The sequence below is a fragment of the Acinetobacter genomosp. 15BJ genome (genome assembly GCF_000400715.1).
GTDB lineage: Bacteria > Pseudomonadota > Gammaproteobacteria > Pseudomonadales > Moraxellaceae > Acinetobacter.
The window spans coordinates 115343-173013 of the sequence record NZ_KE007351.1 but is presented as its reverse complement, the minus strand read 5'-3'; the positions used below and the strand labels follow the sequence as shown (position 1 = coordinate 173013).

Sequence of the window (57671 nt, the reverse complement as noted above, 5' to 3'; positions counted from 1 at the left end):
AGAACGCACCAAACACCACAAAAAATGAAACCACAATCTCAAGAATCAGTTGCATGGCATTGCTCCTTAATCAATTACATGGCCCGTTGTAAAATAACGGGCAAGTGCAGCAGTGGAAACAAAGCCAAGCATGGCAACCAAAAGTGCGCCTTCAAATAAATTGGTGCTGACCCAATAGATGCCTAAGACCACGATCAGACAAGTGGCATTCAAAAATAAGGTATCTAGTGCCAAGAGTCGATCAATCACTGAGGGGCCTGCAATTAGGCGAATCAAACACAGAAACATGGAGATCGTGATGGCAATTAAACCGATACCCAATGCATAAGGCAAAATGGTCATTTATTTGCTCCCTCTGTAATTTTGACATCAAAGATTTCGATTAAAGGCCTTTCATAGCGTTTTTTGATCTCTTGGATATCGAGTTCAGTATTATCTGAACTCAATGCATGTACCAGAATATCGCCACGCTCTTGATCAATCCCTGCTGAGACTGTACCGGGCGTTGTGGTGATAATCATTGCGAGTAAGGTATTTACTTGTTCATGTTCGGTTTCCAGTGGCACGCGATACCATTTAGGGTGAAGCGCATCCATAGGTCCAAGTACCATTTTGGCAACACGAAAATTAGAAATCACAATATCCCACAAGACGACCAAAATCAGCTTTATTGTAGGAATCCAATGAATGTGTGGTGTTCTAGCAATAAATGGGCTGACTAAACGTGCAATCAGAACAGCTAAAATCAGTGCCATTAAAATGTCAGTCAGATCGAGACTATGTGCCAGCATTAACCAGCTCAAAAAAATCAGAACAGACACAAATGGATGTGGGAACCAACGCTCAAGCAAAGATAGTTTTTGCATTAGTGATCCTCCATTGGTTTTAGCTGAGTCGCATTTGGAATCGTTGGTGCTTCTAAGACTTGCTCAGCAATTTGACGCTGCTTATATTCAGAAATATGTTCACCTTGAAGTGTTGGCTTCGAGATAATATCTGGAATAAGTAGTGCATTATGATCTTCAACCTCGCCACCATATTTGGTTTCAGGTAAATAACTTGGATCATAAGGCTGTACGCTAATTGGGCGACCTTGTGCATCATGTTTTAGAATCGTTTGGTTATAAAGCGCGTGATTCTGAATTTGCTGTGCTGTCGCAAGCGTATAGTTCTGAATCGGTGCAGCGCAAACCACATAAAGCATTAATGCACCAAGTAAAATATAGATCGCAGTATCATTACGCTTCGGCGCAAGCTCAGGCAAGGCTTGATATTCAGCATAAGCCGCTTCTTTATGATCTTCTTCTGGTGGTGTTGCGCGCCAGAATAAAATAAAGCCAACGCGTGTCATGGCAATGATGCTGAGCAAGCTCACAATCAGGATCACTGCGATGATCCAGCCTTGATACGGTGTCTCGGCGGTGGCTTGCAAGATGAAGACTTTACCAAGGAAACCGCTGAATGGTGGTAAACCTGCCATCATCAAGGCAATAGTAAAGTAAGTAAAAGCAGCTGCTTTTTCCTGTTTGATTCGCGGTGCAACTTTTAAATGATCTTTAAACGCGCCACGTTGCGAGGTCATCCAACCACAGAATAAATAGAAAGCTGCTGCGATCAAGGTACTGTGAACTAAATAATACAGCGCTGCGGCCCATGCCTGTGTATTGAACATGGCAATTGAAATCAGCAGCGTACCAATCGATGACAACACCATGAAACCAACAAAACGGCGTAAGCGTTCAGCGCCAATTGCACCAATCACACCATAAAGGGAAGTCACCAAGCCAATGATCAATAAGCAGTTCTTGAAAATGCTTTGTGCCATGGCATCATCAAAGACCGTACCATTGACACGCAAGATGGCATAAATACCCACTTTGGTCATAATGGTAAAAATCGCAGCGACAGGTGTACTTGCAACCGCATAGGTTTTAGGCAACCAGAAGCCAACCGGCAACATCGCGGCTTTAATGCCAAATACTACAAAGAGCAGTAGTCCACCTGCAACGGCAAGTTTGTGCTGATCGCCATCTAAGCTTGATACCAGACGACCGACATCAACCATATTCAAGCTGCCGACACTGCCATAAATCATGCCTAGACCAATCAGGAACAGGGCAGAGGCTAGCAAGTTAATCGTGACGTAATGCACCCCAAGTTGAAAACGTGGACGACCTTGACCGTGCAATAACAGCACATAGGAAGCCATCAACAGGATTTCAAAGAATACGAATAAGTTGAATAAGTCGCCTGTCAGGAACGCACCCGTGATTCCCATGAGCAAGAAATGCACCATGGTATGGAAGTAACGCCCACGCGTATCCCAGTTCTCGCTGGCATACCAGATCACGGGTACTGCAAGAATATAGGTCAGGACCAACATAAAAGCAGATAAGCGATCAAGGACTAAGACAATCCCAAATGGCGCCGACCATTCGCTGAGTTGATAAACCGTAATTTGACCTGTGCTGGCAATACTCAGATAACTGATTGCCGTGATTAAGCCCAAAACTGCCGAAGCAATACTAATCCCGCGACGCCAAGGTTGACGCCAATCTTGCTTTAAAGAACCTGAACCTGGATTGCCCAATAACACCAGAATAAAACTGGTGAATGCTGGAATTAAGATACTGATAATTGGAGCGTGAGCGTGCCAGAAACTATAAAAATCAAACATTATGGCTCATCCTCACGTGGGTCATAAGTCAAGGTGGGTTCTTCTTTAGAGTCGACATGGTCTGTACCAGATTCATAACGACTGCGTAAGGCAAGTTGCACGATAAAGGCAGTAGTGGCAAAGCCAATCACAATCGCCGTCAATACCAGTGCCTGAGGGAGTGGATCGGTCACTTTGGTGGCCTGAGTCAACACGGCCGGTGCATTGATTTGCAGGCGGCCCATTGCAAACAAGAACAGATTCACGGCATAACCAATCATGGCTAAACCAAGAACTACGGGAAATGTTCTTGCACGTAGAATTAAATAAATGCCAGTTGCGGTAAGTAAGCCAATCCCTGAAGCGAGTAAAAATTCAATACTAATCATTTTGTTTACCTCCATTTGGGATTGGACCTGACATACTGGAGTGACGAGAGTCTCCGAGGACTGAGATCAGCAACATAGCCGCCCCAACAACGGTAATGTAGACACCTGTGTCAAATGCGACTGCTGAGGCAAGATGCATTTTTCCAAGCAAGGGTGCTTCAACATAGATATGTGCACTGGTCAAGAATGGTCGAGCCCAGAACCAAGCGACGATGCCAGTTAGGCCTGCGATGGTTAAACCTGCGCCAATCCATAATTCATATAGACGACCAGACTTGGCTTTAATCATTTGTTCGGTTTGGTCTTGTCCCAATACGATGTATTGAATGATTAACGCCATTGAGGTGATTAAACCAGCAATAAAGCCACCACCAGGTAAATTATGTCCACGCATGAAGATATAGACACTCACGACCAAGGCAAGCGGTAAAATCCAAGATGCTGTGATACGGAACATCAATGGTGAAGGGTTAAAACGATAAGATAGACCTTGTGTCATGGTGGTACCATGCGCACGCATACCATCCATCAGACAAAGTGCACCAATCGCAGCAATACCCAATACGGTGATTTCACCGAAAGTATCGAATCCACGGAAGTCCACGAGAATAACGTTTACTACGTTTGAACCACCACCCAACGGAATCGCCTGTTGTAAAAAGAACCATGAGATTGAATTGTGATCGCGGGTTAACAGCAACCAAGCAATCCAACCAATACCTAAACCACCTGCAATGGCAAGGCTGGCATCTCGCCAACGACGTGAACGACTCGATTCATACGGGGTAAGCTGTGGTAGTAAAGACAAACTCATTAATAGTAAAACAGTGGTGACCACATCAACCGTAATTTGGGTCAATGCCAAGTCAGGTGCAGATAAGCTGACGAATACCATCGTCACCACTAGACCGACTGCACCACTGATCAATACCGCTTTGATACGTTCATGATGGAACCAGAGCATCATCCAGCAACCAGAGAACAGTGTGAGCCAGAGTACGATTGCAACCCAAGGTGCATGGGTCAGTTCACGTGTGCCTGTGGTTAAACCTTGGTTGAATAGCGGTAAGCCCACCATAATGATGCTAAACAAAACAATCCAGAGGATATAGCTTTGCAAAGAACCATTTTCGGTCTTTTGTTTAATCTTGCGGCTGATGAGTAATAAATTTTTTAAGAATAGATCAAACAGAATCTTGCCTTGGAATTTTCCAAGATAAGGATCTAAGTCGATTTTACGAATGCGACCCTCTTTTGCTAGTGCAAAGTAGAAGATTGACCCACCGATTAGGGCAATTAGACTCATGATCAGGGGGGCGTTAATGCCATGCCAAATCGCAAGATGAACGCCTTCAAATTCAGGCTGTGCCAAACTTGCACGAGTGACGCTGTTGACCATTGTCCCTGCAAATAGGGCAGGGAGGATACCGACCAAAATACAGAGTGTTGCCAAAATAATGGCGGGTAAGCGCATGCCTAAATGTGGTTCGTGTGCATCTTTATTCGGTACGTGTTTGCCAATCGGGCCATCAAAAAACACCCCATGAACGAGACGAATTGAATAACTGACTGCGAAAATACCGGCTAGTGTTGCGACAATAGCTGAAATCACCATCACTGGACCAGACAAGTTTGCCAATAACTCGGTAAAGAACATTTCTTTCGAGATAAAGCCATTGGTCAGTGGTACACCCGCCATTGAGGCAGCGGTGATCATGGTGAGGGTGCCTGTAAATGGAAGTAGTTGCCAGATGCCACTGAGCTTGCGTAAATCGCGTGTGCCAGTTTCATGATCAATAATCCCTGCAATCATGAACAATGCCGCTTTAAAGGTGGCATGGTTGATGATGTGGAAAATTGCGGCAGCTACAGCTAGCGGAGAACCAATACCGAGTAAACATACGATTAAGCCTAAATGACTAATCGTTGAATAAGCCAAAAGCCCTTTCAGATCTTCTTTGAAAATCGCAAAACCAGCGGCCATACAGAAGGTAAATAAACCAACAAAAGTCACGATGTTGTGATACAGCGCAGCACCAATAAAAATAGGAGCTAAACGCGCCAATAAGAAAATCCCTGCTTTTACCATTGTTGCCGAGTGCAGATAAGCGGACACTGGTGTTGGTGCCGCCATCGCATTTGGTAACCAAAAATGGAAGGGGAACTGAGCACTTTTGGTAAATGCACCTAATAGGATCAGTAGCAACGCTGGAACAAACAGCGCATGTTGCTGAATGGTATCTTTCATTAATACCAATTCATCAATCTGATAGGTTCCGGTGATTTGTCCAATTAGCACAAAACCACCCAACATGGCCAAACCGCCCATACCTGTGATGGTTAAAGCCATACGTGCGCCACGTTGGGCGGCCTCATACTGACTCCAGTAACCAACAAGCAGGAATGAAGAAATACTGGTAAGTTCCCAAAAAACTAAGAGAATAATTAAGTTGTTTGAGAGAGAAATCCCCAGCATGGCTGCCATAAACAGCATTAATAATTGGTAGAGTTTACTCAGAGAATTCTTAGGGCTGAGATAGTAATAGGCATAAATATAAATCAGCGTGCCGATACCGCTAATCAGTAAACCAAACAATAAACCTAATGCATCTAGGCGAAAACTCAGATTAATTCCAAGCTGTGGAAGCCAGTCCCAGCTTTGTTGCAGGGTATTGCCCTGTAGAACCGTTTCTGCCTGAGTCAAAAGTAAAATAAAACAACTAAGGCTGATGCCAATCGCCCCAAGTGCCGTCACGCCACGCGAAATACGCTGTAATTGTGAGACAAGGGTGGTGCCGAGTATGAGCGGTAATAAGATAATAATCGGTAGCACACTGGTATCCATGTCGATGATTTAGGTCGAAGACCTAAGGGGTGAATTTTCTTTCAAGACTTACAGGCACTCAAAGAGAATACCAAAAACTTTAAATCTTGAAGCCCAATCAAGTTAACGGAGGCAGCAAGTTGTATTGCACAACTTGAAAATAAAAAATACGGTTTATTTTACTATAAAATATCAACAAAAATCTGATGTTATTACATGAAACAAACAACATCATTTGATTGATAATATTTCAATTTCTGTATTGTGATACGCCTTTATAAGGGTGTTTCTTGGGGTGTATCATCAATCTTGAGTAGGTTGAGTAAATTGCTCTTTTCTTGCTCATTTAATTCCTGAATTTGCTGAAATAAATCATCGACTTTATTGCTTAAAGGGTCTGCTTGCAGCAAGCTTTGGGGTTGGGTTACGAGAGCGGCTTCGGTTTGTGTTAACTCATGGTATAGATTTGAAAGCTGTTGTTGAGACGTGGCGAGGTTGAGTTGGTAAACCCCGTGTTGATCTAGTTTTAAGCATTGATAATGTAGTGCATGCTCAAGTAACGCATCGCGATTGCCTGTGACAATGATCTGTAAGCGTGGAAAAGCCTGATGCAAGCGCTCTAATATTTCTGCACAGTGATTCTGATCAAGTTGATGGTCAACTTGATCAATCAGCAAAATCCCCTCACCTTCTAAACATGGATCAAAGCAATGCTGATTCAGCAAGCACAGCCGACGACTGATGTCTCCAACTAATGCAATCCAGGTTTTGACTGAAGCAGACAACTGTTGAAAAGGAATTAACTGATCGTGATAGCGCACCATTAATTGTAACTTCGGCACATACTGAATATAAATATCGCTTAATTCAGGGAAAACCGTATGTAAGCTGTTTTTCAAGGCATAAAGATTGGGTGCAGAGAGTTGTTTTGGATGATTAATCAGTTCTTGTTGTAATTCCTGTAATATTTCAGATTGGTTGTGCTGATTAAAATCATTGCCCATCAGGCGCCTAACGATATGGGCTGAATGTGCATTTTCGACATCGCTGATTTCACGTAGCCACTCAAAAAAACGTGCAAAAGTAGTATAGGGCACAGCAGTTAAATCGTAGGCCGAAATTTCCTGTAATGTCCCTGGGGTATTTTTGCTTTGTAAATTGATGTCTTGGACAAAACGTTCGGCAGGATAATAAGCAATCAATGGAAGCCCGAATAAAGGGTCTTGCAGTCCTGTTTTTTGATACAGTGTGACCATTTGATCAAGCTGTTGAGTCTCTACTTGACTGATACCAACACTCTGACTATTAAATGTTTTATAGAGTTTCCATGTGCAGGTTTGTGTGTCGGTTTGTTGTGATGAACTACTTTCAGTCAACGTGCTGCCAAGTTCACTGCTCATGCGAACCTGAATTTGAATTTTTGCCTGTAAGCGATTCAGCATAATATCTTGATCAGCAATCACCACACCTGCAGTACGAATATCCTTGTAGCGCGCAGAAAACCAAGTCAGGCTTTGATAGATATTTTTTAAAATGGTACTTTTGCCTGTGGCTTGATCACCAAGAATCAGGCTAATAGGATATTGCTCAGGTTGAAATTCGAGATTTAAATCCCGAAACATCCCGATGTGTTTAAAGAGAACCGATTCAAGTTGCATAAGCTGACCTCAATCATAAGCGCTTTAACCTGCTGACTGACGAAGACTTGAGGGGGCGCACCGTTTTAATTGTTGTATTAAGTCGTATAAATGATGAATATTTAAACTTACTTTAGCACGCGTGCAGGCCACGTAAAGTAGTCTTAGCTCTTCATCTGTAATTTTATGTTCTAGTCCATTTATTTTAAATTGGTAATCGTCTTCGATATGCACACGATTCCATTCCAGACCTTTGGCTTTATGTGCAGTTGAAATTACATAATCAGCCTGTTCAATTGGTGTGATTTTTGCCAGTGCCTTCTTAAGTGGATCGGTACCATGATCATCAACTAGCTTAACTAAGGGCTTGATATCACTACCATCATTAGTTTCACAATATTCGTGTACATCATGCCAAGAGTTAAACCAAGCCAGCTCAGGAACATCGGTAATCCGTTTACCCTGTTTCAATAAACTTGCAGCATCGACAAAACGACTCAGTTTCTGCTGGTCAGCTTGTAAGCCGACTTTATCACCATTGACGAGACCTGAAAGTAATAACTCCATTGCACGGGCGTTAGTCCGACATAGAATCGCATCGCGCATCTTGGTATGTGGTTTATTCACCACGCTTGATTTTTGGTTTGGATTGCCAAGTAGGGGCACGGTTTCATTTAATGCGCCAAGCAAACTGTTAGCGACATCTGCAATGGCATCGCCAAAACGGAAAGAGGTGGTTAAACGACTTTCAGGCAATGGCATTTGCTGCATGGCATTGATTGCTCCACGCCATGCGTAAATTTGCTGGTGTGCATCACCGACATAAATGACTTGAGTACTTTTTTGACGCAGTAAAATACCAAGCATCAATGGATCGGCATCCTGTGCTTCATCAAATAACACATAATCCGCGGGAATATTAGGTTCCGATAAAGCCCAAAGCTTTAAGTAGATATCGTGTCCAATACCAGCTTGATGATTTGGATCAATTGATTCGAGCCAACGGCGTTCTACAGCAGGATAAAGATGTTGTTGTAAGGCTTCAATGTCATCCAGATGTAACCAGCTCGGTGCCTGAATATGCCGAGGAGCTGGATACTGTGAACTGGTAGAACAGAAGTAGCTCACGGCATTGGCAACTAAGCTAGCCAAACGACTCGGCATCAGAACATATTTTTCATAACGCCCACCCATGAGACGACGTAGCGTAATGGGTTCCAGTCGATATTCTTTGGCAATGAAACTTGGGCTTAAGCGCGGTAAGCGTAATTTGTCGGTCACACCACGTGGTGCACTACGAAAGGCCAGTGAGTGAAAAGTTCGACAGTTCACATTGCTGTGAAACTTATTTTGTGCTTCAGAAGCGATGGCTTTGTTAAATGCCAAGTACATACCACGCCGTTCAGGCGTGGCATCGCTAATCATTTGCAGTGTGGTAGTTTTACCTGTGCCAGCATAGGCAATCACTTTAAATGATTGACCAAGACGAGCATTGTCTATGGCAATGGCTTGCTCATAGGTGGCTTTGGGTTTCTCTATATTTGACACAGGCTCTGATTACGCTTCTTGACTGCGGTTGGCTTTTTCAACTAAACCTGATAAACCTTGACGACGTGCGAGTTCATCTAGCACTACTTGTGGGTCAAGATCGAAATAACCCAACATCACAATACTATGGAACCATAAGTCTGCGACTTCATAAATAAGATCGTGTTTATTTTCCAGCGAAGCAAGCACGGCATAATCTTTCGCAGCGATGATACTTTCAATACTTTCTTCGCCGACTTTTTCTGAAATTTTATTGATGCCTTTTTTATATAGGCTAGCGATATAGGAACTATCAGATTCAGCTGTCTTACGCTCTTGCATTAAGCGGCCTAAGTAGCTGAGTACATCGACTTGTTCACTTTGACCGTGATCATGTGCTTCGGTTTTTGCCGCTGCGCCATAAATAGCCGTTGGATCTTTGAGTTGGGCGTCAACAATTTCCCAGCCTTGTGGGGTCAGTTTACGATAGAAACAAGACTCACGACCAGTATGGCAGGCAATGCCGCCATGCTGTTCAATTTGTAGAATAATTACGTCGGCATCGCAATCGAGACGAATTTCATGCACGGTTTGAAAATGCCCAGACTCTTCGCCTTTATGCCAGAGTTTTTGACGTGAACGTGAGTAATACACCGCCTGATTTTTTTCAGCCGTCAGTTGTAAAGCTTCTCGGTTCATCCACGCAACCATTAACACTCGACCAGTTTGATGATGTTGTGCAATGGCAGGAACAAGACCATTGGAATCAAATTTAACTTCATCTAACCAGTTTGACATGAGTGAAAATCCATTGAGTGGAGAGCAGCTAGTGTAGCGGTTGTGGCAAGGGTTGGCTATGCTTGTTGGGTAAAAAGTCAGGGATAGAGCGTTAAAGGTAGTTCGAAATTTCAATCAGGTTTTGATCGGGATCTCGTAAATAAACCGATAAAATTTTACCCATTGCTCCTGTTCTTTCGATTGGACCTTCAATGATGTCAATGTTCTGCGCTTGAAGATGGGCAATGACCTTATCTAATGAGGTTTCGGCAATAAAACATAAATCTGCTGAACCAGCAGTTGGGCGAAGTGCTTTAGGTTCAAACTCTTTGCCTAGCTGATGTAGATTGATTTTTTGATGACCAAATTGCAGCGCTTTGCGGTTTTCAGCAAAAGTGATCACTTCAAAATTCAGAGCAGATTGATAAAACTGACAGGTGATTTCAATATCGGCTACAGTTAACACCAAATGATCTAAATGACGAATTTTCATATTAAGCCGCTCTTATTCATATTCAGGTAGAGATTCAGTTTTAGCATTGAAAACCTGATCTTTCTTAGCATATTGCGCCACCTGTTGATAATCAAGTTGCTGAAAGAGTCCTGTTTTTAAGCCTGAAATAGTGATTGCCATTTCTTTACGGAAATAGGGGATTTGATACATCCATGGAAAGGTCAGGTCGCGTATACCGCCAGCCCACCAATGATTAGATTGATACAGTGGCGTGAGTAGACGACTCAGGAACTGATAGAACTGGGTCGAAGAACGACGCTGTTGATGATAATGTTGCCATAACATCGTCCAGTCAATCTGCTGATGTTTTTGTGCAGCTTGCACCGATTGTGAAAAGGCCCATGCATCCAACAAAGCCATATTCGCTCCTTGTCCCAATTGTGGACTCATGGCATGGGCAGCATCACCGATCACCCCGATTCGTCCTTGCCCAAATTGAGACATCACCACATCCCGATATTGCGCAGATAGCCAGTGGGGTTGATGTTGTTGATTCGATAACAGTTGTTTGAGCCACTCCGCAACATCAGGCCAGCGATCTGACACTTGCTTTAACCATTGCTGTTTAGCTGATTCATCTGTTAAGAATGATTGAAGTTGTGAGCTTGGCAAACTCCAGAACACACTGGAAAGTCGTTGTTGCGGTGCAGTTGGGATTGCACCTGTAGGTAATATACCCATCATGATTTTAGAGCGGTCATAGAACTGATGCAGGATTGCAGGATCGAGTGTTGGACATTCAGGCACGATACTCCATGCCGCTCCCCATGGATAAGCCTGATTAACTTTTACCCATGCCTGCGGGCGCAATTGGCTACGTGCACCATTGGCAATCAGTACTGCATCAAAACAGTCGTCAAATGGGTGCTGCTGATATACACCAAATAATCGAACTTCGTTCGGTTGTTCCTCAATCCGTTCAATACTATGGCTCATTCGCCATGTTACTTGGCTGGCATATTCAGCCAGTTTGTGGGTTAGTACATGACATAAGGTGGCGCGATGAATTCCGAGACCATAGAGATTATGGCCTGCCTGATGATAATGACTATTCACCAGCAGTCTTTTATTGGGAAGTTGGCCTTCCAGTCCTGTAACTTTGGCACCCAACTGTAAAGCATGCTCAAGCACACCTAAATGTTCAAAGACTGCTAAGCCTGCAGGTTGCAGCAGTAAACCCGCACCGACAGGAGAGAGCTCATCCACTTGTTCAAAAATAGTGACATGATTGCCTGTGCGTGCAAGCAGAATTGCGGTTGCCAATCCTGCTGTGCCTGCACCAACAATGGCGAAATGAGGTGTTTTCATTCTTTGTTCTTTTAAAGTGTTTATAGATCAGTCAGTCATGATCTTAACTGATCTCGGTGATTTTTTTAAATGAAATCTATCACGATACAAGGCCCATGATAATCACTGGTATTGAGTGAACGTCAGATTGAATTATTTTAAATGATCTTTGCCTGTGGTCATTTTGATCAGGGTACGATCTTTCTTGATATAGTGATGATAAAGTGCTGCACCTGCATGTCCTAAAATCAGTATCCAGATCAGCCATTTTCCAAGAATCTGCTTATGAATAAAATCAATCGGTTTCTCGAACTGTTCAAAACTTAGGCCCATACCTTGTGCCACCCAGCTTTGGAACAAGGAAGTGTGTTCAAATTTAGGAATCTCAAACAAAAAGAAAAACTCAGTATTGACGCCTGTACCTAAATAACCTGTGAGTGGGGCAATGATCATAATGGCATAGAGAGCAAAATGTCCTGCATGGGCCGCAAAGGTTGCCAAGGGGCTGGCGGGTTCTAATCGGGGCTGTGGATTGCTCAAACGCCAGATAATGCGCAGGATAATAATCACGGCAATGCTGATACCGACAGAAAGGTGAAGTTGTAAAGCAGTCCAGTTCTCAGCTGTTCCTTTTTCGGTAAACCACTGGCGGTAGTAAACACTACAGTAAGCAAGTAAAAACAGGATTGCTGTTGACCAATGCAGCCATTTCGCAATTGAACCATAGTTATTGATGCTATTTCTTAAACTCACGCCTCTCTTCCTTTAAAATCTGTGTTGATGCACCTCAATGTTAAGTCGATGATCGTCTATCTGCTTAAGGATGAAAAGCCTTTGCCTAATGTGGTCGGAAATCTTGCCTAAAATGTTATTGCTCTGCCGGAATTTAAGAAAGTGCTTAAATGGGCAAAAGGGCTAGCTAAAAATGTTGCAGTTGCATAGAAACAAAGGCCGTATCGATGGATACGGCCTTTGAGGTGTATATCTGCTTATTTATTTAGCAATGCGCCACAGTGCAATTAAGCTACTCAGTACAATCAGAATGACTGAGATAAACCATGGGCTAATAATCGCGATGGTCAACAAAATTAGCATCGTGCTACCAAATATCCAGCTACGACGTTGCTGCTGTTGCATTTGTAAGCGCATTTGTTGAATTTCACGCAGTTGTTTGTCATGCCAAGCGGATTGGTTTTTTAGACCATTTAAGCTGTCAATCAATAAGCCTGGAATATCTTGGGCGCCGAGTAATAGGTCTGGAATCTGCTGTCCCAGCTCTTTCACGTTTTTGACGGGGTTCATATTGGCTTTGACCCATTCCGTCAGAATCGGCTTTGCCAGTTTCCAGATATCCAGTTGAGGATAGAGATCAGTCCCTAGACCTTCAACGTGTACCAGTGTTTTGAGCAATAACATCAATTGCGGTGGAATTTCTAAATGGAAGCGGCGAGCAATATCCATCACTTGGATCAAAATGCCTGCAAAATCGAGTTGATCCATCGGTTTGGATACCATTGGGCCAACTGTACGGCGCATTTCGCGTGATAACGCATCTTGATCTGTGCCTGGTGGAATCCAACCTGCTTGATGCACAATTTGAATCAATTGCATGAAGTTACTGTTCATCACCGCCAGTAGCATACGTGCAATCGTCATTTGATCGTGCTTAGACAATTCACCCATAATGGCACAGTCCAACGCGATAAAGCGTGGATTGCTTGGGTTAATGGTCTCGACAAAGACATTGCCTGGATGCATATCGGCATGGAAGAAGTTGTCACGGAACACTTGGGTGAAGAAAATGGTTAAGCCTTTTTCAGCCAGATCAGCACGATCCATACCTAAACGATCAAAGGTAGCAATATCCGAAATTGGGACACCTGTGATGCGTTCAGCCACCATCACGTCTTTACTGTCCATATAGACTTCTGGCACGTACATCATGCTTGAGCCAGTAAAATAGTGACGCATACGGCGGGTATTGTCTGCTTCAAGACTTAAATCAAGCTCATTTAAGATGATTTGACGATAATCTTGAATAATTTCTGATAAATGCAGGGCGCGCGCTGCTTCTAAACGATTTTCTAACCAATCGCCAAGCCAAGCCAGAATCTCAAAATCTTGTAAAATCTGACTGCGAATATCGGGACGAGTAACTTTAACGACAACTTCACGACCATCATGCAAAGCCGCTGTATGCACTTGAGCAATCGAGGCTGCGGCAAGCGGTTGCTCATCAAAACGTGAGAATAAGGTTGATACATCTGCTTTGAGTGATTCTTGAATGCGCTGTTTTGCTAGCTGAGTGTCATACGGTTTGACGCGATCTTGCAATAACACCAGTTGTGATAATACTTCAGGCGGAATCAAATCACGACGCGTAGACAGCAATTGGCCGAGCTTAATTGCTAAGGGCCCCATATCCTCTAGGGCTTCTTTCAGCTTAAGCGGATTCTTTTTCTCGCGACTCGACCAAGCCGCAGGATGCGTTTTAATCAGGCTTAGTGCATGACGAGCTTTTACTGGTAATTCTTCCGCAGGGAACAAGGTATCAAGGCGATAGTGTGCTGCAATACGCCAGAGTTCGAGTAACCGTGTAACATGCGGAATCATATAAAGTCTTACCTAGTCTTGTGTGGATGGATTGAATTGAGTATTGAGTTGTTGAAGTTTTGCCTGTAGACGATCAAGCTCTTGATTGAGTTGACGTGTCTCTCGATTGAGATCGTCCATCTGCCAACGTGGGGCAAATAAACCACTATCTTCTTTTAAGGCATCTTCAACAAAAAATAAATGACTTTGTAGTGAGCGTTTCAAATGCTTGGGTGCAAGTTGAATTTTACCCAGCTCATGTGCCAATTGAGGGCCAATCCATGGAGATAAATGCGCTGCCAGATCAGGCTCAGCCTGCTGCATAATTTTTTGAATATCTTGCAATAAGTGATAGTCACCTTGCAGTGGGATATTACCAATTTGATCCATATCACTGAGCAATAATTTAACCAGCTCAACTAGATTTTCAACATGGAGTGTTGCAGTTGCATCCGTAATTTTATCTTGAGGATCAAACGGGCGTTGTTCAAAAATAGAAGAAGTTTGACTCTGTCCCGTCACGGTCGGTTCTAGGCGAACTCTATTTTCATCAAAAAACACATCAACCGAGAGTTGTGGACTATTGATCACAACACGTAATAATTGACCTTGTAACTGATTGATTTGAATACGGGTAATCGCATCCAAATCAATCACATGATGAATGATACGTTCGACTGCACCGAGTGCTAAAATCGACCACATATCTTAAACCTTAAAGTTTGAATCCGCGGTGAACAGCAACGATACCACCCGTTAAGTTGTGGTAATCACAGCTTTGGAAGCCCGCATTTTCCATCATACCTTTGAGGGTGCGTTGGTCTGGATGCATACGAATTGATTCAGCAAGATATTTATAGCTTTCTGAATCATTGGCAACTAATTTGCCCATAATTGGTAATGCAGTGAATGAATAAAGATCGTACAGTTTTGAAAATGGTTCAAATACAGGTTTAGAGAATTCGAGAATAAGTAAACGACCACCTGGCTTCAAGACACGGTACATGGCTTGGAGTGCTGCATCTTTATCGGTCACATTACGTAAACCAAAACTGATGGTTAGTAAGTCAAAGCTGTTGTCTGCAAAGGGTTCGAGAGTTTCAGCATTGGCCAGTACGAAATCAACATTGGTACAACCTGCATCAATGAGACGATCACGACCAACATTCAACATTGATTCGTTAATATCTGAAAGAACCACATGACCTTGTGGACCCACTTCACGGCTAAATACTTTGGCTAAATCGCCTGTACCACCTGCAATATCAAGCACGTGTTGACCACGACGAACACCTGACATATTAATGGCAAAACGTTTCCAAATACGATGGATACCAAATGACATCAGGTCATTCATGATGTCGTATTTGCTAGCAACCGAGTGGAACACTTCTGCAACTTTTTGTGCTTTATCATCACTATTTACGGTTTGATAACCAAAGTGTGTGGTTGCACCTACGTTGCCAGTATTGGCACCACGCGGTAAGTTATATTTTGGGATTGAAGCTGTTGAGGTCTGTGCTGCACCTTGTTGGATCGGTTGCTGCTGACCTTGTGGCGTGCCTTGTGGAAGGGGCGTGTTTAAGAAAGGGCTGACTTTGTCTGAACTTGGGTTTTGCTCAACTTCTGGGGTAGGCTGTTGGTTTTCGTTAGACATAGTTTTCTCCTAAACTTTCGCTCTAGCGGCACGAATCAGCAAGCATGATGACAGATTTTGTATTTTTTTACAGGCTTTCGCATGTAATTGTTATGAATAATATACAGAAAGTCACTTTCTCAAAAGTGTTTTTAATCGCCTTGTTGATTTGAAAAAAATAGCGTGCTCTGAACTACTTGAGAATAGCTCAGAGCGCAAGACATGTATTAATTACGGAATGGATTTGGATGTCCTGCATGAACGCGATCAATGATCTCACGTTCTTTTTCAGTAAAGGTTTGAATGAATGTTGCTGCAGATTTCATTGGTTTCATTGCAGCAAAACCTTCTTGGATAAACTCATACATGCCATCAAAGTGGTATTTATGTGCCAAACCTTTACACATTTTAAAAGTCGCATACATCATGGTTGAACGCATATATTTATCGAGTGTTACACCCAACTCATCAAGTAAACGCAATTGTTCATAACGTGCTTCACCTTGATCAAGTTTAACCAAAGTATCGCGCATGATCTCATCGGTGAGTGGCGTATCGGCAGGATAGTCGGCTAATAATTGCTGTGCAACTTGTTCATCTAATTGTGTGGCAAGAACCGCAAGACTGACCGACTTAGTTCCTGTCTTGATGCCATTTTCAGGCACAAATTTTTCGACTTTATGTGCAAATTTAAGTAATCGCTCAATCTGTTGTGCCAGAGCATCAAAGTCAGGTCCACCATAAAGACGTTTGAGAAAATATTGGGCCATCAATTGATTTTCAGGGCGAGCAAAAAATTCTTGGTGAGTATGCGCAATACGCTCTTTCATCCAGGTTTGAACTTCATGTAAACGTTGTTCAAGCACAGCATCATTATGATAATTAAAAGCTTTGTATTGGAGTAATAGATCATCAAAGGCAGAGAGTTTTGACATATATAAACTTAATTAAAATAAAACAGTAAAATCATAGGCTGCATCATAACGGAGAACCATGACAGCATAAACTCTAAATGTTTAACAATTGGTCACTATAACAGTACACCTAAACGAATCTACAGAAACTGTACAAGGGTTTTTCTGGGATCAACTTAGTTTTGGCTATACTCATTTTTAATATTAATAATGAGCCGCTTAGAGCAATATATGAGTAAACAACAGCCAGTATTTGAATTGCGTGATGAAGACGAACTTTCTTTAGAATTGATTGAAGCACAATATGCCTTAAAAAATAGCCGTGATAAGAAAAATGCCAAAAGTGTACTGGTTTTAGTGAGTGGAATTGAGCTCGCTGGTAAGGGAGAGGCGGTTAAACAATTACGAGAATGGTTAGATCCTCGCTATTTACGTGTGAAAGCGGATGCTCCTCAGCTGTTGTCAAATAATAAAACCTTCTGGCAGTCCTATACCCGTTTTATTCCTGCGGAAGGGCAAATCGTGGTGATGTTCGGTAACTGGTATAGCGACCTTTTAACTACCGCGATGCATGTGTCCAACCCTTTGGATGAAAATTTATTTGATGCTTATGTTGAGCAGATGCGGGCATTTGAACATGATCTGCAAAATAACCATGTTCATATCGTCAAAGTCTGGTTTGATTTATCTTGGAAATCGCTACAAAAGCGTTTGGATCAGATAGACGCTTCTGAGCAGCGTTGGCATAAATTGCATGGTTTGGATTGGCGCAACAAAAAGCAGTACGACACCTTACAAGGTTTGAGTCAGCGCTTTACCGATGACTGGTTTATTGTCGATGGTGAAGATGAAAAACATCGTGATCAATGTTTTGCTCAGTATTTACTACAGACTTTGCAAGAGCTGCCTGAGCATCAAACCAAAGTCACGCAGAAATGGCAGCAAGCTGCGATACCCAAAGCTTTACTTGAACCTGAAAAAGCCAGTTTAGAAAAAGAAGACTATAAGGATGAGCTAAGTAAGCTCACCAAAAAAGTAGCAGATACCTTACGTTATGACGAGCGTAAAGTGGTGATTGCCTTTGAGGGGATGGACGCGGCGGGTAAAGGTGGCGCGATTAAGCGCATCGTGAAAAAACTCGACCCTAGAGAATATGAAATTCATACCATTGCAGCACCTGAGCGTTATGAGTTACGCCGTCCTTATTTGTGGCGTTTTTGGAGCAAATTGAATGATGGTGGCAAGATCACCATCTTTGACCGTACCTGGTATGGTCGGGTATTGGTTGAGCGGATTGAAGGTTTTGCTTCTACAGTCGAGTGGCAACGTGCTTATAACGAAATTAATCGCTTTGAAGAAAACTTAGTAGATAGCCAAACGGTGCTTGTTAAAATCTGGCTGGCAATTAGTAAAGATGAGCAAGCGCTTCGCTTTAAAGAGCGCGAACAAACACCACATAAACGTTTTAAGATTACAGAAGAAGATTGGCGTAACCGTGACAAATGGGATGATTATCTCAATGCCGCAGCAGATATGTTTAAACGAACCAACACGGATTATGCGCCGTGGTATGTGATTGCAACCGATGATAAGTATTCAGCACGAATTGAAGTATTAAAAGCGATTCTAAAACAACTCAAGGCAGATTAATCTGCCTTGAGTCTCTGGTCACATGCGTTAATTGTTATTTGCCAATTGTGGCGCTGTACTCCGTTGTTGGCGGAAAATGATTAAAGTGGCAATCAAACTAGTGATCGCTGCAAACATCAGCCAAAATGCAGGCATGCTTTTATTGCCAGATGTCTGCACTAGATAAGTGGCAATCATCGGGGTCAGCCCACCAAAAATTGAAGTGGCAAAACTATAGGCAACTGAAAATCCAGCAATTCGCACCGAGCTTGGCATCATTTCCGCCAATGAAACCACCAATGCGCCATTATAGAAGCTATATAACAATGAGAACCATAATAACACCATCAGCATATGCGACAGGCTAATGGTATGGGTGAGCCACGTCAGCAGTGGATAAGCACTGATAAAGATGAGTATCGTAGTCGTGACCAACAGCGGCTTACGCCCAAATTTATCGGAGAGATGCCCGCCAATAGGTAATAGAATAAAGTTGCTCAGACCGACCATAATGGTGGCAATCAAACTTTCGCTACGGGTTAAATTCAAGACCTCTTTACCATAGGTTGGGGTATAGACGGTAATGAAGTAAAACATAGTAGTCGTGGTAGCCACCATACACACACCCGCCAACACAATTTTCCAGTTGGCAGCTAAGGTGCTAAGAATCTGTCGTGTTGTTGGATGTTCTTTTCGAGAGGCGAAGGCTTCTGTTTCAACTAAGGATTTACGCAACCAGAAAATAAAGGGAATAATGGCACAGCCGACAAAAAATGGAATCCGCCACGCCCAAGCATCGACCTGAGCCTTGGTAAACACCACACTGACGATATAACCCAAAACGGCTGCAAAAATCACTGCAACTTGCTGACTGGCCGATTGCCAGCTGGTAATAAAGCCACGGTTATGAGGTTCCGCAATCTCGGCTAAATAAACCGAAACACCCCCCAGTTCAACCCCTGCGGAAAAGCCTTGGGCCAAACGACCCACGAAAATCAGCACGGTTGCGGCAAAGCCAATACTGGCGTAACTCGGTGTGAAGGCAATGATTAAAGAACCAAATGCCATGATGCTCAAGGTCACCATCAGGCCACGGCGGCGGCCAATTCGGTCGACATAAGGGCCTAGCACCAAAGCACCAATCGGACGCATGAGAAAACTGACTGCAAATACGAGGAAGGTTTTCATCAGCGCTGCATAGCTGCTGTCTGAATGGAAAAAGGTTTCACCTATGGCTTGTGCATAGAGTCCGAACAGAAAGAAGTCGTATTGTTCAAGGAAGTTCCCGCTGGTCACGTTGAAAATTGAACGGACCCGAGAAGGAGATTGGCTAGTTTGCACAATGACGCTCCATCATCTATTTATCATCAAGATGTGGAGGTTAAAAATACAATCTTTATCAAAGCTTAAAAAATTAAGTGAATATTAACGTATTTGTGTGGTTTTTTTATGGATCTGTTGCATCACTGTAAACATCTTCATTTTACAGTGATGTGTAAGAAGGGTAGGTCGGACTAACCGTTGTAACTTTAAGCCACAATGCTACTACGACTTTTCTGCTGAATACGTTTGGCAAGGTTATAGCAATCTTGTACATGCGCTTCAGTGATTTTACGCATCATGAAATAGCCTAAACTGGCTGCAACAAGTTGCCCGCCTAAAGGAATAAATTTAGTCACTTGCTTGGTGGCGATTTTGGTAAAAAAACCATTAAATGATTTTTTCATGGCAGTACGCGCCACCACAAAACCTGAAAACTCAAAACCACGTTTACGCAGTTCATCCCAGTGAACTTTTTTGGTTTCAGGATCATAAACACTGATATGTTCAGGCGCTAAGCCAAAACGTGCATTAATATCTGGAATGATTTGTGTCAGCATGCCTAAATCGACAACAACATCAAAAAATGGAATCGGTACAATCGCTGCACCCGCTGACCAATAGGCACGCTTTTTAGCGAGCTTCAAACATTCATCACGAATCTGCTCCAAGTTCAAACTTGGGTCAATTGCATCAGGAATTTTTTCAATTTTCATAAAGTTATACCTAAAGTCTATCCCTTGATAGTACATTCAATCGTATTGAGTGGTGAAATTCAAAACAATTTTTTTATTGGATTGTGTGTTTAGCGTGACATAGTGATCTGAAGTTGTATAGTGATGATGATAGACATTTTGGTAGAGCAAAATGGTGATTTATGGATGGGGTTATATTAACGCATGGGTATTCATGTTATTCAAAGTCAACGCCTTGATGTGTTATTACAAGGTGTGATGGCATCAATCACTCAGCCGAGTAACTCACCCTTTCAGGTGTTTAAAACCCAGCATTTTATTGTCCCAAGTCCCGCACAAGAACAATGGCTGACGCAAAAAATTGCCGAACAACAAGGCATGACTGCCAACTATCAATTTCACCAACGCATTCGTGGTTTTCAATGGTATGCCTACCAACAAGTTTTGGAAAACAAAGAGCAAGTGCGTAAAGCCAATATTCCGCGTTTGATTTTAAAGTGGCGTATTCATCAAGCCTTACAGCCTTTTATTCAACACGAACAGAATACTGTTGCGAATGAGCACCCTTTATATTCAATTGTGCAACGGATTTATGCCAGTGCCGATCAACTACAACAAGGCACTGAAAAACAACTTAAAAAACAGAGTATGTTGTATTGGGTAGCGGAGCAGGTTTCGCAGCTATTTAACAACTATATGATTTATCGGGGTCATTGCCAACGCGGCTGCCAAAGTAATTGTACATGTGCTGGGAATTGGCTATCGACTTGGGGACAGAATAAAGCCTTAAATATCGAACAACTGATTGCTCAAACAGATCAACAAACTTCAGCTTTTAGCTTACAACAAACCGAACAATTAGAAGCTTGGCAGCGTTGGTTGTGGCAAAACTACTTTCATGATGATTTTATCGAGATGCAAAGTATTGATGCTGATTTCTGGCAGCTTCTAGACAATGAGCAGACACGATCACGCGCTTTGGCACAACTGCCGAGTCAGGTGGTTGTATTTACGATTTTAGATTTACCACCGAGCCAACTGCAATTTTTACGTCGTTTGGGACAGTATTTAGATGTGGTGATTCTGCACTATAACCCATCGCAGGAATATTGGGCTGACAGTGTCGATCCTCTCTGGAAAAAGCGCTATGACTTGGGCGTGAAAGAGCGCTATATCGCCAAACATCCCAATGCCAGTGATGCAGAAATTGCCGCATTCTTTGACAGTTTTAGTTTAGGTTTTAATGCTTTAAATCGTGAATCCCGACATCCCTTACTGACCCGTTTGGGTAAACAGGCGCGTGATCATTTTTCCTTGTTATCACAACTGGCAACAGGAGAAGAAGGAAAGTGGGTCGATGCCTTTGTAGAGCAGTTTCCTGAAACGCTACTGGGTAAGATTCAGTCTGATATTTTCTACTTAGCTGAACCTCAGGCTCAGCAATATGAACTTGCGCCTGAGGACGACTCGATTCAGATTCATGTTTGCCACTCCAGTGTGCGACAGCTCGAAGTCTTAAAAGAGCAGTTGGTGCATTGGTTGTCTCAAGCAGATACGACACCGCGTCGCCCAAGTGATGTGCTGGTTTTGACCCCAAATCTAGCCGAGCTTGAGCCTTTAATTCGCAGTGTCTTTCCTGCGGTTGCAAATGAACATGAAGTATTTTTACCAGTTAAAATTGCAGGGGTGGCGCAGTTAGATGCCTTAAATGCTTGGCGTGCAGTGCTTGGACGTTTGCAATTGACTCAAGGGCGGTTTAGCCAAGATGACTTTGCTGATTGGTTAAATTTAGCTGCGACCCAACAACGTTATGGGCTGGATTATACGCAGGCGCAACGGATTTTGAGTTTACTTGACGATGCTGGTTTTAAACGTGGTTTGGATGCTGAACATTTAAAACAAACGCTCAGCGATGATGACCAAGACTATCGCTATAGTTTCAAATTTGCCCTCGATCGTTTGGCGCTTGGGATTGCCGTGCCAACCCATGTTATGGTGCAAGACATCTTAAGTTACGCGTTGGTACAACCAAGTGATTTTGAACTGATTGGGATTCTGATTCAGATTTATCATGAGTTATCTGCACGGCGAGACTGGTTGGTGGTGCATGAGCAAGGACAGCGTTTGCCCGTTGAAGTCTGGTTGCAACGAATCAAACAGGATGTACAAGAGTTTGAACAAGCTGATGTGGTTGCTTTAAAAGCAATCCGTGAAATTATTCAAAAGCAAGAACGTATGCTGACTTTGGCCAGCTATTATGAAGATACCGAAACTCAGTTACGTCAAATTTCCTTGCCTTTACCTTATATTGTCGAAGAAATTCAACGCACGCTAGAAAGTCAGTCCGCGCAAGTTGAACCGACGGGACAAATTACCTTTAGCCAGATTGGACAAATTCGCCCAATTCCGTATCGCCTCATTGTGTTATTGAATTTGGATACGGGTAAATTCCCGAATCGAGACAGCCATATCCCATTTGACTTGATGGATGCACTGCGTCAGCAATTGGGTGATCGCTCTCGTCTGGAAGATGATCAAGGGGCATTTTTGGATGCGGTATTGTTAGCACAAGAACAGGTTTGGCTGTTTTATAATGGCTTTGATCTCAATGATGGCGAAGTCAGAGAGCCATCCAGTGTTTTGCAGGGCTTCTGTGATCATTTGGCTTTGATTGTAAAACCGACTAGCGGCGAAGATAGTCTTCCTTTATCAGAAGTGGATTTAGCTGAATTGGATGCTTTGCAAGTCCCAGCACAGCTTTATCCGCTGTACCATTTACATCGCTTGCAACCTTTCGATCCACTCGGCTTTGTTTCGGATCGTCCTGTGCGTTATCAAGACCAATGGTTTAAGGTGGCATCACAGATTCAGCAAGTCAAAGGTGAGCGGCAGGCATGGGCCAATACCGCCTATCCTGTTGAACAGAATGAAATGATCATTTTGGAGAGTCAGCAATGGATTCAGGATGTCACTTTTCCTGCGCGATTGTATTTAAAAACCTTAGGTGTCGAAAATTTAACTGCAAATGAATTGGTCGATCAATCTGAACCGTTATTACTCGATGGTCTCGGTAAATATGCCATTCGCCATTTTTTACAGCAGCAGGATGAAAAGCTTTCACCAAGTCTATTGCAAGATCAGTTGCCTGTCGGAAAAGTCCAGCACAGTGCTTGGCAGCAGAGTCGCTTAGAGCAGCAACGCTTGTTGGAACGCTTGCAGCAGTACGCCCCATCGCCGACTGAAACCACGCAACGGGTTTGGCGGGTCTCGAAACAATTACAAATCGCCTGTGTGACTCCGAAACAGCTGACTCAAGATTGGGTCAGTTTGGATGCTTCCAGTGCACGTGCCAAACGCTTTGCCAAAGTCTGGCTGGAATACTTGCTTTGGTTGGCTGTATTAAATAGTGAGACTGTCACAGCGAAGCGCCGAATTGTGGTGTTTAGCGATCAGACGGTGATCTGTGAAGGGTTGAACTCTCAGCAAGCCCAAGCTTATCTGCAGGCATGGTTACAGCTTTGGCAAGCTGCACAGCAGCAGCCTGTGGTATTGCCTGCGGCCTTAGTATTAAAGCCTTTAGAAAAGGGCAAGCAATATGAGTGGATTGAACTGGATTCAACTCAGGTTTTAACTGAAGAGAGTCAAAAACAAGTGTTGAAGGACTGGAATGATACGGGTGATTTCTCGGGTTTTGATATGACTCAGAATGAAGCCTGTAAATTGCATCGCGATTGGCAATTCATTTTGCAGGAACAAGATGCAACCGCTTTATTGCAATATGCCTGTGATCATTATTCCTATGCTTTGTATCAACCGATTTTTGAATTTTTACGGGTAGAGTAAGACATGAGCACGCAGAAACCAGTGTCTTATCAGCCGATTGGGGATATCCAATTTGAAGGCTTACATCTGATTGAAGCCTCAGCGGGGACAGGTAAAACCTATACACTATCCAGTTTGATGGTGCGGATTTTCTTAGAGAAATATCTGCCCAATCAGGTGATTGCCACTACCTTTACTCGTGCTGCAGCCGCAGAACTTAAAACGCGTATCCGTCTACGTTTGGTCGAAATCCTTGAGTTTTTAGAACCTTTTCGTGATGTATTGGAACAAGATATTCAGGCGCAGGCATTACAGGAGGCTGATCCGTTAAAACAGCAGGTCTTAAAAAACTTTGCACCGCGGATTGCCTATGCCTGTGAACGGCTAAAATTGGTCATTGATCAGTTAGATGAATTGTTTGTCGGAACCTTGGATAGCTTTAGCCAAAAGTTATTGCGTGAGTTTGCTTTTGAAAGTGGCAAAATCGAACGCGCTGAAATTACTGAGGATGCCAAAAGCTATACCCGTCAATTGATTCATGATGTGTTGCGTGAGTGGATTCAGACCCAACCGCAGCAAGTGATCAATGCGCTATATAGTGTGGGTGGACTGAAGAGTGTCGATCATTTTGTCGGGATGGTGGAAAGTTCGCTGAATTTTAGTTCGGCACAATTCAAACTGCCTGCTAGGCCTGAAATTGACTTAGCTCAGTTGCAGCAATGGCAACAGCAAGCACAGCAGATTGACCTGAGCAGCTTGGCTGAATACTTTCAGTTAGAGGGCGCATATTATGCACATATCAATGGTGCTTCTTTCCGCAACAATGCCTTTCATAAACTGTTTACAGAATCCTTGCCGCCATTATTAACTGCACTCAACAGTCCTGAGAATATACAGATCTTTGATGCCTACTTTGCCGACGCGCGTGATGCGGTATTTAAGTTTTTAGACAAATTCGAAGCGCAAAAAATTTTTAAGAAATGTCCTGCGGAAATTGCCGAAGGCTTCTATCAACATCCAAGTGTGTTGCAATTGCAAAAGCTGTTTCAAGCTGTGCAGCAGACTCAGCAAGAATTTGAGCAGTTACAAGTCTATTTGAAAGCCTATTTATGTGTTGAAGTCAAAAAGCGCTTGCCACAAGTGTTGCAGCAAAAAGGGGAGACCACCTTTGCTCAGCAAATCAAGACTTTGTCAGAAGCCTTGAAAGGTGAGCAAGGACAACGTTTCGCGGTATTTGTACAGTCACGCTATCCATTGATTCTGGTGGATGAGTTTCAGGATACCAACCAAGATCAAGATGATATGTTGGCCAGTATCTGGCGCCATCCGCAACGTTACCAAAAAGGCTGCATGATTATGGTGGGAGACCGTAAGCAGGCGATTTATGGTTTCCGTGGTGGAGATATGCTGACCTTCCTGAATGCCTATCAGGATATTATGGCCAAACAGGGGCGTGAGTATAAGTTGGTGCATAACCACCGTTCGGTGAAACAGCTGGTGGAAGTGGTGGATCTCCTGTTTCAGCGTCAGATCGATTTTGGCGAGCAGGTCAGCTATGACCCAATTCAAGCGGGTTCACGTCCACACCCTGCCTTGGTTGAAAATGCCCAACCCAATCCAATGCCTTTGCGCTGGTTGCATTTGCAAGAGGGTAACGAGCAGGCCACACAGGTGGCGTGGCAGATTCAGCACTTGCTCAATCAATCTTATTTAAAGCAATTGTACTTAGATGGTGATGTCCCAACTGCCATTGATGAAGATGATATTGCCATTCTTTCGCGTAGCCATCGCCAACTGGATGAAGTGCAATATGTATTGGAACGTATGGGAATTCGGGTCAACCGACCTTCGAAACGAAGTGTGTTTGATTCCAGCATTGCACAGGATGTGGGAGCCTTGTTGACGGCGTTGCTTCATCCTTATGACGAAGCCAAGCTCAAACGGGCTTTACTTAGCCGGTTATTTGGGTTTGATCTTGCTCGATTTTTGGCCTTAGAACAAAGTGCAGAAGGCTTGAGCGATTATATTCAGCAGTTTGATGACATACGCGAAATGTGGCTGAATCAGGGCTTTTTATCGGCATGGCAGCGTTGCTTAAATCAGTTTGGTCTTTGGCAGCAACTGGTGGCTACACAAAGTAAAGACAATGAACGTGCCGTGGTGAATCTACGCCACCTCACTGATCTCTTGAGTCAGCACAGTGAACATGTACAAGGGATGCAAAACCTGTATCACTGGTATTTAAAACAATTAAATTCACCAAGTGATCGCGATTGGGAGCTAGAACACAAGCTGTCCAGTGAAGCGGGTGTGCAACTGATGACTATTCATCAGTCCAAAGGTTTGGAGTTTAAAATCGTCTTTTTACTGGGAGCGAATAAGGCTTTTGCTGAAGTACAGAAAACACTGAATTTTTCTACCACTGAAATCCAGTTGCCTGAGACGGGGCAAATACGGACGCAACGGGTGGTGGCAGTGGCGGATAAAAAATTTTTACAGCAAACTGAGCTGGATCAACATCAGCAACGCGCTTTAGCGGAACAAAACCGGCTGTGGTATGTGGCACTGACGCGCGCCAGTCACCGTGTTTATGCCGTGTTTGAACCGGAAAAAGGCGATAAAAATAAGTTTTCAGGTTTGGCTTTTTGGAAGAATCAAGGCGATAACTTTCAACATCCTTATAGTACCGATGCTGCGCTGATCTTAGAGCGACCACAAGCCTTACAGATGCAACAAACCCAACAACAGGTTGCACTCTTGGCTCAACCTTTACCTACACAGCGTTTCTATACGCGGGGTAAAACCAGCTTTAGTTATTTGGCGCAGCATCTAAAGCATAAAGCGACTCGCGCTGATCGATTGGCCAATATCGATGCCGATTTTGAGCAGGCAGAAGATGAGTTGAATTTTTTAGAACTGGAAAATACAGTCGCGGCTCAGCCTATTGCTTGGATTAAACAATATTTCCCGAAAGGGACCTTGGCAGGTAATTTCCTGCACGAAATTTTTGAGCAGATTGATTTTCAGCAACCCCAAACGTGGGTAGAGGAAATTCGCCGTCGTTTTAAAAATACCTATCAAAGTTTATGGTCAGAACTGTTATTACAATATCAACAGCATTTCCCTGAACAAGAAAATGCTGAGCAGCAACTCTATCAATGGATCGCCGATTGGCTCAATGAAGTATTACACACGCCACTCAATCAGGGCTTTCAGTTAAACCAATTAGCTGCAGGACAATACTTGTCTGAATGTCCATTTTATTTGGCGTTGTCTGATCGGGTGCTAGCAATGCAACGTGTGCAGCAGCTATTTGAAGAATACGGCATTGAAATGCCTGAATTATTGGAAGCAAAGTCAGCCCGTTATTTAAATGGTTCAATCGATTTGGTCTACTTCGATGGACAGCGTTACCATATTGCCGATTATAAGAGTAATTATCTGGGGGCAGAGCAACTGGATTATCAGTCAGCTCAGATTGCGGAAAGCATGTCGCTGTCAAGCTATTGGCTACAAGCAGCCTTGTATCTCGTAGCATTGCATCGTTATCTGTCGGTGAAATTGCAGGATTATAATATGCAGCAGCATTTAGGCGGCGCATCATATCTGTATTTACGTGGTATGAATGGGCAAGCACAGCAGGGCTGTTTCTACTGGAAACCTGAAGATGAGTTCATCTTGCGTTTAGATGCAATTCTTGGATATTTTGCTGAGGATAAAGCAGGGAAAATGGTGTAGATAAAGTGGTTGAATTTAAATTAAACAAAAGCTTAGCTTGTGAATAACTCTGTTTATAACCTTGTGGACAAGCGTGTGGGTAAGTTTGAGGATAACTCTGTGGACAAACAAGTTGCTGATCAGTCAGCACAAATGACATGGTTAAATATGTGGAGTAACTATCTCTCACAAGCACCATTTTCTCAATCTACTCAAACAGTTAACGCTGCACAGGTATTACAACAACTGGTTGAAGCCAGTCTGCAGGGCGATAGTTGTATTGAGGCTGATCCAATACAGATTGAAGCACTGGCCGATTTAGCAGTTTCTAGTGAAATTGCAGTGAGGCAAGTCGCGCCGTGTGTCTATGATCAGCAGGGCTTGGCATTATACCGATATTGGCATCTAGAGCAACGCCTTGCAGAACAGATTTGTCGATTAAAGCGACAAACGATTCAGGCTGTTGAGGCTGAACATTATCAAGACTTACTCAGTGACGTACACCAACAGGCTGCATTGAAAATGGTACTGCAACAAGGCCTGAGCATTATTACAGGTGGACCAGGGACGGGTAAAACCTATACCTTGGCGCGTATTATTGCAGCCCTCAACCAGACCATTCCTGATATTCGTATTGCCATGGCGGCACCGACAGGCAAAGCTGCACAGCGTATGAAGGAAGCGCTACAAAACTCTTTTAATGATCCGAAATTATTACAATCAGGACTCATCACCGATGAGTTGCGCAATCAAACTACACAGACTTTGCATCGTTTGCTGGGTATAGGAAAGCGACAAATACCGAGGTTTAATCAAAAACAGCCTTTGCCTTATGACGTGATTGTGGTCGATGAAGCCTCAATGCTAGATTTAAATTTGGCAACCCTGTTATTTGAGGCAGTTCCAGATCAATGCCGAATTATTTTGCTTGGTGATGCCAATCAGTTGGCTTCGGTTGATGTGGGTTCAGTTCTTGCTGATTTACAGCAAGTACAGGCATTGACTGAAAATCGAGTCCAGCTACAGACCAGCCGCCGTTTCTCTGGTGAGGCCAAGATTGGGCAATTCGCACGATTTATTCAGGCACAGCAAGATCTAAGCGATCCCGATTTAGTCTTATCAAAACTAGAGATGGAAATTGTTCAGGCTGCACCTTTGCAAACGATTTCCTTAAATAAAGATATGCCTGACCTGATCCAGTTGGAATATCTACCCGAGCAACAGCAGGTTGATATTGAACCCTACCAACATCAGTTAATGGCTGGATTTCAGGGCTATGTGGATGCGTTGAAAGCTTATATCAATGCGGATGAGCGTGTAGCGTATATTCAGCAGGTGATACAGGCTTTTGATGATTATCGAATCTTGACTGCAGTTCGACATGGATCGTTGGGGATTGAGCAATTGAATCGTTATGCAGGACATTGGCTCAATCAGCAACTAAAGCAAATCGCTGTTGGAGACTGGTATATCGGCCGTCCTGTAATGATGACCTATAATGACTATCAGCTTGGGATTTCTAATGGTGATATTGGCATCTGTTTTAAACATCGCACTCAGTCACAGCAATTTGAAGTATTTTTTCCAAGCTTAAATAAATGGATTGCAGCGCATCGACTGCCACGCAGTATGCAAACCGCCTTTGCTTTAACCATTCATAAATCACAAGGTTCGGAGTTTACCCATACCGCAATTGTATTGGATGCCCAAGCCGAAAGATTATTGAGTCAAGAGTTGATCTATACCGCAGTCACCCGTGCTAAAAAAGTGGTGAGTATTTTGGCTGATTCAAAGGCTTTACAGCAGGCATTGACGATACGGACTGTTCGCCGTAGTGGTTTAGTGCAGAAGATCAATTTGAACAGATTGTGAACTTATTCTTTAGAATTCACTCTTTTGTAAGTAAAAGCTTACAAGGATTCGAGATATTGTCGCTAGAGCAAGCGCAAGGTTTTTGAGATTATGTACACACAAAGAGCCTAGCATGGAAAGCTAGGTAAATCGCAAAAATATAATAATAACGTCGTATGACAGCGAACTTACAGTGAAGTAAGTGATAAAAGAGGAAACTTACAGCCGCTAAGCCTTGTAGTTTTGGGAGAGACTACAGGGCTTTTTTATTTTCATGTCAAAATTCACTATAAAATCAACATAATCCATATAGTTCATAAGGTATTCTGAGAATAGGTGAAAATTCATGCTTTTCAGAATGTGAGTCTATTTCGCTTCAATTCAATGATCAAATAAAAGGAAGAAATATAAAACTTATTGTCTGACAATTTTTTGTTATTATTAAGTTAAATGTTATACAGACTTGTACGTTTTTTCTTACACAGAGATAAGAAAAATGCTATTTTTCTTCACAATTGAATCTGACAGAATAGTCGGTATAGGAAGAACGAATAGCAAGAGAAAGAACAATAAAAGAGAAGGGTGTGGAGTCTGCATTCAGAGGGTCTGAATGGTATAGGAAAAAAGAATAAAAAATAACAAAATTAAGAAGAATGATAAGTTCAAGCGCAAAAGCCCAAGTTTAACTTGGGCTTTTTTGTGCGTGTGATTTGGATGAAGAGGTGCTAGACCAAATCTGCTTCAGTACGGTCAGTTGCGAACAATGAGCGACGTTGGTTTTTGGGAATCTTTGGGCAGTTGGTTGAGATTTGATAAAGTGTTTTTGCCAAGGCTGGTAAGTGAGTACCCACCACTGATTTGCCTGTGGTTAACAGCGATACACTGATATCACGCTCAGGATCAGCCCAACACAGAATATTTGAAAATCCAATATGTCCAAAAGCTTGTCCTGTCATTGGGCCAAATAATCCTACGGGATTACTGCCGAGCATTGGGCCCAGTGCATAACGCATCGGTGCCAGTAAAGTCCGATCTAAGCTAACACCAGAGGTTGGCAGGGTTGAGCGGAATACCGTTTGAGGACTCATAATTTGTTTGCCCTGATATTCTCCGCCACTTAATAGCATCTCAAAAAAACGTCCTGCCTGTTCAGCACTGGTATAGATGTTGCCAGCTGGGCAAATGGTGTCCATGAAACGGGTATCGTTGGTGACATCGACTGCAAGCTGTAGACCGCCACCGAGTACATGATTGAGATAATGATCTGTGCCTAAACTTGGATGAATCCCCGTCGCATAGTTCAAGGCAACATCGGCACGATATTCAGGTTTTAATCCATAATTGAAATAATCCAAGCCCATTGGCTTTTCAACATATTCGGCCAGAAACTCGCGTACACTTTGCCCTGTCACCCGTTGCACGATTTCACCCAGAATATAACCTGCGGTAACGGCATGGTAGGCAAGATGAGTCCCTGAAGGAGAAACGGGCTTGGCGGCACAGAGCAGTTTTAAAATATCATCTTGGTTAAATAGCAGTTCTGGTGTGACTTGAGTGTCGATACGTGGAATACCGCCACGATGGGAAAGTAAATGAAAAATCGTAGCCCGACGTTTACCATTGACCCCATATTCAGGAATGTAATAGCTAATCGGATCAAGCAGATTTAAATCACCTCGTTCATCCAGCATATGGATCAACATCGCCGTGACCATTTTGGAGGCAGAGAACAGGCAGACTGGGGTATCTGGTGTACCAATCTTGGCATCAGTGGTTAAGCCATCTGGAGAGTTACCTTGCGCATAGCCAATACTGCGATTGAGAAGAATTTTTCCCTGACGACGTAGGCATAAGCTAATGAGTGGATAATTCCCCGTTTTATATAGACTTTCAACACTATTCCATATCTTTTGAATCTGTCTTTCGCTCATGCCGCCCAATTCAGCCGAGACTTCATCTTTGCTGCGAATCACTTGATTTAGGTCATGCGGTACATAACAGGTATTGGTTGATAAAATTTTCACGATTCCCTCGCAATATTTTCGTTTTCTTTCTTCTCTGTCATAAATTGAAAACAGAATCAGGCTAGTGTGCCTATTTTGTACAACGCTGTCAGCTGCCGAATTGCCAGCGGATATAAAACAATTTTGCAATATAGCGATAGATCACTTAAAATAAGCGCCTTGCTGTAGTGATGCACGGCAGTCGGTTGGTTTCAACTGATCATTATCATTTTATTTTTGTAAGCATCTCGGAGAAATCGAATGGCTTTAACTAACACTGATCGCGCAGAGATCATCGCTAAATTTGCTCGTGCTGAAAACGACACTGGTTCACCTGAAGTACAAGTTGCTTTATTGACTGCTCAAATCAATGATTTGCAAGGTCACTTTAAAGAACATAAACACGACCATCACAGCCGTCGTGGTTTGATCCGTATGGTTAACCAACGTCGTAAATTACTTGATTACTTAAACGGTAAAGATCACGGTCGTTATGTTGCTTTGATCGGCGCATTAGGTTTACGTCGTTAATTCGATTTTACTTTGTTTTCGGTATTTCGCATGTTGCAATGCTTTATCGCTGAAAAGAGAGTTTCACCTAATTTACTTTAGGTGACTTTAGAAGGGGCGCTTGTTCGCTCCTTCTTTGTGTTTAAATTTATTTAAAAATTTTGATCTAGTGCGATGGCTTCTAAGCTTTGTCATTTATCTACACAGCAGTGGTAGTCTGAATGCCAAACCTTAGGGGTCTCACTAGAATAAAACTAGGAAAATATAATACATGTCAATGTTTAATATCGTTCGTAAAGAATTCCAATTTGGTCAACACCAAGTTGTTTTAGAAACGGGTCGTGTTGCACGTCAAGCAAATACAGTTTTAGTTACCATGGGTGGCGTGACTGTTCTCGTTGCTGTTGTAGCTCAGCCTAAAGCTAAAGCGGGTCAAGACTTCTTCCCGTTAACTGTTAACTATCAAGAAAAACAATATGCTGCTGGTCGTATCCCAGGTGGTTATGGCAAGCGTGAAGGTCGTGCTTCTGAAGCTGAAACTTTAATTTCACGTCTTATTGACCGTCCAATTCGTCCGTTGTTCCCAGAAGGTTATTTCAACGAAATCCAAGTAACAGCAACTGTTGTTTCTTCTGATAAAACGATGGATGCCGATATTGCTGCTATGCTCGGTGCTTCAGCTGCATTGTCGATTGCGGGTACGCCGTTCCGTGGTCCAATTGCGGGTGCACGTGTTGGTTTAATCAACGGTGAATACGTTCTTAACCCGAATTTTGAACAACTTGCTCAATCTGATCTTGACCTCGTGGTTGCGGGTACAGAGTCAGCTGTGCTTATGGTTGAATCTGAAGCGAAAGAACTTTCAGAAGATCAAATGTTGGGTGCGGTGCTTTTCGGTCATGACGAAATGCAAATTGCGGTTCAAGCGATTAAAGAATTTGCTGCTGCTGCGGGTGCAGTTGAATCGACTTGGGTTGCGCCAAGCAAAAACGAAGCACTTCTTGAGCAATTAAAAGCTGCTTTCGAAGCGAAAATCTCTGAAGCATATACCATTGCGGTTAAACAAGACCGTTATGCAGCACTTGATGCACTTTATGCAGAAGCAGTTGCACAGTTTGTTCCTGAAAATGATGAAACTGGTATTGCGGATGAAGTAAACGAATTATTTGAAGATCTTAAATACCGTACTGTACGTGACAACATCTTGTCTGGTAAGCCACGTATCGATGGTCGTGATACTAAAACTGTACGTGGTATCGACGTTCAGGTTGGTGTATTAGGTCGTGCACACGGTTCTGCATTATTCACACGCGGTGAAACTCAAGCATTAGTTACAACGACTTTGGGTAATACACGTGATGCGTTGATGGTTGATACGCTTTCTGGTACCAAAACTGACAACTTTATGTTGCACTACAACTTCCCTGCATATTCTGTAGGTGAAACGGGTCGTGAATCAGGTCCTAAGCGTCGTGAAATCGGTCATGGTCGTTTAGCACGTCGTGGTGTTCAAGCAGTTCTTCCTGCGGCTGACCGCTTCCCGTACGTGATCCGTATCGTATCTGATATTACTGAATCTAACGGTTCATCTTCTATGGCTTCTGTATGTGGTGCTTCATTGTCACTTATGGATGCAGGTGTGCCATTGAAAGCGCCAGTTGCGGGTATCGCAATGGGCTTAGTAAAAGAAGGTGAGCGTTTTGCAGTTCTTTCTGACATCTTGGGTGATGAAGATCACTTAGGTGATATGGACTTTAAAGTTGCAGGTTCTGCCAACGGTATTACTGCACTTCAAATGGACATCAAGATCGAAGGGATCACTGAAGAGATCATGGAAGTTGCATTAAACCAAGCATTTGCTGGTCGTATGCACATCCTGAATGAAATGAACAAAGTCATTTCACGTGCACGTTCAGAAATCAATGCACATGCGCCAACGTTTGAAGTGATCAACATCAACCCTGACAAGATTCGTGATGTGATTGGTAAAGGTGGTGCTACCATCCGTGCGATTACTGAAGAAACTAAAGCTGCGATTGATATCGAAGATAACGGTACTGTACGCGTGTTTGGTGAAACTAAAGCGGCTGCGAAAGCTGCGATTGCGAAAATCCAAGCGCTTACTGCAGAAGTTGAGCCAGGTACAATCTATGCAGGTAAAGTCATTCGTATCGTTGAATTTGGTGCATTCATAAATATCATGCCAGGTACAGACGGTTTGCTTCACATTTCACAAATCTCGAATGAGCGTATTGCGAATGTGACTGACGTTTTAAAAGAAGGTCAGGACGTTAAAGTACAAGTTGCTGATGTCGACAACCGTGGTCGTATCAAGTTGACAATGAAAGACATTGAACAAGCTTAATGCTAGCAAGCATTTTGCTTAAAAAAAGCGCATTGTTTTAACAATGCGCTTTTTTATTAAGTGAATGATTGTTAAGAACATAAAAAACTGAAACTATAAACATAAAATTTCTTGATATTAGACATTGGTCTAATGCCTTAATTGTGTGCCTCGCAATTAACGTAGAATTCCCCAAATTTCCGTGCCTGCCTGCGTTTATGTGGTTTTAGATAGACAGTCGGAAGTCGATTTGTTCATCTCAATATGAAGGAATATCGCACATGCTTGTCGATCATGTCGCCACAGGTCAAGATGACCAACAGCCTCCAAAGAAACCAAAGTTTTATCAGATTCTCTATGTGCAAGTGATCTTCGCAATTGTCGCGGGGATATTATTAGGCCATTTCTTCCCAGAATTGGGTGAAAGCTTAAAGCCGCTGGGCGAAGCCTTCATTAAATTAGTCAAAATGATTATTGCTCCTGTGATTTTCCTGACCGTTGTGACAGGGATCGCGGGAATGAAAAATCTCGGCAGCGTAGGTCGGGTTACAGCGAAGGCCATGATCTATTTCTTGACCTTCTCCACTTTAGCTTTGATCGTGGGTTTGATTGTCGGAAATGTGATTGAGCCAGGTCACGGTTTGAATATTGATCCAAGCAGCTTGCACAGTACCAAAGTTGATGAATATGCTGCCAAAGCGCACGAGTCAACTATTACGGGCTTCTTGATGAATATCATCCCGGATACATTGGTCAGTCCATTCGTATCAGGTCAAATTCTTCAAGTCCTCTTTGTTGCGGTGTTGTTTGGTTTAGCTTTGGCAAAATCAGGTGATTTAGGTCGTCCAGTCACTGATTTTCTACAGCAGCTCACCACGCCAGTATTTACCTTAGTGGGTATGTTGATGAAGTTTGCGCCGATTGGTGCATTCGGTGCCATGGCTTTTACCATTGGTGCTTATGGGATCAGTTCAATCGGTAATTTGATGCTATTGATTGCGACCTTCTACATTACCGCTTTGTTGTTTGTGATTGTTATTTTGGGTGCAGTGGCACGCTATAATGGCTTCTCGATTATTGATTTGATTCGTTATATTAAAGATGAACTCTGGTTGGTACTCGGAACAAGCTCATCGGAAGCAGCATTACCGTCATTGATGGCGAAAATGGAAAAAGCAGGCTGTGAAAAGTCGGTGGTTGGTTTGGTTATTCCAACTGGTTATTCATTTAACTTGGATGGTACCAACATTTACATGACTTTGGCGGCACTGTTTATTGCTCAGGCATGTAATATTGAATTAACCCTTACACAACAAATCACGATTCTATTGGTCGCGATGCTGAGCTCTAAAGGTGCAGCAGGCATCACAGGTGCGGGCTTTATTACCTTGGCTGCAACACTGTCAGTTGTTCCTGCAATTCCAGTGGCGGGTATGGCATTGATTCTTGGTATTGACCGTTTCATGTCAGAATGCCGTGCATTGACCAATCTAGTCGGCAATGCTTGTGCAACCATTGTAGTTGCAAAGTGGGATAATGCACTGGATAAAGAGCAACTTGATCAAGCCCTTAAATATGGTGCGGTTGAGAAAAAAGAAGTGTAATCTTCCTGAGATTCGGAAGAGCCTCCATGCTTTGCATGTGAGGCTTTTTTATTGGATGTCGTTTCAGTCCTGTAATAGCCGTAGCTTTTTATCTGGCTTCATGGCAGCATTTCTTATGCCATTCTAATTTCTATTGTCCTATGCAACTTTATTATTTTTATCGTCATAACAGTGAAAATACGATTTTTATCAGTGCGGAACAACAAACAGAACATACGCTTGAATTTTTATGGGTCGATAGTCTTAGGCAAGATCTGGTGAATCATACAGAGGCTTGGCAGAAGAATATTTATGAGCATACAGGATTGGTACTGAATGAATTCCATTTGCGGGATTTACTGAATATTGAACATCCTTGTGCATTTGATACGGTGGAGGAATATGACCTGTTGGTGTTCCGCAAACTGATTAGCCCAGATGACCAAATTTTGGCAAATGATAGCTCCTCAGAATCGCATGAAAGTGTTTTTGGTTTAGCGACCACACCCATGAGTTTCATCTTAACACCCACGGTTTTGGTGAGTGTGAGGGAGCAGGGTAATCAAGCGGTAGAGAGCTATATTCAACGTATTCAGACCATTATGGGGCGACCGATCATTGAGCAGAATAAACCGCGGAAATTGGCGGCGACACCTGCTGATTTATGTCTGCGCCTACTGAATAGCATGATTGATGGTTATCTGAATTTACGTACACCCTTAACCCGCCGTGTTGAATATTGGCAACAGCAGTTGTTGCAAGGCAATCGTCGCTTTAAGCAGTGGCATCAATTGTTTCATGAGGATATGGCTTTTCAGCAAATCGAAAATCTGTGTGAGGAACAGATCGAGACTCTGCAAGAGTTTAGAGATGAATTAGTCGATAATTATCATCATGTTGTCGGTGAGCATAAGCATAAGGCGCAAGACATTTTACTGGTGCGTTTAAACGATCTGATGAGTCATGTTGAGCGTGTGCAAAAGCATACCTTGCGTTTAAGAAATGCGATTCAATCAGCCATCGATTTACACTTCTCTGCAATTGCTAATCAAACCAATGAGAACATGCGCATCTTGGCAATCATTACCGCCATCTTTGCACCACTGACCTTGTTGACTGGCGTTTATGGGATGAACTTTGAGTTTATTCCAGGACTGAAATCACCTGTTGGCTTCTGGATTATGCTGGGTGTGATGCTGATGAGCACAGTATTTTTACTGTATTATTTTTATCAACAGCATTTGGTCGGGCGTGGTGAACGCAGTGTGATTGATTTACTGGCACAGCAACATAAGCAGCGTAATTTTAATTTGTTGTGGTTCTTGGACTATGAACCGATTAAGCAAACGCTGAAAGAAGTGGAGAAAATGACCAAGCTAAAATAATTTAGACTTGGTCATTTGCAGGATGGCTTAATGAAAATGTTTGAGCTGTTTGCGAAGGTGTTGCACTTCATCGATTAAATCCAACATTACTGCTACAGCTGATAAGCTTGCATCGAAGTCACGTTGTAAACGGTAAGCACGTCTAGCCCGACTCACATCTTCACCAATAAACTGATAGCTTTGCGGTTCTACTGAGATTTGCAAAATATCATAATCAATCAGTTTTAACACCCAATCGGTACTTTGACCGCATGCCTCAGCGAAGTGCTCAAGATCAAGTGCCAATTGTTCATCAATGATTTCAACTTGGCTGTGACCGTCATATTGAATTTCTTTGTATTGAATGGTTGTCATGATCTTACTCCTTATGAGGCGCGAGGTCGGAATGAAGCAAATGAATCGGCAAATTGTTGATAAGCCTGCTGATCTTGCTCATTGTGCACTGGCGGTAAAACAATATTAATGATCAGATACAAATGTCCCGCAGTTTTGTTTGGAATCCCTTTGTCTTTTAAACGTAGCTGTTGCCCATTTTTTGCATTTTTGGGTAAGTTAACTTTGAGTTGTCCAGCAGGGGTACTGAGCTCGATACTTTGCCCGATACCTGCTTCCCAAGGGCTGACATCAATAGTTTGATACACATCAGCGCCTTCAACACGAATTCGGTCAGTGTCTTTATATTGGATTTCAATATAAAGATCACCATTTTCACCGCCATTGGTACCCGTTTGACCTTGACCGTTTAAGCGGATTTGTTGACCTTCCTTCATACCTTTTGGAATTTTAACCTCTAAGGTTTTACGTTGTACCTCAGGTTCACCATAGACGTTATAAGTCGGAATTTGTAGGGTAATTTGTTGAGTTGAACCATGATAAGCAATATCTAAATCGACTTGAATGCTGGCGTGCTGGTCTTCACCACGATAGCTACGTTGTTGACGTTGAGAGCGTTGCTGTCCTCCACCAAAGCCAGAACCAAAACGGCCAAATAAGTCCTCAAATCCGCTAAAGTCAGCACCATCACCCGAACTTTGGCGATAGAACTGTGAACCGTCAAAACCACTTTGATTGCCTTGCCCAAAATTAGAGAAACCTTGTGGATGATCTAGCATTTGGTCATATTCTGCTTTTTTAGTACTGTCACTCAAAGTGTCATAGGCGACATTAATCGCCTGCATTTTGGCTTCAGCATCGGCTTCTTTGCTAATGTCAGGGTGGTATTTACGTGCCAATTTTCGATAGGCTTTTTTGATCTCATCTGCTGAGGCGTCTCTTGAAACACCGAGCTCTTCATAATAATTTTTTGCCATGATCTATAATAAATATAATGATGTGTTTGTTTCATTATGAAACGAATCCAAGAGATTTCAATGGATTCGATTGTATAAGACTTGTTCTGTTTGGCTAAGAATCTACATCGTTAAGGTTTTTAATGTGGACTTGATGTTGATTTTAGATAAAGGTATCGACCAGTCCATAGAGCGCAATTAAGACCAATAAAACACCACATAGACCAAGAATCTTTGGGTAAATACGGCTCTGAGATAGGCTGCGGAAGAACAGATACACTAAAGACAAGGTGAGGAAATCCAAGACAATCCAGGTCACTGTGAGCAGGCTTAAACTGAAATTGATATTCGGTGAGATGTTAATAAACTGCGGGAAAAAAGCCGAAAAGAAAATAATATCTTTCGGATTGGAAATCCCCACCAAAAAGCCTTTTTTAAAGCCGCCACTTTGTGCAGACACGGTTTGGATGGCGGTTGGATACGGTGCCTGAAGCACTTCTTTAATAATGCTATAGCCCAGATAAGCAATATAAAGGCAACCTAATATGCGAATGGCTTTTAGGTAGTTTTCATCAATGGTGAGAAAACCCTTGAGAATCAGTACTGAAATAAAAATCAGGATTAAAGAAGCGAAATTAGTTCCAAAAATCGTCTCCAGTGCTTTTTTATAGCCACCCTTAAGGCCCGCACTAGCGACTAAAATCATCACAGGCCCAGGTGTGGCAATCAGCACCACCACACTGATGATAAACAGCAAGTATTCGAAGTAATTCATAAGGCAAAATTAAGGTCTATGTTATTGGGAGATTTGAAAATTGTTTTATCGCATAGACCTTAATACAAAATAAAAAAAGACGGAAGCCCGTCTTTTTTTATTTTTAACATTTAGTCAATTAACTTAAATGTTCACCGAATAAACCTAAAGCTTCTTCTGCAGTAAATTCATAACGGGTATTACAGAACTGACAATCCATCTGGATTGGGTTTTGAGCTTCCAGTGTTTCATGAACTGCAGTAACGCCGATTTGGATCAAGGCATTGGCACAACGTTCTTTAGAACACGTACAGCCAAACTTTAACTGTTCAACTTCAGGTAAACGCACTTCTTCTTCGTTATACAAACGATACAGGATTTCATTTGCAGGAAGATCGGTTAACTCTTCTGGTTTCAGGGTTTCAGTCAGCATGGTCAAACGTGGCCATAGATCTTCATCAACCAACTTTTGTTCTTCTTCATCATTACGAGGAAGTAGCTGAATCAATAGACCACCCGAACGTTGGTTATTGGTTGCCAATACAATGTGGGTTGGGATTTGTGCAGACAAATCATAATACTGTGTCAAGCAACCTGCCAAGGTCGGTTGATCAAGTGGTACGATCCCTTGATAGCGTTCGCCGTGTTCAGGTTCAATATTGATGAACAGCACTGGATTGCTTAAAGCCGCAAGCACAGTACGACTGTCGCCACCTTCAACGAAACGAGGATCTTCTTCATAATCGGCCAATGCGCGGACTTCACCTAAATGGTTACACTCAGCCATGGCCCATTTAAAAGTTCCATTTGCTTGAATCTGTAAGCTAATACGGCCACGAATTTTGAGTGTACTGGCAAGTAGGGCTGTTGCACTGAGCATTTCACCTAACAGGCTTTGTACCGCAGGCATATATTCACGTTGCGCCAAAATAGTTTGAAGCGCTTCTTCTAAATGCACTACTTCACCACGAACAGGGCAGTCTTCGATAAAAAAGCGTTGGCGTAAATCAGACATATTTTTCTCCAGTACCCCCTAAGGGGAAAACAAAGCAACGCTTTGCCTTGTAAAGCACTTCAGGCTTTATAAAAAAGGTGCATGGTTATGCAGTCAATAATGGTGTCAGTTTGCCAAAACTCAAGATGTTTCATTGAGTGAATTTGCATCACTTTGTGTGTTTTGATCATTGCTCAAGCGATCTGATCTTAAAGTTTTTGTGTTTTCAAACAAATACTCAAGCTCGGCAATAGCGCTTGGATAGTTTTCAAGGACATCTTGTTGATCATGGGACCAATGTTGCTGGTTCAACAGTTTTTTATCTTCCTGTTTAAAGCGCTCAATTTGAATATGTGCATCTTCAACGGAGAGACCAGTTTCAATCAATGCCTGTTGTGCCATATTTAACGATGAAGCATAGGTTTCACGCCAAATATGTTGTACGCCTAAATCATTGAGTAAATGCGCATGATGGCGGTCACGTGCTCGTACAAACAGGGTTAAATCTGGATAGTTCAAACGTAGATGCCGTGCCAGATTCATACTGTCTTCAACATCATCAATTGCAATAATCAATAATTTACAATATTCAATGCCTGCAGCACGTAAGTTCTCGACTTGGGTGACATCAGCATCAAAGAAACGATGTCCATATTGTTCAATAAAATCAGCGTCGGGTTGATTGCTATCAATGACACTGAATTGTTTGCCTTGAGCGTGTAAGGCCCGTGCGATGACCTGACCAAAACGGCCAAAGCCCAAAATAAGAATCGGGTGTTGAGGGATATCGTCAATCTGTACTGATACCCTCTTCTGCAACTTTGGTAAAATTTTTGAATCAAATAACCAATACAGCAGTGGGGTCAATAGCATTGAACCCAATATAATCAGGAACATCGGTTCTAATAACGCTTTGCTGACTAAACTTTCGCTTTCTGCCAGCTTGATCAGAATAAAGCTGAGTTCACCACTTTGCGCCAAGGTGATTGCAAACAGTGTGCTGAGCTTGGCATGGCGTTGTTGATAATAGCTGATTGCTGTAACAACAGCAGCCTTTATTACAACTAAACCAAAGATTGATGCGATGATCAATAATGGTGTTTGGATAAGGGGTTGCAGTGAAAGACCCAAGCCAATGGCCAGAAAAAATAAGCCTGTCGCTGCATCTTTAAAGGGTTCAAGAATACGCTCAACTTCACTTTTAAATTCTGTCTCTGCGAGTAATAAGCCTCCCAGAAATGCACCAATTAGAATATGAATATTTAAAATATCCATGATGAGGATGACAGAAAGTAAGACCAATAAACTGAGTACAGGAATGAGGTGGATACTATTTTTCCGTGCTAAAAAACGGAATGCTGGGCGAACTAAATAGCGGCTGGCTAAGAATAATCCTGAAAATGTCGCGGTGATGGCTGCAAAATAGGCAATGCCATGCCGTGTAGAAGCAGTGTCTTCAAGTAATGGAAATAACACAATCAAGATGACGGCAACAAAGGCTTGAAATTGCAAGGTTGCTAAAGTCGCTTGTCCTAGTTTGCTGTTGAGCTGCTGTTTTTGTTGTAAAAGCTGCTGCGGTAAGATCACAGCGGAAAGTGCTAAAGCAAATCCGACAATCAGACTGGTCAGCACATCATTAAAAAGTAAAAAACATGCGCCAATCAGAACAAGGCTAATGATTAGGAGTTGTAATCCGCTGTTTTTTAGAATGCCTCTACGCTCGAGCCAAAGTTGTTGCGGTCGAAAAGCAAAACCGACAAAGAACATGACTGCAATCATACCAAAATGCAGCAGCTGATTGATGAGCTGAGGATCTTCGATCAGGCCCGAAACGCTGGAGCCAAGTAAAAGCCCTGCAATCAGATAACCCAGAACAGTATTGGCGGCATAACGTTTTGCTAATGGAACAAAAATTAAAGTCGCAGCCAGTAAAAAAATAATCGGTAGCAGTAAAGACATTGAATGCCTCAAATTTTTCTATTTTGTCTAGACTAACTCAAATGAGTCGTCTGTAAAAATATGATCTGAAAAGATGATATTGGAAAACGTTCGATAACTTGAACAAGCTTAGCTTCTAACTAAACTCTTGCGGATCAACATCAATCGATAGCCTCAGTAGATGCTGGCGAGGTAAGTGTACGACGTGTTGCCACCATTGGCGCAAATAAAAATGCAGTTTTGCTCGATCGCTAGACAAAATCACCATATGTGCGCGATAACGGCCTGCTTTACGTTCCATCGGTGCGGGAATCGGTCCCCAAATATCGACTAAATCTCCAGCCATTGTCCGTAATTGTTGTGCAATATCCGCTAAGAATTGCTGACTATAGTCTCGATCTTTAGATTCGACCCGAACCAATACTGCATAACGATAGGGTGGTAACATCGCGATTTTGCGGTCAGCCAGCATTTGTTTCGCAACAGTGCGGTAGTCATGCTCAATTAAAGTGGTCAGCATCGGGTGATCAGGGCGCAGACTTTGTAAATAAACGCAGCCTTTATGCTCGCCTCGACCAGCACGACCAGCAACTTGTACAATCAGTTGTGCGGTACGTTCAGGTGCGCGCGGGTCAACACTGAGCAAGCCTGCATCAATATCTAAAATCGCAACGAGTGTCACATGTGGGAAATGGTGACCTTTGGCCAGCATCTGTGTACCCAACAAAATATTGGGTTTATTTTGCTGAATGCGATCATAAATTTTCTGCCAGCTACCCACTTTGCTGGTACTGTCACGATCGACCCGAATCACCTCATTGTGAGGAAACAATTCTTGTAAGTGTTCTTCAAGCTTTGCCGTTCCTGCACCAATGGTTTTTAAGCTTTGCTTCTGACAGGCAGGACAATGATCAGGCAGGCGATTAATAGTGCCGCAATGATGACAATGCAAATAATGATAAGGCTGTGAATGTAGGGTAAAGTGCGCATCACAGTGGGGGCAGTTGGCTTGCCAGCCACAGCTTTCACACATCAGAATCGGCGCATAACCGCGTCGATTTAAAAAGATCAGCACTTGTTCTTTACGCTCTAAGGTATGCTTGATCTGTTCGATCAGGGTTTGGCTGAGTCCATGCTTCTTTTTTGCGATTTTTAAATCAACCACATGCATTTTCGGCAGTACCGCCACGCCCGCCCGTTGATTCAGTTCAAGCAAATGTAACTTACCTGATTCTACTAAATGATAACTGTCGATACTTGGTGTTGCAGATCCGAGGATGACAGGACAGTTCTGTAAATGACCACGATATAAAGCCACATCACGGGTATGGTAGCGGAAACCTTCTTGCTGTTTGTAAGAGAGGTCATGCTCCTCATCCAAGATAATCAAGCCAAGATGAGGGAATGGTGTGTAAATTGCAGAACGTGTACCAATAATAATTGAAGCTTTACCCGTTTGCGCATGTTGCCATGCCTGTAAGCGTTTCGAGTCATTTAAGCCCGAATGCAGTAAGGCAACATCACAATGAAAGCGTGATTTAAAACGGGCCACAGTTTGAGGCGTCAGGCCAATTTCAGGCACCAGTACCAACACCTGTTTACCTTGTTTTAATACCTCATACATGACTTGCAAATAGACTTCAGTTTTACCACTGCCAGTCAAACCATCCAATAAAAATGCTTGGTATTGATGCTGTGCTTTGAGAATCTGTTGAATCGCTTTTTTCTGATCTTCGTTCGGCGTCAAAGGTACTTGCGCCAGTTGCACAGGTGTTGGTGTAAAATCATGCGGTTCAAGGCAGCATTCAACCAAGCCCTTTTTCTCCAAGGCTTTTAGGGTCGAGGTTTCTACGCCACTCAGATTTAAAACATTTTCAGTCGTGCCATTGGGATGCAGTTTGAGAACCTGATAAGCATCATATTGTTTTTGTGAACGTTTTAATAAAGAGGCTGGGTCTTCATGCGGTGTGATTTTCCATAAGTGAAACAGGATATCCAAGGCACGCCCTTGTCTTAATAAGGTTGGTAGGGCACTTTGCATCACCTCACCAATCGGGAATTGATAATATTGGGCTGACCATGTCAACAAAGTTAAAACTTGTTGGTCTAGAATCGTTTCCTGATCGAGTAATTCTGTGATGGCCTTAAGTTTGAATTGTCCTGTAAATACTTCGTTCGGATCAACTTTTTCTGTAATGATCCCAACAAGATTCTGCCGACCAAAAGAAATCGCGACACGTGCACCGATTTGAGCTTGAACATACTGCTCAGCACTGACCGTGTAGTCAAACGTGTCGTACACATAAACGGGTATTGCAACTCGAATACGGTACAAAATAGCGTTAGAATTTTGGCTAGGCATATAGGCTTCATTCATATAAGGGGCGGATTGACACTTCAGCCTTTAGGTTGCGTTATTGACTAAAACAACTTATACAAGGCATGACTGCATGTCATGGAATTATGCTAAAGTGCGGAGTGTTATGTCGATGAATTTCTTGTGAAACTCATGTATTTCATTGCAAACACGGATGCAATAGCAACAACAACTATTTTGGGACAATTAGAACAGAACCATGCCTGCTTATCAATTTACCGCTCTTGATGCCTCAGGAAAGCAACATAAAGGTGTGCTGGAAGGGGATTCTGCACGTCAAATTCGTCAACAGTTACGAGATAAAGCATGGACACCCATTGCGGTCGATGCCGTTGAGCAAAAAGACAAACAGCAACAACGCTCATGGTTTAAAAAAAGCTTTAGTGCCTATGATTTGGCATTAATGACCCGTCAGCTTTCAGTCTTGGTTGCTGCAGGTATTCCACTGGAAGAAGCCTTGCGTGCCGTCAGTAAGCAAAGTGAAAAATCACATGTCCAAAATCTATTAATCGCCGTACGGTCTAAGGTTCTGGAAGGGCATTCACTGGCAAAAAGTATGCAGCAATCGGGACGATTTCCTGAGCTATATATTGCAACGGTTGCAGCTGGGGAGCGTTCAGGGCATCTTGATTTGATTCTAGATCAGCTATCTGATTACACCGAAAATCGGTTTGCCATGCAGAAGAAAATTCAGGGTGCGATGATCTATCCGATTGTGCTGATGCTGATGTCTTTCGGGATTGTGATGGGGTTGATGACCTATGTCGTGCCTGAAATTGTCAAAACCTTTGAACAAAGTAAAGAAGCCTTGCCTTGGATCACGGTCGCATTGATGAAGGCAAGTGCCTTTATTCGGCATACTTGGATTGGCATGTTAATCCTTGCCTTTATTGCCATCATTGTATTTACCCGTTTTTTAAGAACCAATGCGGGGCATTATGCATTTGACCGATTAACACTCAGATTGCCACTATTTGGTAAACTTTCACGTGGTATAAATGCGGCACGTTTTGCCAGTACCTTGTCGATTCTGACCCGTTCAGGTGTGCCTTTGGTTGAGGCCCTACGTATTGGTGCTGAAGTCAGTAATAATTGGGTGATTCGTGATGCGATTGAAGTGGCGATGGAGCGTGTAACAGAAGGTGGTAATTTGGCAACACAATTAGAGCGTTGCGGTTATTTCCCACCGATGATGGTACAAATGATTCGAAGTGGTGAAGCTTCTGGTGAGTTGGATCGTATGTTGGATCGTGCATCTATTATGCAAGATCGTGAGGTGACCACCTTTATTTCAACTTTACTGGCGTTACTTGAACCCTTGATGCTGATTTTTATGGCAGCAATTGTATTGGTGATTGTGATTGCGGTAATGTTGCCAATTATTAATATGAACAATATGATCTAATGAGTGACATGTAAGAGATGAATATGAATAATTCAATGGATAAACAAAATGTTGGACTTAGCTTGAATCCTGCCACTCGAAGCATAGCTTCTCGTCTTGCGACCCGACCGAGCGTTGCTCGGTTTAATCGTGCCTCAGGATTTACACTCATTGAAGTGATGGTTGTTATTGTAATTTTAGGTGTTCTGGCTGCACTGATCGTTCCGAACGTGATGGGTCGTGGTGAAAAGGCCAAAGTGGATACCACCAGTATTACCTTAAAAGGTGTTGCGGGTGCTTTGGATCAGTATAAGTTGGACAATGGTCGTTACCCATCGATGCAAGATGGTGGTCTAGATGCGTTGGTGAATCAACCTGCTTCTGCAAAGAACTGGTTACCGGGTGGTTATGTCAAAGGCGGCTATCCAAAAGACAGTTGGGAGAATGATTTACAGTATGTGATCCCAGGTCGTGAAGGTCGTGCATTTGATTTATATTCGTTTGGCGCGGATGGTAAAGAAGGTGGCGAAGGCAATGATGCGGATATTTATTATCAGCCATAATGCTTGAATAAAATATCACTTCACTTTTGAATTAAATAAATAGAGAGTGAAGTGATAATGTTTCTTAATTCAATAAAATAACATAACTATTTGAAAAATATAAAATGAATAAAATATTGAATATGTGAGAGTTATAATAAGAATTATTCCCATATTTGATAGTTACAAGAAAAAGAAATTATGCAGAAAAATAGACTATTTCTTTAGATCAAAGCTTTGCATAATAAATTCAAGCCATTGAAATAAGATGTGGAGATCAGATGAAAGCATTTTTTGTGTTGGATGAACTGAATCAGTTTCATTGGGCAATGCTTAAATCTGTATTGCTCATTTTAAGTTTATTGCCTTTTAGTGAAGGAGCTTTAAGCTTGTGGCAAGCTTCGGAAGGAAGTAGTCAAATCATGATCGGATTTTTTGCATTGAGTATGTTGAGTGCATGGTTTGTATTGTGCTTTTTAAGTGCTCTAAAAACCAGTGTCTGGGATAGCCATGAGTTGATTTCTAAATATGAGCAGCTTGTATTTAAAGCCTATCGATATATTCCGATGCTGTTTTTATCCAGTCTCGTGGCGTATTTATCGGTGCAGTTGTCGATTAATTTCTAAGCCGAAGATGTTCAAAAAAACGTAGACCAAAGATCTACGTTTTTTATGGCCTAAATTTAAACTGGTCGAACCAAGAGCATTGTCATTTTACGCACGATAGGTAACACCAAGAGCAGCACAGGAAATGCGATCAGCCAAGAAATTCCCCATGCTGACATCCACGTTGCAAAAGAGAACTGCTCAAAACCCATACTTCTGAGCGTACTGATACAAGACACAATAAAAGTCATAATAATGGACAAGAAGAACGGTAAAACAATGGATACGTAACGATTAGGAATTTTTTGAAAATTAAAAGAAGAAGATTTTGAACTCTGCATTTTTTACTCCGTAAACCAACAAACGCCAGTGCCTTATCCAAGATAAAAAATATCTTGATCAAATAGCTCCAAGCCTTGTTGGAGATATGTTGGCACGTTGATTGACGTAAACGTTTACGGCTTTATGATCAGCAAAATTAATTTAGCATGAAGTTGCTCAATTGAAAATAAAAATAAGCGTATTTATTGAGTCGGATAGATTCGCTATGCTGCAACTGGACTTGAAAAGAGAATAAAGGAAAAGAAAAGCATGCAACAGATCGAGTGGAATGATTTTACTAAGGTAGAGTTACGTGTGGGCCGAATCATTCAGGCGGAAGTGTTTCAACAAGCGCGAAAACCCGCTTATATTTTGCAGGTGGATTTTGGCGAAGAACTTGGAGTTAGAAAATCCAGTGCGCAAATTACCAAGCTGTATCAGCTGGATGATTTGATTGGGAAACTGGTGGTTGCGGTCATCAATTTTCCAAAAAAACAAATCGGCCCGATTCAGTCAGAATGTTTGGTGACGGGTTTTCATAATGCAGAAGGGGATGTTGCGCTTTGTGTCCCAGAGTTTGATGTTCCTCTGGGCACAAAGTTACTGTAATTTATCGACGTGATTTGAAGCTGATATCAACTTTACGCGGACGATAGATCCAACCTACGATCAATAAAAGCAATGAGAAAATCAAGATCGGGTAATCACTTAAACGATTGTAGAGTGTTTGCCCTTGCATGGCAGGTAAGTCACCGCGCAGTACCGCTTCTTGATCCATTGGCGCTTGTTTGACAATATGACCATGCTGATCAATAAATGCGGTCACACCGGTATTGGTGGCACGAATAAACCAACGACCATTTTCTTTGGCACGCATCTGTACCATTTGCAGATGTTGCCAAGGTCCAGCCGTCCCCGTGAACCATGCATCATTCGATACGGTGATTAAAAAGTCACTATTAGAAGCATTACGACGGGTTAGGTTTGGATAAGCCACTTCATAGCAAATGGCGGCTGCCAGTGCATGACCTTTCACATTCAGTGGCTTTTGATTGGCTTCACCACGTGAAAAACCACTCATGCTGACATCATTCTGCATCGCCGGAAGTACCCATTTCAGCATGCCTGACAATGGAATATATTCGCCAAACGGTACTAAACGTTGTTTCTTATACAAGCCAAAGGAGTCGCTACCCGATGCCATAATGCTGTTGTAATACAGCGGCTCACCCACTTGCTGGGATTTGGCTAGATCCCAATAGGGAATACCTGTGACCCAAGCTGTATCAGTTTTCTTCGCCTGTGCCGACATTGCATCCAAGAATTCTTGAATATCGGTCTGGAACATTGGAATTGATGATTCAGGCCAAACGATCAGATCACGGCCCCATTCTGCACGTGTCAGGGTGGCATAGATTTCTAAAGTTTTAATCTGATATTCAGTTAACCATTTCAGATCTTGTGGAATATTCCCCTGAATCAGTGAAACACTCAGCGGTTTAGCTGCTTTAGGCTGCACAAACTGAATAAAACCAGCTCCCCAAGCACCTAATACTAACAGTGCAGAAGGAATTGCCCAGAACCAACGACGATTTAAAATCTCGACTAAGGCACAGGCCAGTACGATTACCACGAAAGAAACGGCATAGACACCAAATAAAGGTGCATAGCCATCGAGTAAACGTTCAGTGAAGGCATAACCTGCAAATAACCATGGGAAACCGGTGAATACCCAAGTTTTTGCCCACTCAAATAACACCCAGAGAGGGGCGAAGGTTAACGGTGTTTCTGGGAAGAAGCGACGATACAACCAGGTTTGAAACGCCGTAAATAAGCCCATTGCTGCTGCCATAAAGACAATCATCAAAATACTTAAAAAGGCATTGGTATCGCCATAGGTATGGATTGAGGTATATAGCCAGAACGCACCGACAAACCATAAACCAAAACCATAGGCCCAACCCAGCGCAAAAGCTTGGCGTGGGCTACGTTGACGTAATACCGCATACAATAGTGCAGGCGACAGAATCGCAAGCCACCAAAAGTAATATGGGGCTAAAGCCAAACTAAAGATTGCTCCTGAAATCAGTGCAATCAACAGTGGAAAAATAAAAGGAAGCTGAGTTTGTGCTTGAGATGGATTTAACAGCTTCTCAAAATAGGTTCTCATTGACGGACAGCTCGAATCAGATGGATAGTGCGTGCATCTGCTTCAATAATGGTAAATTGCCAATCTCCAAGCTCAATGGTTTGACCTTGTAAATCGCTCACTAAACCAATCTCTTGCAGCAGTAAACCGCCCATAGTTTCAACTTCATCGTCAGAAAAATCTGCATCTAAAATAGTGTTGAAGTGTTCGATTGGTGTAAGTGCTTGCACAATCCAGGTATTGGCTGTGGTTGGGTCATTGTCTGGGACGATATATAGTGCTTCTTCATCTGCGATATCGTGTTCGTCTTCGATCTCACCCACAATCTCTTCAAGAATGTCTTCGAGGGTAACTAAACCCGATGTTGAGCCATATTCATCAATCACGATGGCAATATGGGTCTGGGTATTTTTTAACATGCGTAGCACTTGGTCTGAGCGTGCACTTTCAGGCACGAAAACAGGCTGACGCATCAGTGAGCGAATATCGACTTTGACATTGCGCTCGGTTAAGAAGGGCAATAGATCTTTCGCTAATAAGATACCAACGACATTATCCGTTTGATCCGCAGAGAATACTGGGAAGCGCGAATGTGCCGAATCAATCAGCACATGCAGAATATCAAGTAATTGATCATCTTCCTGCAAGCTGATAATCGCTGTACGCGGTGTCATGACTTCTCGAATCTTGGTTGCTGGCAGATCGAGAACACCCTCAAGCATAGCAACAGTATCTGGCTCTAAAAAGCGACGTGAGTCTTGAACTAACTTGAGTAATTCATCGCGGGTTTCAGGTGCGGTACCTAACCATTTTCTTAAGCCACGCATACCCCACGATGGACTGGATTCCTCGACCATGATCTTTCCTAAAGACTCTCTATATCAATTAGATGATTTTCATCATACCGAAGATAAAGCGGATATGCATCAATAATACTATGTAAAAAACGTACAGTTTTTCAAAAATCTGCTGATGATTTTCATATCAGCAGTTTATGCTAAAATGTGAAAATTCGAATATTTGAGTTTTATGATGTCTGAACAACCAAAACTTCCTGCTGTTCAAATCAATACGCGAGGTTTACGTTGCCCTGAACCTGTGATGATGTTGCATCAAGCCATTCGCAAAGCCAAGTCGGGCGATATTGTTGAAGTATTGGCTACAGATCCATCAACATCATGGGATATTCCAAAATTTTGTATGCATCTAGGACACGAGTTGGTATTGAAAGAAGAAAGTCTGGATGAAAACAGTAATACTGAATATCGTTATTTAGTGCAGAAAGGGTAAGTGTCATTTCAGCCAAATAAAGCGAAAGCATAAAAAAATCCGAGTCTAAACTCGGATTTTTTTATTTTGAATTACATGTTCGGGTAGTTTGGACCACCGCCGCCTTCAGGCGTTACCCACGTAATGTTTTGTGATGGGTCTTTGATATCACAAGTCTTACAGTGTACACAGTTCGCAGCGTTGATCTGGAAGCGTTTAGAACCATCATCATTTTCCATGATTTCATAAACACCAGCAGGGCAGTAGCGTTGAGCTGGCTCATCCCATTTTGGTAGGTTTACATCCACTGGAATAGATGGATCAGTCAACTTCAAATGAGCTGGCTGATTTTCTTCATGTACAGTATTTGATACGAATACAGAAGATAAACGGTCAAAGGTCAACTTGCCATCTGGTTTTGGATAGTTTGGTTTAAACGTTGAAGCATCCACAGTTTTAAGCACTGCAAAGTCTTGTTTAAGATCATGCAAAGTGAATGGCACTTTAAAGATGTTTTGATCGATAAAGTTAAATGCGCCACCAATCCATTGACCGAACTTATGCATCGCTGGACCAAAGTTACGCGAGCTATATAACTCTTCTTTTAACCAAGAATTGTTATATTTATCTGTGTAAGCAGTTAATTCTTTATCGAAGTGGTCTTCGCCTTCAAGCACACGTGCAATCGCAAGATCGCCACCTTTTGCAACACCCGCTGCAATCGCTTCAAAGACTGCTTCACCACACAACATGCCTGATTTCATTGCAGTGTGTGAGCCTTTGATTTTTGAGAAGTTCAAGAAACCAGCATCATCACCAATCAAGCAACCGCCTGGGAAGGTAAGTTTAGGTAAAGCATTGAAGCCGCCTTTGACTACTGCACGAGCACCGTAAGAAATACGTTTGCCACCTTCAAGGAATTGCTTGATGGTTGGGTGTGTTTTCCAACGTTGCATTTCCATGAATGGGTACATGTGTGGATTTTCATAAGATAAATCGACGATCATGCCCATGGTGACTTGATTGTTTTCTGCGTGATATAACCACCAACCACCAGTAGAACCTGTTTCAGACAAAGGCCAACCAGCGCCATGCATCACTAAACCTGGTTTATGTTTTGCAGGATCAATTTCCCAAAGTTCTTTAATCCCGATACCGTAATGTTGCGGATCAGCATCTTTATCTAGATTGTATTTGGCAATCAGACGCTTACCGAGGTGACCGCGGCAGCCTTCAGCAAATAAAGTATATTTGGCATGTAGTTCATAGCCAGGCGTGAAGTTATGTGTTGGCTCACCATTTTTGCCAATCCCCATATCACCTGTTTGGATGCCTTTTACCGTACCATCTTCATGATAAAGTACTTCAGCAGCAGCAAAACCCGGGAAGATTGAAACTTCAAGTTCTTCGGCTTTTTGACCTAACCAGCGAACAACGTTACCAAGAGAAACCACATAGTTTCCATCGTTGTGCATTGATTTCGGCACCATCCAATGCGGCATTTTTTGTGCTTTGCTATCAGATAGTAAGAAATATGTTTCGTCGCCCGTTACAGGGACATTCAGTGGCGCACCTTCTTCTTTCCAGTTTGGAAATAATTCGTTCATGGCACGTGGTTCAAGTACAGCACCAGAAAGGATATGCGCACCTACTTCAGAGCCTTTTTCAACAACACATACAGAAAGATCAGGTAGGTTGTTTTCAATCGCTAATTGACGAATTTTAATCGCAGCAGATAAACCCGAAGGTCCTGCGCCAACGATCACTACGTCAAACTCCATCGCTTCACGTTCGATGTGTTCCATGTAGGACTCCTCATATTTTTAAGGGTGGCAACCGTAATATTGCGATTCGGTGCTGCCATGAGTGTTCTGAATTGCCGAACACAAATGATAGTATGTGCTCGCAAACGTTTGGGCTAGTATAGTTTTAAACCTTGGTCTCGCCAATTGGCTGAGCGGTCATATTTTCTCGTCATCAAGGCATAAACTATGATAAATGAAAATGATTCTCCACAAAACCCTTTAGAAAATCAGGGAAAAATCATGTTTTCTGATGATAAAAACTTAATCGACATTGCACAATACATAAAAGATGTACAGCAAAGTCACAAAAGGTCAATTCCCCCATTGGACCAGTGGCATCCAAAGCATTGCGGCAAAATGGATTTACGCATAAAAGCCAATGGCGAATGGTGGCACGAAGGTCAATTGGTCAAACGACAAGCGTTACTCGACCTGTTTAGCAAAGTCTTGTGGAAAGAAGATGGCAAATTCTATCTCAAAACCCCAGTTGAACAGATTGAAATTGAAGTCGAAGATGAGCCTTTGCTCGTTAATCAGGCAGATCAGGTGGAAATAGAGGGTAAAACCTATTTGCAACTGACGACAATCAATCAGGATGTGGTGATTGTTGATGAGCAACATCCCATTTTTATGCGTGGATATGACGGTGAGTTAAGGCCCTATGTGCATGTTCGCTTTGGTATGAATGCATTGATTCAGCGTCAGAGTTTTTATCATCTCGTGAACTATGGCAGTTTGTCTGAAAATGCACAGGGCGAGACGGTTTTAACACTAAAAAGTGGTGATTTGGTCTTGCATTTGAGCACCTGAGGTTTAAGCTTAAAAGAGCGAATAAACCAATGCCTAAGTGTGTATGACAGCTGTTCAATCGATGCCTCTTTTACTCAATCCTATGCCACATGCATCATCAGATGCTCCTATTGGTGTTTTTGATTCAGGGGTAGGTGGATTGTCGGTCGCGCAGGAGATTGCCCGACATTTACCCAATGAGCGGATTATCTACTATGCAGATACAGCCCATGTCCCGTATGGGGCACGTAGCGATCAGGAAATTCGCCAGCTTACGGCTCAAGCAATTGAATGGCTGTATCGTCAAGGCTGCAAAATTGCGGTAGTCGCATGTAATACAGCTTCGGCATTTAGTTTGGATTATTTACGTGACCATTATGGTGAACGATTTCCAATTGTTGGTTTAGTGCCTGCATTGAAACCAGCAGTGATTCAAACCCAGTCAAAAGTTGTAGCAGTACTGGCGACACCTGCAACCTTTCGCGGTCAGTTGATTAAAGATGTTATCTCTAAATTTGCAGAACCTGCTGGTGTCAATGTTTTAACAGTGACGAATTTAGAATTGGTGCCGTTTGTTGAAGCCGGTCAGGAGATGAGTCAGGCGTGTTTAAATGTCTTGCAACAGATACTTCAACCTGTGGTTGAGCAGGGGGCTGATTATTTAGTGTTGGGATGTACGCACTATCCATTTCTAAAACAAGCAATTCATCAGATTTTTGCAGAAAAATTAAAATTAATTGATTCTGGACAAGCAGTTGCACGACAAACAACCTATATTTTAATTAAAAATGGGTTATTATGTGACAAATTGCGTCATAATATTACACGTATTGAATGTTATGTCAGTGGTAACAATGCTGTCGCACTGCAATCAGTCCTTCAGCACCTTATACCAGAACAATTAACATGGAAAGTTAGAAATTTGGATGATCTAGGTGTTTCCCATATCTAAATCGAGCCAGTTTTATATATTTTATTGGGGTTAGCTGTTAATAAAAATCAAGATGCATACTTGATATTATTGATAAATGAATTGGGGCTTCGCCTATGCAAGATACTCGTTATCAAGTCTTTATTTCTACCTCTGGCAATGAAATGCAACCAGAGCGAGCGGTTTTGGCACAAACTCTTGTGGGAATGGGATTCCTGTCTTGGGGTTTAGAGCAACGTACGCCTTTAAGTACATCAATTGCCCGTCGTCAAATTGATGATTGTGATTATGTGGTGATTCTCTTGGGCAGCCAATATGGCGAGCAGTCGGTTTCAGGTGTGGGCTATATGCATCTGGAATACATTTATGCGATGACTAAACAGAAGCCCGTGATTGTGTTTATGCATGAAGATCCCGAATCGCGTGATACAAAACTACATGATCACAAATCCGAATTAAAAGAAAAATTTAAAGAGTTTAGAAAGCAGCTTCAACATGAAGTCGATCAAGTCTTTTGTTATCGCACATTAAGAGATTTAGAACTCGCTGTTCGTTCAAGTATGCCGCAGATGTTAGAGCGTTATCCTGTCGTGGGGTGGGTGCGTCCGCAAAACACACAGGTACTACGTGATGAAATTGATGCATTGCGAGCCAAAGTCAAACAGCTGGAAACAGAGCTCGGTAATCGTGAAACAGATCCATTGACCAATGTTGCTAAAGTCTCGATGCATGAACTGTATTCTTTTGAGTATCGCATGCATGCTTATCAGGATGGTAATTTCAAAGAAGTTAAACCACACCGTAAAATGACGTGGGCACAATTACTGAATGTTTTGGGCTCGGCTTTTGTCATTCCAACACCTGAAGAATATTTTTCTAAACGCATGAATGAATATTTAAATGAAACGGGTCTGGAAGATGCACGCAAAGAGATGCCAAGGGCACATGCGGTTTCTCGTGCTCAAGTCAATATTCGGGCGTTGCATGAGATTAAATTGCAGATGCGTCAAAATGAATGGATCATGCCGACAGGACGCGATGATCGTCAGCGTATGCTGTGGCAACTGACGGCAAAAGGGCAGAAATTGTTGGAAAGTAATGTTTTGGACAGTAATCGGGTTTTTCAGTTTAAGACCATGCATTAATTCAATTTAGAAAAAAGCGCTAAAACTGCTAAAGTAATTGAATGAATTCAATGAAAAGCGGATGTGGTCTATGTTAGCGACACAAAAACCTAAAGTGACAGTGATTCTGGCAAATTTAGGCACGCCCGACGAAGCCTCTGTGCCTGCTGTACGACGCTTTCTAAAGCAATTTTTATCTGATACGCGTGTGATTGAGATTCCAAGATTACTTTGGTGGATCATTCTACACTTATTTGTCCTGACCTTTCGTCCAAAACGTGTGGCCGAAGCTTATGCTTCGGTTTGGTCAAATGACTCGCCAATGCGTGAAATTGTATTGGAACAAACACTGCTGATTAAGCAGCGTTTACAAGAAGAAAATCATCAGTTCGATCTTAGCGTTGTTCCTGCAATGACCTATGGTCAACCCAGTATTCATGATGTACTTGATCAACTGGCGCAGACACCACAAGAGCATGTCATTTTATTACCCCTGTTCCCACAATATTCTGCGACCTCAACTGCACCTTTATACGATGCCTTTGCCAGATGGATTCCACAGCAGCGTCATTTGCCAGGCATTACCTTGATTAAGGATTATTATCAGCATCCTCTGTTTATACAGGCATTGGTAGATAGCGTATTAAACTATCAATTGCAGCATGGAAAACCTGAAAAATTACTCATGTCGTTCCACGGCATTCCTCAGCCTTATGCAGATAAAGGTGATCCTTATGCCGATCGTTGTCGAATGACCGCGCGTCTAGTTGCGGAGGCTTTACATCTACAAGAGCATGAATGGGCGATTAGCTTCCAGTCAAGATTTGGTAAGCAAGAGTGGGTCAAACCGTATACCGACCAACTATTGCAACAATGGGGTGAGCAAAAAGTACAGTCCGTACAAGTGATTAGTCCTGCATTTTCAGCCGATTGTCTGGAAACACTAGAAGAGTTGGCAATGCAAAATAAAGAGATTTTCCAGCATGCAGGTGGTGGCGACTATGCCTATATTCCTGCCTTGAATGCAGATCAGGCGCATATAGATTTGCTTGCTAGTCTGGTTCAGGCTAATCTTGATGCACTCACTCATACCTTAGCCCATCGTTAAATCGACGCTTTATTTCGCCAGAGGTTTCTATGCTACAAGTCAAAATTGTCCCTGTTACTGCGTTTGCCCAAAACTGCTCAATCTTGTGGGACAGTGAAAGCAAAGAAGCGATTTTGATTGATGCGGGTGGTGATGCCGCGGTACTTAAAAAAGAAGTAGAAACCTTGGGCTTAAAGGTGAAAGCACTATGGTTGACCCATGGGCACCTTGATCATGCAGGTGCAGTCGGTGAGTTAGCTGAAGCGTGGAAGATCCCTGTGATTGGTCCACATAAAGAAGATCAGTTCTGGTTGGACATGATTCAGGAAGTCTCAGCGCGTTATGGTTTTCCAATTCCTCAACCTGTTAAAGTCGATCAATGGTTAGAAGGCGGGGAAGTATTAAAATTGGGCGAGGATGAATTTGAAGTCCGTTTTGCTCCAGGTCATACCCCTGGACATGTGATGTTCTATAATGCCAAACATGGTTTGTTATGGACAGGTGATGTGCTGTTTAAAGGTTCGATTGGACGGACTGACTTTCCAAAAGGCAATCACCAACAGTTGTTAGATTCGATTCAACGCGAATGCTTTAGCCTGCCAGATGAAACGCAATTTATCTCAGGCCACGGACCCATGAGCACCATCGGTTATGAAAAGCAGTTTAACCCTTTTGTGGCAAGCAAAGCGGGTTAATTCGAT

The 57671-nt window shown here is 42.6% G+C and carries 47 protein-coding genes (1 of these 47 cut by a window edge); 18 read left to right on the top strand and 29 right to left on the bottom strand.

Annotated elements, in window-relative coordinates; translation table 11 throughout:
• From F896_RS01420 to F896_RS01495, 16 genes are all read right to left on the bottom strand, one after another.
• Positions 1-55: the beginning of a Na+/H+ antiporter subunit G gene (locus F896_RS01420; protein ID WP_004656204.1), read on the bottom strand. The gene continues 320 nt to the left of window position 1, outside the view; 55 of the gene's 375 nt are visible here — the first part of the coding sequence; it begins with the start codon at positions 53-55; its stop codon lies beyond the left edge, outside the window.
• 11 nt (positions 56-66) lie between these two features.
• Positions 67-342 carry a monovalent cation/H+ antiporter subunit F gene (locus F896_RS01425; protein ID WP_004656203.1) on the bottom strand — a complete coding sequence of 92 codons (276 nt, stop codon included), beginning with the start codon at positions 340-342 and terminating at the stop codon, positions 67-69.
• Positions 339-866 carry a Na+/H+ antiporter subunit E gene (locus tag F896_RS01430; RefSeq protein ID WP_016165077.1) on the bottom strand — a complete coding sequence of 176 codons (528 nt, stop codon included), beginning with the start codon at positions 864-866 and terminating at the stop codon, positions 339-341. Before F896_RS01430 ends, F896_RS01425 begins: the two co-directional genes overlap by 4 nt.
• Positions 866-2677 carry a monovalent cation/H+ antiporter subunit D gene (locus F896_RS01435; protein ID WP_016165076.1) on the bottom strand — a complete coding sequence of 604 codons (1812 nt, stop codon included), beginning with the start codon at positions 2675-2677 and terminating at the stop codon, positions 866-868. The genes F896_RS01430 and F896_RS01435 overlap by 1 nt, the downstream gene beginning before the upstream one ends.
• Positions 2677-3045: a Na+/H+ antiporter subunit C gene (locus F896_RS01440; RefSeq protein ID WP_004656199.1), complete on the bottom strand. Its 369-nt coding sequence runs from the start codon at positions 3043-3045 to the stop codon at positions 2677-2679. The genes F896_RS01435 and F896_RS01440 overlap by 1 nt, the downstream gene beginning before the upstream one ends.
• A complete protein-coding gene (locus tag F896_RS01445; protein ID WP_016165075.1) occupies positions 3038-5890 on the bottom strand; it encodes a monovalent cation/H+ antiporter subunit A in 2853 nt (950 codons plus the stop codon). The genes F896_RS01440 and F896_RS01445 overlap by 8 nt, the downstream gene beginning before the upstream one ends.
• Positions 5891-6144: 254 nt before the next feature.
• Positions 6145-7527 (bottom strand): AAA family ATPase, encoded by a 1383-nt coding sequence (locus F896_RS01450; RefSeq protein ID WP_016165074.1) that lies wholly within the window; start codon positions 7525-7527, stop codon positions 6145-6147.
• A 24-nt stretch (positions 7528-7551) separates the two neighbouring features.
• The gene (locus F896_RS01455) at positions 7552-9054 is read right to left on the bottom strand and encodes a UvrD-helicase domain-containing protein (protein WP_016165073.1); all 1503 of its coding nucleotides are present in this window, start codon (positions 9052-9054) and stop codon (positions 7552-7554) included.
• A 9-nt stretch (positions 9055-9063) separates the two neighbouring features.
• Complete coding sequence (hisIE, locus tag F896_RS01460; protein WP_016165072.1) at positions 9064-9831, bottom strand: bifunctional phosphoribosyl-AMP cyclohydrolase/phosphoribosyl-ATP diphosphatase HisIE; 768 nt, start codon at positions 9829-9831, stop codon at positions 9064-9066.
• 91 nt (positions 9832-9922) lie between these two features.
• Positions 9923-10303 carry a VOC family protein gene (locus tag F896_RS01465; RefSeq protein ID WP_016165071.1) on the bottom strand — a complete coding sequence of 127 codons (381 nt, stop codon included), beginning with the start codon at positions 10301-10303 and terminating at the stop codon, positions 9923-9925.
• Between the two features lie 12 nt (positions 10304-10315).
• Positions 10316-11632: an FAD-dependent oxidoreductase gene (locus tag F896_RS01470; RefSeq protein ID WP_016165070.1), complete on the bottom strand. Its 1317-nt coding sequence runs from the start codon at positions 11630-11632 to the stop codon at positions 10316-10318.
• 132 nt (positions 11633-11764) lie between these two features.
• Positions 11765-12364 (bottom strand): cytochrome b, encoded by a 600-nt coding sequence (locus tag F896_RS01475; protein ID WP_016165069.1) that lies wholly within the window; start codon positions 12362-12364, stop codon positions 11765-11767.
• A gap of 240 nt (positions 12365-12604) precedes the next feature.
• Positions 12605-14224: an ABC1 kinase family protein gene (locus F896_RS01480; RefSeq protein ID WP_016165068.1), complete on the bottom strand. Its 1620-nt coding sequence runs from the start codon at positions 14222-14224 to the stop codon at positions 12605-12607.
• A gap of 12 nt (positions 14225-14236) precedes the next feature.
• Positions 14237-14908, bottom strand: a complete 672-nt coding sequence (locus tag F896_RS01485; RefSeq protein WP_016165067.1) for a ubiquinone biosynthesis accessory factor UbiJ — start codon at positions 14906-14908, stop codon at positions 14237-14239.
• 10 nt (positions 14909-14918) lie between these two features.
• Positions 14919-15860: a bifunctional demethylmenaquinone methyltransferase/2-methoxy-6-polyprenyl-1,4-benzoquinol methylase UbiE gene (gene ubiE / locus F896_RS01490; protein ID WP_016165066.1), complete on the bottom strand. Its 942-nt coding sequence runs from the start codon at positions 15858-15860 to the stop codon at positions 14919-14921.
• 206 nt (positions 15861-16066) lie between these two features.
• Complete coding sequence (locus tag F896_RS01495; RefSeq protein WP_016165065.1) at positions 16067-16774, bottom strand: DUF8198 family protein; 708 nt, start codon at positions 16772-16774, stop codon at positions 16067-16069.
• A 210-nt stretch (positions 16775-16984) separates the two neighbouring features.
• On the opposite strand from F896_RS01495, the gene F896_RS01500 reads away from it, so the two are divergent.
• Positions 16985-18403, top strand: a complete 1419-nt coding sequence (locus F896_RS01500; RefSeq protein ID WP_016165064.1) for a polyphosphate:AMP phosphotransferase — start codon at positions 16985-16987, stop codon at positions 18401-18403.
• A 27-nt stretch (positions 18404-18430) separates the two neighbouring features.
• On the opposite strand, the gene F896_RS01505 is transcribed toward F896_RS01500, so the two are convergent.
• Entirely contained in the window at positions 18431-19723 is a 1293-nt protein-coding gene (locus tag F896_RS01505; RefSeq protein WP_016165063.1) for an MFS transporter, read from the bottom strand.
• 188 nt (positions 19724-19911) lie between these two features.
• On the bottom strand, positions 19912-20418 hold the full coding sequence (locus tag F896_RS01510; RefSeq protein WP_016165062.1) for a hypothetical protein: 507 nt from the start codon (positions 20416-20418) through the stop codon (positions 19912-19914).
• A gap of 183 nt (positions 20419-20601) precedes the next feature.
• Here F896_RS01510 and F896_RS01515 point away from each other — a divergent pair, with 183 nt between their 5' ends.
• From F896_RS01515 to recD, 3 genes are all read left to right on the top strand, one after another.
• Positions 20602-24240, top strand: a complete 3639-nt coding sequence (locus tag F896_RS01515) for an exodeoxyribonuclease V subunit gamma (RefSeq protein WP_016165061.1) — start codon at positions 20602-20604, stop codon at positions 24238-24240.
• Between the two features lie 3 nt (positions 24241-24243).
• Positions 24244-27957, top strand: a complete 3714-nt coding sequence (locus F896_RS01520) for a UvrD-helicase domain-containing protein (RefSeq protein WP_016165060.1) — start codon at positions 24244-24246, stop codon at positions 27955-27957.
• A 99-nt stretch (positions 27958-28056) separates the two neighbouring features.
• A complete protein-coding gene (gene recD, locus F896_RS01525) occupies positions 28057-29808 on the top strand; it encodes an exodeoxyribonuclease V subunit alpha (protein ID WP_212750013.1) in 1752 nt (583 codons plus the stop codon).
• A 704-nt stretch (positions 29809-30512) separates the two neighbouring features.
• Here the strand turns inward: recD and F896_RS01530 are convergent.
• Positions 30513-31811, bottom strand: coding sequence for a serine hydrolase domain-containing protein (locus F896_RS01530; protein ID WP_016165058.1), 1299 nt, complete (start codon positions 31809-31811; stop codon positions 30513-30515).
• A gap of 240 nt (positions 31812-32051) precedes the next feature.
• Here F896_RS01530 and rpsO point away from each other — a divergent pair, with 240 nt between their 5' ends.
• The 4 genes from rpsO (at position 32052) to F896_RS01550 (ending at position 37612) form a co-directional block, all read left to right on the top strand.
• Positions 32052-32321: a 30S ribosomal protein S15 gene (gene rpsO, locus F896_RS01535; RefSeq protein WP_004656162.1), complete on the top strand. Its 270-nt coding sequence runs from the start codon at positions 32052-32054 to the stop codon at positions 32319-32321.
• Positions 32322-32577: 256 nt separating this feature from the next.
• The gene (pnp, locus tag F896_RS01540; protein ID WP_171069735.1) at positions 32578-34665 is read left to right on the top strand and encodes a polyribonucleotide nucleotidyltransferase; all 2088 of its coding nucleotides are present in this window, start codon (positions 32578-32580) and stop codon (positions 34663-34665) included.
• Between the two features lie 260 nt (positions 34666-34925).
• Complete coding sequence (locus F896_RS01545) at positions 34926-36248, top strand: dicarboxylate/amino acid:cation symporter (RefSeq protein WP_016165056.1); 1323 nt, start codon at positions 34926-34928, stop codon at positions 36246-36248.
• Between the two features lie 140 nt (positions 36249-36388).
• Positions 36389-37612 (top strand): magnesium transporter CorA family protein, encoded by a 1224-nt coding sequence (locus F896_RS01550; RefSeq protein WP_016165055.1) that lies wholly within the window; start codon positions 36389-36391, stop codon positions 37610-37612.
• 27 nt (positions 37613-37639) lie between these two features.
• Here the strand turns inward: F896_RS01550 and F896_RS01555 are convergent, their stop codons facing one another.
• From F896_RS01555 to F896_RS01580, 6 genes are all read right to left on the bottom strand, one after another.
• Positions 37640-37966 carry a chaperone modulator CbpM gene (locus tag F896_RS01555; protein ID WP_016165054.1) on the bottom strand — a complete coding sequence of 109 codons (327 nt, stop codon included), beginning with the start codon at positions 37964-37966 and terminating at the stop codon, positions 37640-37642.
• Positions 37967-37977: 11 nt separating this feature from the next.
• Positions 37978-38922 (bottom strand): DnaJ C-terminal domain-containing protein, encoded by a 945-nt coding sequence (locus F896_RS01560; RefSeq protein ID WP_016165053.1) that lies wholly within the window; start codon positions 38920-38922, stop codon positions 37978-37980.
• Positions 38923-39064: 142 nt separating this feature from the next.
• Positions 39065-39676, bottom strand: a complete 612-nt coding sequence (locus F896_RS01565) for a LysE family translocator (protein ID WP_016165052.1) — start codon at positions 39674-39676, stop codon at positions 39065-39067.
• Positions 39677-39794: 118 nt separating this feature from the next.
• Entirely contained in the window at positions 39795-40670 is an 876-nt protein-coding gene (gene hslO, locus F896_RS01570; protein WP_016165051.1) for an Hsp33 family molecular chaperone HslO, read from the bottom strand.
• A gap of 120 nt (positions 40671-40790) precedes the next feature.
• Positions 40791-42608, bottom strand: coding sequence for a cation:proton antiporter domain-containing protein (locus F896_RS01575; RefSeq protein ID WP_016165050.1), 1818 nt, complete (start codon positions 42606-42608; stop codon positions 40791-40793).
• Between the two features lie 115 nt (positions 42609-42723).
• Positions 42724-44949, bottom strand: a complete 2226-nt coding sequence (locus tag F896_RS01580; protein WP_416201945.1) for a primosomal protein N' — start codon at positions 44947-44949, stop codon at positions 42724-42726.
• A gap of 214 nt (positions 44950-45163) precedes the next feature.
• Between F896_RS01580 and gspF the strand changes: the two genes are divergently transcribed.
• The 3 genes from gspF to F896_RS01595 all read left to right on the top strand — a co-directional run bounded on the left by gspF (position 45164) and on the right by F896_RS01595 (position 47516).
• Positions 45164-46369, top strand: a complete 1206-nt coding sequence (gene gspF, locus F896_RS01585; RefSeq protein WP_005210216.1) for a type II secretion system inner membrane protein GspF — start codon at positions 45164-45166, stop codon at positions 46367-46369.
• A gap of 23 nt (positions 46370-46392) precedes the next feature.
• The gene (gene gspG, locus F896_RS01590; RefSeq protein WP_016165048.1) at positions 46393-46911 is read left to right on the top strand and encodes a type II secretion system major pseudopilin GspG; all 519 of its coding nucleotides are present in this window, start codon (positions 46393-46395) and stop codon (positions 46909-46911) included.
• Positions 46912-47171: 260 nt separating this feature from the next.
• Positions 47172-47516: a hypothetical protein gene (locus F896_RS01595; protein WP_016165047.1), complete on the top strand. Its 345-nt coding sequence runs from the start codon at positions 47172-47174 to the stop codon at positions 47514-47516.
• A 56-nt stretch (positions 47517-47572) separates the two neighbouring features.
• On the opposite strand, the gene F896_RS01600 is transcribed toward F896_RS01595, so the two are convergent.
• Positions 47573-47836 carry a DUF2798 domain-containing protein gene (locus tag F896_RS01600; protein ID WP_016165046.1) on the bottom strand — a complete coding sequence of 88 codons (264 nt, stop codon included), beginning with the start codon at positions 47834-47836 and terminating at the stop codon, positions 47573-47575.
• A 250-nt stretch (positions 47837-48086) separates the two neighbouring features.
• On the opposite strand from F896_RS01600, the gene F896_RS01605 reads away from it, so the two are divergent.
• Complete coding sequence (locus F896_RS01605; protein ID WP_016165045.1) at positions 48087-48425, top strand: tRNA-binding protein; 339 nt, start codon at positions 48087-48089, stop codon at positions 48423-48425.
• Between the two features lies 1 nt (position 48426).
• Here F896_RS01605 and lnt read toward each other — a convergent pair whose 3' ends face one another.
• On the bottom strand, positions 48427-49986 hold the full coding sequence (gene lnt / locus F896_RS01610; protein WP_016165044.1) for an apolipoprotein N-acyltransferase: 1560 nt from the start codon (positions 49984-49986) through the stop codon (positions 48427-48429).
• Positions 49983-50822 (bottom strand): HlyC/CorC family transporter, encoded by an 840-nt coding sequence (locus F896_RS01615; RefSeq protein WP_004802396.1) that lies wholly within the window; start codon positions 50820-50822, stop codon positions 49983-49985. The genes lnt and F896_RS01615 overlap by 4 nt, the downstream gene beginning before the upstream one ends.
• 175 nt (positions 50823-50997) lie before the next feature.
• Here F896_RS01615 and tusA point away from each other — a divergent pair, with 175 nt between their 5' ends.
• Positions 50998-51255 carry a sulfurtransferase TusA gene (gene tusA, locus F896_RS01620; RefSeq protein WP_005278661.1) on the top strand — a complete coding sequence of 86 codons (258 nt, stop codon included), beginning with the start codon at positions 50998-51000 and terminating at the stop codon, positions 51253-51255.
• Positions 51256-51326: 71 nt separating this feature from the next.
• On the opposite strand, the gene F896_RS01625 is transcribed toward tusA, so the two are convergent.
• Positions 51327-53039: an electron transfer flavoprotein-ubiquinone oxidoreductase gene (locus F896_RS01625; protein WP_005192081.1), complete on the bottom strand. Its 1713-nt coding sequence runs from the start codon at positions 53037-53039 to the stop codon at positions 51327-51329.
• Positions 53040-53225: 186 nt separating this feature from the next.
• Between F896_RS01625 and F896_RS01630 the strand changes: the two genes are divergently transcribed.
• The 5 genes from F896_RS01630 (at position 53226) to F896_RS01650 (ending at position 57665) form a co-directional block, all read left to right on the top strand.
• Positions 53226-53849: a DUF1285 domain-containing protein gene (locus F896_RS01630; RefSeq protein ID WP_016165043.1), complete on the top strand. Its 624-nt coding sequence runs from the start codon at positions 53226-53228 to the stop codon at positions 53847-53849.
• Positions 53850-53892: 43 nt separating this feature from the next.
• Positions 53893-54780 (top strand): glutamate racemase, encoded by an 888-nt coding sequence (gene murI / locus F896_RS01635; protein WP_016165042.1) that lies wholly within the window; start codon positions 53893-53895, stop codon positions 54778-54780.
• Between the two features lie 95 nt (positions 54781-54875).
• Positions 54876-55904: a DUF4062 domain-containing protein gene (locus F896_RS01640; RefSeq protein WP_004802409.1), complete on the top strand. Its 1029-nt coding sequence runs from the start codon at positions 54876-54878 to the stop codon at positions 55902-55904.
• A gap of 70 nt (positions 55905-55974) precedes the next feature.
• On the top strand, positions 55975-56991 hold the full coding sequence (hemH, locus tag F896_RS01645; protein ID WP_016165041.1) for a ferrochelatase: 1017 nt from the start codon (positions 55975-55977) through the stop codon (positions 56989-56991).
• Between the two features lie 29 nt (positions 56992-57020).
• On the top strand, positions 57021-57665 hold the full coding sequence (locus F896_RS01650) for an MBL fold metallo-hydrolase (protein WP_005200394.1): 645 nt from the start codon (positions 57021-57023) through the stop codon (positions 57663-57665).
• Positions 57666-57671 lie beyond the last annotated feature (6 nt).

Excerpts from the sequence above, each read along its gene's own strand:
- F896_RS01595 (WP_016165047.1), top strand. The coding sequence starts at position 47,172 with ATGAAAGCATTTTTTGTGTTGGATGAACTGAATCAGTTTCATTGGGCA.
- F896_RS01550 (WP_016165055.1), top strand. The coding sequence starts at position 36,389 with ATGCAACTTTATTATTTTTATCGTCATAACAGTGAAAATACGATTTTT.
- hslO (WP_016165051.1), bottom strand. The coding sequence starts at position 40,670 with ATGTCTGATTTACGCCAACGCTTTTTTATCGAAGACTGCCCTGTTCGT.
- F896_RS01650 (WP_005200394.1), top strand. The coding sequence starts at position 57,021 with ATGCTACAAGTCAAAATTGTCCCTGTTACTGCGTTTGCCCAAAACTGC.
- F896_RS01440 (WP_004656199.1), bottom strand. The coding sequence starts at position 3,045 with ATGATTAGTATTGAATTTTTACTCGCTTCAGGGATTGGCTTACTTACC.
- F896_RS01510 (WP_016165062.1), bottom strand. The coding sequence starts at position 20,418 with ATGAAAATTGAAAAAATTCCTGATGCAATTGACCCAAGTTTGAACTTG.
- F896_RS01640 (WP_004802409.1), top strand. The coding sequence starts at position 54,876 with ATGCAAGATACTCGTTATCAAGTCTTTATTTCTACCTCTGGCAATGAA.
- F896_RS01625 (WP_005192081.1), bottom strand. The coding sequence starts at position 53,039 with ATGGAACACATCGAACGTGAAGCGATGGAGTTTGACGTAGTGATCGTT.
- F896_RS01450 (WP_016165074.1), bottom strand. The coding sequence starts at position 7,527 with ATGCAACTTGAATCGGTTCTCTTTAAACACATCGGGATGTTTCGGGAT.
- gspF (WP_005210216.1), top strand. The coding sequence starts at position 45,164 with ATGCCTGCTTATCAATTTACCGCTCTTGATGCCTCAGGAAAGCAACAT.
- F896_RS01435 (WP_016165076.1), bottom strand. The coding sequence starts at position 2,677 with ATGTTTGATTTTTATAGTTTCTGGCACGCTCACGCTCCAATTATCAGT.
- F896_RS01485 (WP_016165067.1), bottom strand. The coding sequence starts at position 14,908 with ATGTGGTCGATTTTAGCACTCGGTGCAGTCGAACGTATCATTCATCAT.
- F896_RS01500 (WP_016165064.1), top strand. The coding sequence starts at position 16,985 with ATGAGTAAACAACAGCCAGTATTTGAATTGCGTGATGAAGACGAACTT.
- F896_RS01495 (WP_016165065.1), bottom strand. The coding sequence starts at position 16,774 with ATGTCAAAACTCTCTGCCTTTGATGATCTATTACTCCAATACAAAGCT.
- F896_RS01565 (WP_016165052.1), bottom strand. The coding sequence starts at position 39,676 with ATGAATTACTTCGAATACTTGCTGTTTATCATCAGTGTGGTGGTGCTG.
- F896_RS01605 (WP_016165045.1), top strand. The coding sequence starts at position 48,087 with ATGCAACAGATCGAGTGGAATGATTTTACTAAGGTAGAGTTACGTGTG.
- tusA (WP_005278661.1), top strand. The coding sequence starts at position 50,998 with ATGTCTGAACAACCAAAACTTCCTGCTGTTCAAATCAATACGCGAGGT.
- pnp (WP_171069735.1), top strand. The coding sequence starts at position 32,578 with ATGTTTAATATCGTTCGTAAAGAATTCCAATTTGGTCAACACCAAGTT.
- F896_RS01615 (WP_004802396.1), bottom strand. The coding sequence starts at position 50,822 with ATGGTCGAGGAATCCAGTCCATCGTGGGGTATGCGTGGCTTAAGAAAA.
- F896_RS01520 (WP_016165060.1), top strand. The coding sequence starts at position 24,244 with ATGAGCACGCAGAAACCAGTGTCTTATCAGCCGATTGGGGATATCCAA.
- murI (WP_016165042.1), top strand. The coding sequence starts at position 53,893 with ATGACAGCTGTTCAATCGATGCCTCTTTTACTCAATCCTATGCCACAT.
- ubiE (WP_016165066.1), bottom strand. The coding sequence starts at position 15,860 with ATGTCTAACGAAAACCAACAGCCTACCCCAGAAGTTGAGCAAAACCCA.
- F896_RS01465 (WP_016165071.1), bottom strand. The coding sequence starts at position 10,303 with ATGAAAATTCGTCATTTAGATCATTTGGTGTTAACTGTAGCCGATATT.
- gspG (WP_016165048.1), top strand. The coding sequence starts at position 46,393 with ATGAATAATTCAATGGATAAACAAAATGTTGGACTTAGCTTGAATCCT.
- hisIE (WP_016165072.1), bottom strand. The coding sequence starts at position 9,831 with ATGTCAAACTGGTTAGATGAAGTTAAATTTGATTCCAATGGTCTTGTT.
- rpsO (WP_004656162.1), top strand. The coding sequence starts at position 32,052 with ATGGCTTTAACTAACACTGATCGCGCAGAGATCATCGCTAAATTTGCT.
- F896_RS01545 (WP_016165056.1), top strand. The coding sequence starts at position 34,926 with ATGCTTGTCGATCATGTCGCCACAGGTCAAGATGACCAACAGCCTCCA.
- F896_RS01425 (WP_004656203.1), bottom strand. The coding sequence starts at position 342 with ATGACCATTTTGCCTTATGCATTGGGTATCGGTTTAATTGCCATCACG.
- hemH (WP_016165041.1), top strand. The coding sequence starts at position 55,975 with ATGTTAGCGACACAAAAACCTAAAGTGACAGTGATTCTGGCAAATTTA.
- F896_RS01480 (WP_016165068.1), bottom strand. The coding sequence starts at position 14,224 with ATGATTCCGCATGTTACACGGTTACTCGAACTCTGGCGTATTGCAGCA.
- F896_RS01445 (WP_016165075.1), bottom strand. The coding sequence starts at position 5,890 with ATGGATACCAGTGTGCTACCGATTATTATCTTATTACCGCTCATACTC.
- F896_RS01580 (WP_416201945.1), bottom strand. The coding sequence starts at position 44,949 with ATGCCTAGCCAAAATTCTAACGCTATTTTGTACCGTATTCGAGTTGCA.
- F896_RS01575 (WP_016165050.1), bottom strand. The coding sequence starts at position 42,608 with ATGTCTTTACTGCTACCGATTATTTTTTTACTGGCTGCGACTTTAATT.
- F896_RS01470 (WP_016165070.1), bottom strand. The coding sequence starts at position 11,632 with ATGAAAACACCTCATTTCGCCATTGTTGGTGCAGGCACAGCAGGATTG.
- F896_RS01555 (WP_016165054.1), bottom strand. The coding sequence starts at position 37,966 with ATGACAACCATTCAATACAAAGAAATTCAATATGACGGTCACAGCCAA.
- lnt (WP_016165044.1), bottom strand. The coding sequence starts at position 49,986 with ATGAGAACCTATTTTGAGAAGCTGTTAAATCCATCTCAAGCACAAACT.
- F896_RS01600 (WP_016165046.1), bottom strand. The coding sequence starts at position 47,836 with ATGCAGAGTTCAAAATCTTCTTCTTTTAATTTTCAAAAAATTCCTAAT.
- F896_RS01630 (WP_016165043.1), top strand. The coding sequence starts at position 53,226 with ATGATAAATGAAAATGATTCTCCACAAAACCCTTTAGAAAATCAGGGA.
- F896_RS01560 (WP_016165053.1), bottom strand. The coding sequence starts at position 38,922 with ATGGCAAAAAATTATTATGAAGAGCTCGGTGTTTCAAGAGACGCCTCA.
- F896_RS01515 (WP_016165061.1), top strand. The coding sequence starts at position 20,602 with ATGGGTATTCATGTTATTCAAAGTCAACGCCTTGATGTGTTATTACAA.
- F896_RS01430 (WP_016165077.1), bottom strand. The coding sequence starts at position 866 with ATGCAAAAACTATCTTTGCTTGAGCGTTGGTTCCCACATCCATTTGTG.